The 57,671-nt window shown below is 53.7% G+C and carries 48 protein-coding genes (1 of these 48 running past the window's edge); 13 read left to right on the top strand and 35 right to left on the bottom strand.

What is annotated here, in order from left to right; genetic code table 11:
* Window positions 1-211: 211 nt before the first annotated feature.
* The 4 genes from JUJ53_RS11610 to JUJ53_RS11625 all read right to left on the bottom strand — a co-directional run bounded on the left by JUJ53_RS11610 (window position 212) and on the right by JUJ53_RS11625 (window position 3,436).
* Window positions 212-349 (bottom strand): photosystem II reaction center protein K, encoded by a 138-nt coding sequence (locus JUJ53_RS11610; RefSeq protein ID WP_204152183.1) that lies wholly within the window; start codon window positions 347-349, stop codon window positions 212-214.
* 136 nt (window positions 350-485) lie between these two features.
* Window positions 486-1,670 (bottom strand): aminotransferase class V-fold PLP-dependent enzyme, encoded by a 1,185-nt coding sequence (locus JUJ53_RS11615; RefSeq protein WP_239124998.1) that lies wholly within the window; start codon window positions 1,668-1,670, stop codon window positions 486-488.
* Between the two features lie 103 nt (window positions 1,671-1,773).
* A complete protein-coding gene (gene panB, locus JUJ53_RS11620; RefSeq protein ID WP_204152185.1) occupies window positions 1,774-2,565 on the bottom strand; it encodes a 3-methyl-2-oxobutanoate hydroxymethyltransferase in 792 nt (263 codons plus the stop codon).
* Between the two features lie 586 nt (window positions 2,566-3,151).
* Window positions 3,152-3,436, bottom strand: coding sequence for a hypothetical protein (locus JUJ53_RS11625; RefSeq protein WP_204152186.1), 285 nt, complete (start codon window positions 3,434-3,436; stop codon window positions 3,152-3,154).
* Window positions 3,437-3,802: 366 nt separating this feature from the next.
* Between JUJ53_RS11625 and JUJ53_RS11630 the strand changes: the two genes are divergently transcribed.
* Complete coding sequence (locus JUJ53_RS11630; protein WP_204152187.1) at window positions 3,803-4,726, top strand: LysR family transcriptional regulator; 924 nt, start codon at window positions 3,803-3,805, stop codon at window positions 4,724-4,726.
* A 245-nt stretch (window positions 4,727-4,971) separates the two neighbouring features.
* On the top strand, window positions 4,972-5,139 hold the full coding sequence (locus tag JUJ53_RS11635) for a PCP reductase family protein (protein WP_204152188.1): 168 nt from the start codon (window positions 4,972-4,974) through the stop codon (window positions 5,137-5,139).
* Between the two features lie 12 nt (window positions 5,140-5,151).
* On the opposite strand, the gene JUJ53_RS11640 is transcribed toward JUJ53_RS11635, so the two are convergent.
* The 4 genes from JUJ53_RS11640 to pheA form a co-directional block, all read right to left on the bottom strand.
* Window positions 5,152-5,655 (bottom strand): hypothetical protein, encoded by a 504-nt coding sequence (locus JUJ53_RS11640; protein WP_204152189.1) that lies wholly within the window; start codon window positions 5,653-5,655, stop codon window positions 5,152-5,154.
* Window positions 5,656-5,699: 44 nt separating this feature from the next.
* On the bottom strand, window positions 5,700-7,610 hold the full coding sequence (ftsY, locus tag JUJ53_RS11645) for a signal recognition particle-docking protein FtsY (RefSeq protein WP_204152190.1): 1,911 nt from the start codon (window positions 7,608-7,610) through the stop codon (window positions 5,700-5,702).
* Window positions 7,611-7,784: 174 nt separating this feature from the next.
* Window positions 7,785-8,429 (bottom strand): transcription antitermination factor NusB, encoded by a 645-nt coding sequence (nusB, locus tag JUJ53_RS11650; RefSeq protein ID WP_204152191.1) that lies wholly within the window; start codon window positions 8,427-8,429, stop codon window positions 7,785-7,787.
* Between the two features lie 117 nt (window positions 8,430-8,546).
* Window positions 8,547-9,410: a prephenate dehydratase gene (pheA, locus tag JUJ53_RS11655; RefSeq protein WP_204152192.1), complete on the bottom strand. Its 864-nt coding sequence runs from the start codon at window positions 9,408-9,410 to the stop codon at window positions 8,547-8,549.
* A 1,251-nt stretch (window positions 9,411-10,661) separates the two neighbouring features.
* Here pheA and JUJ53_RS11660 point away from each other — a divergent pair.
* Entirely contained in the window at window positions 10,662-12,080 is a 1,419-nt protein-coding gene (locus JUJ53_RS11660) for a hypothetical protein (RefSeq protein WP_204152193.1), read from the top strand.
* Window positions 12,081-12,263: 183 nt separating this feature from the next.
* A complete protein-coding gene (locus JUJ53_RS11665; RefSeq protein ID WP_204152194.1) occupies window positions 12,264-13,103 on the top strand; it encodes an SWIM zinc finger family protein in 840 nt (279 codons plus the stop codon).
* A 50-nt stretch (window positions 13,104-13,153) separates the two neighbouring features.
* Here the strand turns inward: JUJ53_RS11665 and JUJ53_RS11670 are convergent, their stop codons facing one another.
* The 11 genes from JUJ53_RS11670 to JUJ53_RS11720 all read right to left on the bottom strand — a co-directional run bounded on the left by JUJ53_RS11670 (window position 13,154) and on the right by JUJ53_RS11720 (window position 26,098).
* Complete coding sequence (locus JUJ53_RS11670; RefSeq protein ID WP_204152195.1) at window positions 13,154-14,566, bottom strand: NCS2 family permease; 1,413 nt, start codon at window positions 14,564-14,566, stop codon at window positions 13,154-13,156.
* Between the two features lie 175 nt (window positions 14,567-14,741).
* A complete protein-coding gene (locus tag JUJ53_RS11675; RefSeq protein ID WP_204152196.1) occupies window positions 14,742-15,911 on the bottom strand; it encodes an LL-diaminopimelate aminotransferase in 1,170 nt (389 codons plus the stop codon).
* Between the two features lie 52 nt (window positions 15,912-15,963).
* On the bottom strand, window positions 15,964-16,299 hold the full coding sequence (gene trxA / locus JUJ53_RS11680; protein WP_204152197.1) for a thioredoxin: 336 nt from the start codon (window positions 16,297-16,299) through the stop codon (window positions 15,964-15,966).
* 194 nt (window positions 16,300-16,493) lie between these two features.
* On the bottom strand, window positions 16,494-17,549 hold the full coding sequence (dusB, locus tag JUJ53_RS11685) for a tRNA dihydrouridine synthase DusB (protein ID WP_204152198.1): 1,056 nt from the start codon (window positions 17,547-17,549) through the stop codon (window positions 16,494-16,496).
* Window positions 17,550-17,589: 40 nt separating this feature from the next.
* Window positions 17,590-19,359, bottom strand: a complete 1,770-nt coding sequence (locus tag JUJ53_RS11690; protein WP_204152199.1) for an ATP-binding protein — start codon at window positions 19,357-19,359, stop codon at window positions 17,590-17,592.
* A gap of 231 nt (window positions 19,360-19,590) precedes the next feature.
* Entirely contained in the window at window positions 19,591-19,842 is a 252-nt protein-coding gene (locus tag JUJ53_RS11695; RefSeq protein ID WP_204152200.1) for a hypothetical protein, read from the bottom strand.
* 554 nt (window positions 19,843-20,396) lie between these two features.
* Window positions 20,397-20,654, bottom strand: coding sequence for a photosystem I reaction center subunit PsaK (gene psaK / locus JUJ53_RS11700; RefSeq protein ID WP_239124999.1), 258 nt, complete (start codon window positions 20,652-20,654; stop codon window positions 20,397-20,399).
* Between the two features lie 172 nt (window positions 20,655-20,826).
* The gene (locus JUJ53_RS11705) at window positions 20,827-21,825 is read right to left on the bottom strand and encodes an RNA polymerase sigma factor, RpoD/SigA family (RefSeq protein WP_204152201.1); all 999 of its coding nucleotides are present in this window, start codon (window positions 21,823-21,825) and stop codon (window positions 20,827-20,829) included.
* A 929-nt stretch (window positions 21,826-22,754) separates the two neighbouring features.
* Complete coding sequence (locus tag JUJ53_RS11710; RefSeq protein ID WP_204152202.1) at window positions 22,755-24,428, bottom strand: ATP-binding protein; 1,674 nt, start codon at window positions 24,426-24,428, stop codon at window positions 22,755-22,757.
* Between the two features lie 98 nt (window positions 24,429-24,526).
* Window positions 24,527-25,642: a phospho-N-acetylmuramoyl-pentapeptide-transferase gene (mraY, locus tag JUJ53_RS11715; RefSeq protein WP_343327941.1), complete on the bottom strand. Its 1,116-nt coding sequence runs from the start codon at window positions 25,640-25,642 to the stop codon at window positions 24,527-24,529.
* 219 nt (window positions 25,643-25,861) lie between these two features.
* Window positions 25,862-26,098, bottom strand: coding sequence for a DUF3134 domain-containing protein (locus JUJ53_RS11720; protein WP_204152203.1), 237 nt, complete (start codon window positions 26,096-26,098; stop codon window positions 25,862-25,864).
* Window positions 26,099-26,465: 367 nt separating this feature from the next.
* Here JUJ53_RS11720 and JUJ53_RS11725 point away from each other — a divergent pair, with 367 nt between their 5' ends.
* The gene (locus JUJ53_RS11725) at window positions 26,466-27,050 is read left to right on the top strand and encodes a PAP/fibrillin family protein (protein WP_204152204.1); all 585 of its coding nucleotides are present in this window, start codon (window positions 26,466-26,468) and stop codon (window positions 27,048-27,050) included.
* Between the two features lies 1 nt (window position 27,051).
* Here the strand turns inward: JUJ53_RS11725 and rpiA are convergent, their stop codons facing one another.
* Window positions 27,052-27,762 (bottom strand): ribose-5-phosphate isomerase RpiA, encoded by a 711-nt coding sequence (rpiA, locus tag JUJ53_RS11730; protein ID WP_204152205.1) that lies wholly within the window; start codon window positions 27,760-27,762, stop codon window positions 27,052-27,054.
* Window positions 27,763-28,307: 545 nt separating this feature from the next.
* Between rpiA and JUJ53_RS11735 the strand changes: the two genes are divergently transcribed.
* Complete coding sequence (locus JUJ53_RS11735; RefSeq protein WP_204152206.1) at window positions 28,308-28,976, top strand: cytochrome b/b6 domain-containing protein; 669 nt, start codon at window positions 28,308-28,310, stop codon at window positions 28,974-28,976.
* Window positions 28,977-29,341: 365 nt separating this feature from the next.
* Here JUJ53_RS11735 and JUJ53_RS11740 read toward each other — a convergent pair whose 3' ends face one another.
* The 3 genes from JUJ53_RS11740 to JUJ53_RS11750 all read right to left on the bottom strand — a co-directional run bounded on the left by JUJ53_RS11740 (window position 29,342) and on the right by JUJ53_RS11750 (window position 32,184).
* Window positions 29,342-30,634 carry a lysophospholipid acyltransferase family protein gene (locus tag JUJ53_RS11740; protein WP_204152207.1) on the bottom strand — a complete coding sequence of 431 codons (1,293 nt, stop codon included), beginning with the start codon at window positions 30,632-30,634 and terminating at the stop codon, window positions 29,342-29,344.
* A 33-nt stretch (window positions 30,635-30,667) separates the two neighbouring features.
* The gene (locus tag JUJ53_RS11745; RefSeq protein ID WP_204152208.1) at window positions 30,668-31,171 is read right to left on the bottom strand and encodes a gluconokinase; all 504 of its coding nucleotides are present in this window, start codon (window positions 31,169-31,171) and stop codon (window positions 30,668-30,670) included.
* 335 nt (window positions 31,172-31,506) lie between these two features.
* On the bottom strand, window positions 31,507-32,184 hold the full coding sequence (locus JUJ53_RS11750; RefSeq protein WP_204152209.1) for a late competence development ComFB family protein: 678 nt from the start codon (window positions 32,182-32,184) through the stop codon (window positions 31,507-31,509).
* Between the two features lie 406 nt (window positions 32,185-32,590).
* Between JUJ53_RS11750 and sbcD the strand changes: the two genes are divergently transcribed.
* From sbcD to JUJ53_RS11785, 7 genes are all read left to right on the top strand, one after another.
* Window positions 32,591-33,895 (top strand): exonuclease subunit SbcD, encoded by a 1,305-nt coding sequence (sbcD, locus tag JUJ53_RS11755; protein ID WP_204152210.1) that lies wholly within the window; start codon window positions 32,591-32,593, stop codon window positions 33,893-33,895.
* Between the two features lie 568 nt (window positions 33,896-34,463).
* The gene (locus tag JUJ53_RS11760) at window positions 34,464-38,837 is read left to right on the top strand and encodes a PAS domain S-box protein (protein ID WP_204152211.1); all 4,374 of its coding nucleotides are present in this window, start codon (window positions 34,464-34,466) and stop codon (window positions 38,835-38,837) included.
* A gap of 142 nt (window positions 38,838-38,979) precedes the next feature.
* Complete coding sequence (locus tag JUJ53_RS11765; protein WP_204152212.1) at window positions 38,980-39,411, top strand: response regulator; 432 nt, start codon at window positions 38,980-38,982, stop codon at window positions 39,409-39,411.
* Window positions 39,412-39,416: 5 nt separating this feature from the next.
* The gene (locus JUJ53_RS11770) at window positions 39,417-42,164 is read left to right on the top strand and encodes a PAS domain S-box protein (RefSeq protein ID WP_204152213.1); all 2,748 of its coding nucleotides are present in this window, start codon (window positions 39,417-39,419) and stop codon (window positions 42,162-42,164) included.
* 63 nt (window positions 42,165-42,227) lie between these two features.
* A complete protein-coding gene (locus JUJ53_RS11775) occupies window positions 42,228-43,439 on the top strand; it encodes an EAL domain-containing response regulator (RefSeq protein ID WP_204152214.1) in 1,212 nt (403 codons plus the stop codon).
* A gap of 100 nt (window positions 43,440-43,539) precedes the next feature.
* A complete protein-coding gene (locus JUJ53_RS11780) occupies window positions 43,540-44,664 on the top strand; it encodes a response regulator (RefSeq protein WP_204152215.1) in 1,125 nt (374 codons plus the stop codon).
* Window positions 44,665-44,951: 287 nt separating this feature from the next.
* A complete protein-coding gene (locus tag JUJ53_RS11785) occupies window positions 44,952-45,293 on the top strand; it encodes a hypothetical protein (protein WP_204152216.1) in 342 nt (113 codons plus the stop codon).
* Window positions 45,294-45,655: 362 nt separating this feature from the next.
* On the opposite strand, the gene psb29 is transcribed toward JUJ53_RS11785, so the two are convergent.
* The 12 genes from psb29 to JUJ53_RS11845 all read right to left on the bottom strand — a co-directional run.
* Window positions 45,656-46,375, bottom strand: coding sequence for a photosystem II biogenesis protein Psp29 (gene psb29, locus JUJ53_RS11790; RefSeq protein ID WP_204152217.1), 720 nt, complete (start codon window positions 46,373-46,375; stop codon window positions 45,656-45,658).
* A gap of 209 nt (window positions 46,376-46,584) precedes the next feature.
* On the bottom strand, window positions 46,585-46,941 hold the full coding sequence (locus JUJ53_RS11795; protein ID WP_204152218.1) for an STAS domain-containing protein: 357 nt from the start codon (window positions 46,939-46,941) through the stop codon (window positions 46,585-46,587).
* Between the two features lie 368 nt (window positions 46,942-47,309).
* Window positions 47,310-48,347, bottom strand: a complete 1,038-nt coding sequence (hemF, locus tag JUJ53_RS11800) for an oxygen-dependent coproporphyrinogen oxidase (protein WP_204152219.1) — start codon at window positions 48,345-48,347, stop codon at window positions 47,310-47,312.
* Window positions 48,348-48,598: 251 nt separating this feature from the next.
* Window positions 48,599-49,876, bottom strand: coding sequence for a peptidoglycan-binding protein (locus JUJ53_RS11805; RefSeq protein ID WP_204152220.1), 1,278 nt, complete (start codon window positions 49,874-49,876; stop codon window positions 48,599-48,601).
* 317 nt (window positions 49,877-50,193) lie between these two features.
* Window positions 50,194-50,889, bottom strand: coding sequence for a lecithin retinol acyltransferase family protein (locus JUJ53_RS11810; protein WP_204152221.1), 696 nt, complete (start codon window positions 50,887-50,889; stop codon window positions 50,194-50,196).
* Between the two features lie 57 nt (window positions 50,890-50,946).
* On the bottom strand, window positions 50,947-52,368 hold the full coding sequence (locus tag JUJ53_RS11815; RefSeq protein ID WP_204152222.1) for an FHA domain-containing protein: 1,422 nt from the start codon (window positions 52,366-52,368) through the stop codon (window positions 50,947-50,949).
* 56 nt (window positions 52,369-52,424) lie between these two features.
* A complete protein-coding gene (locus JUJ53_RS11820) occupies window positions 52,425-53,213 on the bottom strand; it encodes an FHA domain-containing protein (RefSeq protein WP_204152223.1) in 789 nt (262 codons plus the stop codon).
* Between the two features lie 299 nt (window positions 53,214-53,512).
* A complete protein-coding gene (gene pgl / locus JUJ53_RS11825; RefSeq protein ID WP_204152224.1) occupies window positions 53,513-54,241 on the bottom strand; it encodes a 6-phosphogluconolactonase in 729 nt (242 codons plus the stop codon).
* A gap of 233 nt (window positions 54,242-54,474) precedes the next feature.
* Window positions 54,475-55,035, bottom strand: coding sequence for a WcaF family extracellular polysaccharide biosynthesis acetyltransferase (locus JUJ53_RS11830; protein WP_343327942.1), 561 nt, complete (start codon window positions 55,033-55,035; stop codon window positions 54,475-54,477).
* 182 nt (window positions 55,036-55,217) lie between these two features.
* Window positions 55,218-55,439, bottom strand: a complete 222-nt coding sequence (locus JUJ53_RS11835) for a DUF2283 domain-containing protein (RefSeq protein ID WP_204152226.1) — start codon at window positions 55,437-55,439, stop codon at window positions 55,218-55,220.
* Between the two features lie 93 nt (window positions 55,440-55,532).
* Entirely contained in the window at window positions 55,533-56,645 is a 1,113-nt protein-coding gene (gene recF / locus JUJ53_RS11840) for a DNA replication/repair protein RecF (protein ID WP_204152227.1), read from the bottom strand.
* A 13-nt stretch (window positions 56,646-56,658) separates the two neighbouring features.
* Window positions 56,659-57,671, bottom strand: the final stretch of a protein-coding gene (locus JUJ53_RS11845) for a cation-translocating P-type ATPase (protein ID WP_204152228.1). The gene runs 1,825 nt beyond the window's last position; only the last 1,013 of its 2,838 coding nucleotides appear in the window; the start codon falls outside the window, past its right edge — the gene reads right to left on this strand; it ends in the stop codon at window positions 56,659-56,661.

A 57,671-nucleotide genomic window follows, 5' to 3' on the forward strand; every position in this document is an offset into this window, starting at 1 on the left:
AGCGCTCTTGGTCTTCAGGTGTCATAGCGAGTGATCCCTAGGGCTACCCTTCTATTCTCCCCCTTGGCACTGTTTTTGCAAAAGTGGGATGCTCCCACGCCCCCCGCCTCACCACCCGTTCAGGTTCACCGCTGATCATGCGATCATGCCATGAAAAAAGGCACTCCTGAGAGTGCCTAAAGGATTCTAATCATGTTGGTGTATCAAAGGTTTATTTGAAACCAACTGCTGCTTGCCAAACAAAGGCGAGGAGCAGGAAGAAAACCGGAATAATAGGCAACACATCAACAAGGGGATCAAAAACAGAGTAAGCTTCGGGCAGCTTGGCTAAAATTAGTGCCGCGTCCATGGATGGCCTTTCCTCTTTAACTCAGACATCTCAGATTTTTTGAATCTTATCATAATTCAGGGATCACCTCACCCCGTCCTGTTAATTCTGCGCAGGGATGGGGCAGGCCATCCCGCACGTTAATCGCGATCGCCCTCTAGGTGAGTAGCGATCGCAGGTGGGCCATCAGGCGATCGCAGTCCTCTTCTGTGGTGAAGTAATGCACGCAGGCCCTGATGCAGTTGGGATGCAAAATGGTGCGCACCATGATCTGCTGGGCTTCAAGCTCAGCCACCAGGTGTCCATGGGCTCGGTCGGGCTGTCCATCTAGGCGAAAGGAGACGAGACCGGCTTCGGGAGGCGTGGTGCGCAGGGGTTGAACCGTTGGCAGAGTTTGCAACTGCTCCCAGAGGTAGGCGCTGAGCTGTTGAATCTGCTGGTAGCGCTGCAGGGCTGTTCCCTGCTGCTGATGGAGAGCGATCGCCGTCCGAAGGGCGCTGTAGAGGGGATAGTCGGAGGTGGCAATTTCGTAGCGTTGACCGTTTTCCTTCAAGCCCGTGGGTTGCCCGGTGCCATCCATGGTGATGCTACGCCAGCCCACAAAGGTGGGAGCCGCCGTGGAGTAGCAGGCAGGCTTGACATAGAGCCCGCCCGCGCCCGCCGCACCACACCACCATTTATGCCCGGTGAAGGCGTAGAAATCTGCTCCTAGGTCATCAAGCTGCAAAGGCAGAACGCCCACAGACTGGGCCGCATCCACCAAAACCCGCACCGGCTGGTAGCTAGGATGCTGACGGCAGGCGGCCACAATCTCCTTCATCGGTAAAACCTGGCCGGTGTTCCACAAAATATGGCTGATCGCCACCATGCGGGTAGTGGGCATCAGATGCTGAGCGATCGCCCCCACGGGATCACCTTGGTTTAGGGTTTCCAGGATGGGACAGGTGGACACCTTGATGCCAAAGCGTCGCTGTAGCTCATGGGCGGTGGCAATCACGCCCGGATGTTCACAATCCGTCAGCAGCAGATGATCGCCCTCGCGCCAGTCGATGCTCCACAGGGCAATATTGCAGCCCACGGTCACGTTCTCAGTCAGGGTGATGGCCTCGGGCTGTGTGCCCAGTTCAGCGGCGATCGCTTGCCGGGCCAGTTGGCTTTCTTGCTGCAGCCAAGCATTGGTGCTGCTGGAGAACGGCCCCCGCTCTTGAATCTGCATCTGGGTGTCATGGAGGGCAGCGATCGCCTCCTGAGCCATCGGACCTTGGCCGCCATAGTTGAAATAGGTCTTATTAGCGAGGGCGGGATAGCGTTGGCGATAGTCGTGCAGCGAGGGTTGAGACATGGTCATCTGTATGAATTACCGTGCTTCCTGCTTGTACCAAATTGCAGGGAAGGCGGCAAGAAGCTGGCTGGGGAGACGGGCGATCGCTCTCAGATCCCAACGCTTAACCCTTAGGAGATGAAGGTGGAAACTGACCCTCGCGAATATCGCGGCAGAAGTCCTCTACAGCTCCTTGCACCGTTTCCCGCAGATTTGCGTAGGCTTTCGCAAAGGGTGGCCGCCAGTCTGACAGCCCCAGCAGGTCGGCCGTCACCAACACTTGCCCATCACAGTCTGGGCCAGCACCAATGCCAATGGTGGGAATCGATAGCTTCTGGCTAATCGTAGCGGCAACATGATCGGGAATATGTTCGAGCACAATGGCAAATGCCCCAGCCTGCTCCAGGGCGATCGCTTCTGCAAGGAGCTGCTCTCCCGCCTCAGGAGTCGTTCCCTGTTGCCGATAACCTAGGCGACGTACCGCTTGGGGCGTCAGGCCGATATGTCCCAGCACCGGCATTCCCGTTTGCACCAAAGCCGCGACTGTATCGATAATCGCTGGATAGCCGCCCTCTAGCTTGACGCCCCCTGCGCCAGTTTCCTTCAGAATGCGTCCCGCTGATTCAATCGCCTGGGACAGACTCACCTGATAACTTAAAAACGGTAGATCCACAACCAGCAACGCCTGCTTCACGCCCCGACGCACGGCCTTGGCGTGGTGCAGCATTTCCTCCAGAGTGACCGGCAGCGTCGTGTCATAGCCCAAGGTCACCATGGCCAGGGAGTCGCCCACCAATACAACATCCACCCCTGCCTGATCCATAATTTGGGCAAACAGATAATCTGCCGCCGTCAGCACCGTAATCCGCCGACCTTGCTGTTTATATTGAATGAGTTTCTGAGGTGTTACAGCCATGGATTTCCTATTCAGCGATCGCGTTCCGCACATCTCGGAAAGACTCATCGGCCCTGCGGCATCCCTCGGTGTCAACCGTCATCTGCCAGCAGACTAGAAAAGACTCTATGCGGTGTGATTCAAGGGATTAGCGAACTACCTCCCCTGAATTCAGGGTAGCGGATACTGGGTTCAAACGGTTTTTGTTTTGCAAATTCTCAGGGTGCCTGGGAGGGCAGTTATGACTGTGGTTAAGCGGGAAGACATCATGATTGGCAAGCAGTTCAACGTTGCTCTATTCCCAGATCCTCATACGACGAGGGTTGAGCGACGTCGAAACCCGGCTTATCTAGTAGGATGCGTGAGCGATGGCGTAACGCATCCAAGCTTCATGGGAGGTGCGTTACGGCTGCGCCTAACAGCGACTAGGTTCCGTATCCTCGTTATTCCCTAGTGGAAAATTAAGATGATCCCGAGCGATCGCTTGGCGCACCCGATGTCCTCTATACCAAACCCCTCGTTCCCAGACGGGAAGAGGGGCTGTGAATGACTGAAGAGAGCTAGCGCCGTCGGCTGCTACCGGGGGAGGGTAGCAGCAAGTCATGGGCTAGTGATAATAACGTTTCTCTAACCAGACCCGGACATCTTGCTCAGAGGCAAAGGTAGTATGATAGTCTGTCACCGGATCGTAGACCCGCCAGGAGACTTGTCCGCTGCGATCGCGGATTGCCTCAACATGAGGTTCTTGACTACCAGCTAAAACTCCCCACACCCGATAGGCAAATGATTGCAGGGCAGCACGCCAATTTCCATCTTGGGCGGCGCGATCGGGGTTGTGAGTTGTCCGATGATGCTCAATAAAGCTGAGGAATGGAGCACTAGCTTTCAACATAGACCCCCCTTTAAGCCAAACATGGCTTGATACGTAAAACTGTTTTCCATACCTCCACCTTAAGAATTTAAAGTTGGACATTCAAGCGATCTTTTGCATACTTGTGATGAATCCTATTCATAACCTGAAAACCCTTGATATATATGGATTACAGGTTTATGTAATGATACGGATCGGATTAGGTCTGTTATATAACCACACAGAGCGATATGGTTTGTAATAGGGGCCTCAGAATGCGATCGCATTCTGCCTCGAACCATCAAACATGTTCGTCTAGCTGTCTAAACTAAACCGTCTAACTAAACTGTCCAACTAAACTGTCTAACTAAGTATTATTTCCTTTAGCCCCATCGGTGTTAAGTGCCCATGAGAGACAACCATCGGGATAGCATCAAGCTTTCGCAATTGCGGGCGCTGCTAGAAATTGCAAATTGCGGTAACTTCAGCGAAGCTGCCCTCTGTCTGAATGTGTCGCAGTCGGCGGTAAGCCACGCGATCGCCACCCTGGAAAATGAACTGGGCGTGGTGCTGCTCTCCCGTGGACGTCATGGAGCCACCCTAACCCCCGTGGGTGAACAGATCATTGGCGATGTCCGCCATGTCATGGATGCCCTAGAGGAAATTGTGCGCAAGTCTAATCTGGCTAAAGGGTTAGACGGCGGTCAGGTGCGGGTTGCCTCCTTCCGAAGCGTTGCCACCCATGTGCTGCCAGCGGTAATTGCCCTGTTTCGCAAAGCCTTTCCCGCCATTTCCGTCACCATTATTGAACATCAGCACCTGCCCTCGGTGCATCAATCCCTGCGTCAGGGCTTAGCGGATATCGGCTTTCTCTATTTGCCAGCGCCGGATGACTTTGAAACCTGGGAAATCCTGCGTGATGACTATGTGGCGCTGCTGCCCCCGGATGCCAAGATAGCGGGCCCTGCCATCACCTGGGATGAGCTGCATAGTTTTCCCTTAATCATGCCCGCTGCTGATGATAGCTGTCGCCTAATTGTGCGGAAGTACTTCACGCAGTTTGATCAACCCCTGAATGCGGCCTATGAAGTGCGCGAAGACTCCACGATTGTCAGCATGGTGGAACAAGGGCTAGGGGCAACGGTGATTGCCCGACTGGCCGCCGAACCGCTGCCGTCCAGCCTCCGGGTCTATAAATTGCCCCACCCCCTAGAGCGCGTGATCGGGGTCGGGGTTTTGTCAGAGGCCCTGCATCCCCCGGCAGTATTTGCCTTTTTAGACGTGCTGCGCGGTACGGGAAAATTTAGCCCTTTGCCTCTGAAAGAGGCCTAGTACCGCAAGACAGAAGAACGAAGACAGAAAAACGAAGACAGAAGACAGAAGAACGACAAGGAAGTCCAAGACATACGAGACAGAAAAACGAAAAGGAAGTCCAGGAGACACAAGGTTTCCCGCCTCAGTACATAGGCGGGTTACTTACGCCTCAGAGGTCTAGTGCGGTTGTCGGCGATCGCCCCTGCAGCTTAGGATTTCTATGGGCGATCGCTCATGTAACCCTAGGAGGAGTCAGAACCTGGATGGCCAACTCGATGGAATGGACGGCAGAGGCAGAAGCGCGGCTCAAGGAAATTCCCTTCTTTGTCCGTCCGGCAGCGCGCAAGAAGATTGAAGCCTTTGCCCGCGAGGCCGGCGTGGCGGAGATTACCGAAGAGGTCTACGACCAAGCCAAGAAAAAGTTTGGCTAGGCGATCGCTAGGTCACGATGCGGCTGGTAGGTGGCTAAAGGCGGCATCAACAAGCTGCTTGGCCTTATCGTCCAGCCGCTGCCAATCCACCTCCTGGTCTTCAAAATTAATCAGGCTAGTATCAATAACCACGGCGGGCCGGTCTGGATGGTTGACCTCGTAGTCCATAAAACACACCTGGTAGCAAAGGTTCCAGATATCTAACCGGGCCTCGCGATCGCCCTGGGTGAGCTTGAGTTCATAGCCAGGGTAGGGGCGCGGCAAGTGGTCTAGGGTTTGCTGGATGAGGATGGAGCGCTCAGGCTCAGCCGTTTCTAGTTCGTGCTGGAGGGCAATCACCTGAGCCTGCACCTCGGGGGGCGTATGGCTGGGCCAGCGCTGCACGTCTTCGTAGTCTCCTCGCCAAGGCGATCGCTCTAGGTTTTTACGAATATTGTCGATGACGCGGATCAGGGCAGGCTGCATCAAGAGTTCAGCCTGCTGCCAGTCGAGTCGAGTTGCAAACTTAGGGGTCATAGACTTAGGAGGTGCTAGGGGGCGATCGCCAAGGGATAGACGCCTCAACCGCTGAGGAGTGCTTCCACAAATTCATAGCTGGAGAACGGACGCAGATCTTCGATGCCCTCGCCAGCACCGATAAAGCGAATGGGTAAGCCCAACTGTTGTACAACCGCCAGGGCGACGCCGCCTCGGGCCGTGCCGTCCAGCTTGGTCAAAATCACGCCGCTCAACTGAGCCGATTCAGCAAACACCTGGGCTTGGCGTAGACCATTTTGGCCCAGGGTAGAATCGAGCACCAGCAGCGATTCAATCTTGGCATGGCTGGCTTTTTTGTCGATAATCCGACGGATTTTGCTCAGCTCGTCCATTAGATTTTTCTTATTTTGCAAGCGACCAGCGGTGTCTACCAGCAATAGCTCTGTATTGCGGGACATGGCAGCAGCGATCGCATCAAACACCACAGCAGCGGGATCGGTATTTTTCCCAGGGTTGGCAATCACCTCGACATTGCTGCGCTGTCCCCAAACCTTCACCTGCTCCACGGCCGCTGCCCGGAACGTATCTGCCGCCGCAATCAAACAGCGGTAGTCTCCCTGGGTAGCTAGGTGGGCCATTTTGCCGATGGTGGTGGTTTTCCCGGCTCCGTTCACCCCAGTGATCAGCCAAATATTTAGAGTATCTTTTTCGGGGGCAAAGGTAGGGCTGTACTTGCCTTGGAAGGGTTGATCGAGCATCTGCCGCAGAATCTCCTTCAGGTAGGCGATCGCTGCTTCGGGGGGCAGAGCCTCTTCCCGCAGTTTACTTTGCAGAGCCTCAATAATGTAGTCCGTTGCCTCCACGCCCACATCGGCTTGAAGCAACAGCGACTCGATTTCCAACACCGCTTCTTGGTTGAGCGGCCCCTGGCCGACGATTGCCCGCAGTTGGTTCACCAAACTACGGCGGGTTTTGCCCAAACCTTGGCGCAGACGATTCAGCCAGGTAATTTCTTCTAGGGATACGTCTTCAGGACGCCGCCCTTGGGCCGCCAACACCCCTGCCGACCAGAGGAAATCATCATCTAGGACAATGCTGGGTGTCGAGGGGGGAGCGATCGCTGCCTCAGCTTCATCGAGGGCTTCTGCCTTGAGACGTTCGAGACGTTCTTGACGCTCGGTTTCGGCTTGGGCCCAGAAGGGTAGGGCTGCCGGTGCTTCAACATCACTGGCGGGAACCTCGGGCGAACTGGGGGATTCCGATTCGGTAAAAGTGGCAGGATCGGGATCGGGCGCAGCGCTGACCGTCGGCTCTGCCGCCGTGGGTGGGATAGCCACACCTACAGGAGGAGTTGGTTCTTCAACAACTTCCTCGGCAACTGGTTCTTCGACAACCGATTCCTCAATCTCCTCAGCAACCGGTTCTTCTACAATTTCTTCGGCAGCCGTTTCCTCGACAACCGGTTCTTCGACAACCGGTTCTTCGACAACCGATTCCTCGGCAACTGGTTCCTCAGGGACTTCCTCGACAGATTCTTCTACAACCGGCTCTTCTACAACCGGCTCTTCTACAACGGATTCCTCGGCAACCGGTTCCTCGGCAACCGGTTCCTCAGCGACTTCCTCGACAACTGATTCTTCGACAACCGGCTCTTCTGCAACGGGTTCCTCGGCAACCGGTTCTTCCGCGATATCTTCCGCAACCGGTTCTTCAGCAACTGCTGCTTCCGCAACCGGTTCGGCAACCTCAACCGGTGCCTCTGCTGGTGGCTCTGGCTCTGGAGCAATCTTAGTGCCCTGCTGTTCCTGAATGGTTTGGTAGGCTGCCTTTGCCCAGGCTAGATAGTCCTCGGCATTAGTTGGGGCCGTGCTCGCCGGAGCCTCTGCTGGTGGTGCCTCCGCAGCTTGTTCGGGCGGCGACGTGTCTTGAGGTTTGTTTTCGTCTTTTTCGTCGCGATTGCGACTGAACTGTCGCTTAAACCAATCAAAAGCCATAGCTGCTCTCCCAACGTGCGCCTTCCATCAACAAACTCGGCCAGAACCGTAAGCTATTAGGGTATGGTACTAGAGCCTTGCCCTAGACATCGACCGGAAACCCGAACCCTCAGCGCTCTTGGCGTTTCCCAACCATGCCCCAACATCACGGCTGCCTCCTGTCCCCATCCGTATCTAGATCTCGGGGGGAGCCTGAGCCAAAGACTGGGACTTGATCGCGTCCGTCACCCGCCGCAGAACACCATTGATGAACTTATGGCTTTCTTCATCGCCATAGCGCTTGGCCAATTCGATCGCTTCGTTAATGGCAACGCGATCGGGAACGCCCAGGTAGAGCACTTCCGTGACGGCAATCCGTAAGATATCTTGATCCAGCCGAATCAAACGCTTAAGCTGCCAGTCCACCATGGAGCTGGTAATCAGCTCATCAATGGATTCCCGATTCTGCTTCACTTGCTTGATGATCTCGATCGCGTAGTCTCGCACATCTTGCTGATTGGCAAGCTGGATGAATTCCGGCAGTTCTAGAGCATAGCCCAAGCGATTGATCGCCACCTGGGTGAGGTCGATCGCCTCCCGAGTCATGGTGCGCGCCCCCTGGATGTCGGCGGATCGCGTCTCGCTAGACAGCAAGCGTTCGCTACCGCGCTCCAGTTCTGAAATCGCCACCTCTAAAGTCTCACGACTTTCCGTTGTCAAGGTTCGCACGGCGGCCAACACCAAATTTTGAACCTGCTGCATGTCCAGAGCTTCTGGGGTGGCAGGCAGTTGACTTGCGCCCAATAGCGCCAATTCACGAGCAATTCGACGAGCTTGCATAATTTACCGATTCGGTGCGCCGGAGCGAAACACGTATGGATGAACCCCATGATCCTAGCAGGGTTCGCTCCCCTCGCGGGGGCTTCGCTGGGTTACCTAGGATGAACAGAGAGTTGTCTAGAGCGGCAGGGACGTCGGTTCATCGACGGCGGCAACGGAATAGCTACCAAAGATTTTCAGGGTTTCGGTGCAGGATTTAAGTTCTTCCAGAGCCCTTTGCACCGACTCTGGATCGGCCCCTGTTTCTAGATCAATGAAAAATAAATATTCCCCGAGCGATCGCTTCGTGGGCCGCGATTCAATCCGGCTCATATTAAGCTGACGTTTTGCAAAAATCTGCAAGGCGGTGACCAAGGCTCCCGGTGTGTTCTTCGGCAGGCTAAAGGCCAGGGAGGTATGGGTGCCGGTCAACGACGACTCCAGCCCCATCACCCAAAAGCGGGTGCAGTTGTCGGGGCGGTCATTAATAGGATGGGCCAAAATCGGTAGGTTGTATAGCTCTGCTGCCCGGCGGGAGGCGATCGCCGCTGTAGGCGCTTGGGGATCAAGGTGCTCTAGAGCTTCTACGGTGGAGTTGGTGGCAATGGTTTTCACATCCGGCAGCTTCGATCCCAGCCAGCCCTGACACTGGGCTAGGGCCTGGGGATGGGAATAGACATACTCAATGGTCGCCAGATCGGGCGCTTGGGAAATTAGGGCATGGGCAATGGGCAAGACCAAGGCCTGCTGCACCTGAAGCGTATCCAACTGCCAAAGCGTATCGAGGGTCATGGTGACGCTGCCCTCAATGGAATTTTCCACCGGCACCACAGCAATCTGGGTTTGCTGGCTGACCACCGCGTTCAGGGTTTGGGCAATGCTGGGATAGGGGCGCAACTGCCAGGTTTCTCCCGTGCGATCGCTCAGATGCTGGGCCCAAGCGATCGCCACCGTTTCTGCATAGGTACCGGCTGGCCCAAGATGTGCTATCAATCCCCCCATCATGTTTTGTCCTAAATAACGGTATGTGGCAACCTGCTTCTCAAACTACCTTCGTCAGAATACTACAGGCCAGCCCCCAATCTCTTCTCCTAATTCAGAGGCTAGTTCTTCAATGGCACCCCTTCGGTAGGTGGCTCTGCTGCGATCGCTCCCCTAGAGATTGATTGAATTGATTGAACTTAATGAGCGAGGATGCATCAAAACAGTTGCACAAACCTGGAAATAGTGATGGAATAGATAACGGTCTGAAAAACAAGTCAGACATCTCACAGGTTAGCAAAGGCGATCGCCCTTGTTGAACCGTTGGGGGGTGTGGCGGAATGGTAGACGCTGCGGACTTAGAAAACTGAGCCTTGTCGGAGAAACCTGACAAGTGGAAGCTCTCAAACTCAGGGAAACCTAAGGCGATTGATCCAACAGATCGCTATGGCAATCCTGAGCCAAGCCGAAGCCTAGCTTCGGAAGGTGCAGAGGCCCGACGGGAGCTACCCTAACGTAAAGTCGAGGGTAAAGGGAGGGTCCAATCTTCAAGACTAGGGTTCCTAGTTGCAGCGAAAGCTGTGGGAAGGTGAAAATCCGTTGACTGATGAAGTCGTGTGGGTTCAAGTCCCTCCACCCCCATATCATCATGAATGTTCAAAGCTAGAAGGCCCGGTGTGCGATCGCATGTCGGGCTTTTTGCATAGATTGGGTCAGCAGGCATACATGGGTTGGCATCGGCTGCCGGAACCGCTGATCCAACCGATGGGTGACCGCAGTCGCACTAGTCTACGTATTTTTACATAATGTTTATCGTAAATCGTCTGGATGGAGTCCAGGTGGGGCGTAAAAGGAATTAGGTGATTCGCATTTTGATATATGGGGGAAGCGATCGCCCATAACCCATATAGTTAGAGGACTTGAAGGCAGGGATGATCTCCATCACTCCATGGAGTGATGGAGATTCGACATGACCCAGCCCTTGATCACGCGCTGTTCTCCTGAAACCTGATAAACGTAGTATAGTTAGAATTACGGATACGCCCTTGTGGCGATCGCTGGATGAGACTCAAGCTGCGGCGATACGTTCGGTTGAGGGTGCAGTGACGGGTGACAGGTCACACAACAATGCGTAATATTGCGGAATTTACAGGATTATCCTTGATGCAGTAAGTGGTGTTCACACCTTGAGAGTTAGACGCTTAAGCGCAACTCTGCACTGTGACATTAACCATTCAGGGGAACGTCCTAGAAATAGGAGAGGTTGAAACCGTGACTGCACTACCCATGAAAGATTCATCAAATCTTAGTCGAGTCTCCATTGGTCGTTTTCAGAGAGATATCTCGAACGCCCAAACGGTGATCTATCAATTCTTACTGGATGCAGTCAAAACCTGGCCGCCGGAAGAGGTGCTTGCCGAGTTCCGTCGGTTGTTCATTCATCAGGTGAATACGACCAGCTCTGATACGGTTCCCGCTCTCTATGAAATTGTATTTGCCAATCAAGAGCAGGAGTTTCATAACACCCTCAAGCGAGCATGCTACATATTAATTAATAACTGGGAAATTAAGCGCCAATATACCTACATTAGCGATTTAATTGACTTGTTTTCGGATGGGCTCATTCAGAAAACAACGATGTCTCCCACATCACGACGCCTGCGCCAGTGGCTGCAAAATTTTGTGGATGGCGAAGACTTTCGCGAGATTAAGCTCTTTGCTAATCGCCATGATGAGACGAATATTCAGCCCTGGAGTCAGCGCTATACGTCCTATTTACTGGTGCCCCAGTATGCAAACCTCAGTAATCCTGTAGAGCAGCGGGACGCAGCGCGGATGCTGTCCTTTCGCCTCCGGGAAAAATTTAAGTTTGACCTAGCATTTTACACCGCCCATTCTCAACGCCCAGCCTCCCCATCATCCAACACAGTGACCACCCAAAACCCCACGGCTCTGGGTGATGAGGTAGTGCGGCTGATTAAATTTATCGTGGCGCGGCGCGGGCAGTTTAACCATCTCAACCTTGCCCATATTTTTTTAGGGCAAACCAAAGATATTCGCTATAAAGCATTTAAGAAAAGCTTGTGTAAATATCTCCTCTTCTCTGTGGAAAAGCAGAATGGAGCATCGATCTTTCGGCACAATTTAAGTCATAAACTAGACGAGCTTTATACAACCCATAACAATCGTAAGCTAGATGATGCCTTACTGCTGCGCACCTGTAACCGGATTATTGAGTATCTAACCAGCGAAGATGGTCAGCAGCCCTCCACCATGTTTGCGCTGCTGCTCTCCCAAGGCAATCCACTCACCTTGGTGATTGTGCTGCTGAAGATCATTCTGATTTGCAACTATTCACGGGTACATCTTGAGTCGCGAATTGCTGTTTTGATTCGATATTATGAAAATCTTTCGGAAGAGGATTGTCGATGGGTTCTGAACTTCTTAGAAGTGTTTCGCATCACCATGACCATCCATGCGGAGAATATCGAATATAACCTAGTGCATCCCCAGGTGAACCACGTTGAAGAAGCTGGGGCAACCATCACCGTGAAAGAATCCGACCAATATCGCATTTTTTCCCAGGCAAAACGCTGTCAAGAGTTTGATGATGATGCTATATTGCAGCACATCGCCAACCTAGAGGCGATCGCTGAAGATCAACCCGAAGCTGCGGATGATGCAGAGTAGCTAGGAGTAGCTAGGGATGCGATGAGAGTCATCATGCTGATTGACGGACAAAACTCCTGCGCTCTTGATTCTCTCGTAGGTTGGGTTAGCGTCAGCGTAACCCAACGAAATCTAAGCTGGCACTGGGTTTTACGTTGCTCAATCTAGCCTAGCCAAAAAGATTTGTCAGTCAAGCAGGTCATCATGTCGAATTTATCCTACGATACGCTAGCGAACCGAGAATGGTGGGCGCAACGCTGGATCGACCATCTCGAATCATTTGGGCGGATGCCCCGCCTGGCCCGCGCTCGCAACTATGCCCGCGAAGGTAATGTGGTGAAATTGGCCTTCTCGGGCTCGAAGGTGCTGGCTCGGGTGCAGGGAACCGCACCGGAACCCTATCGCGTGTCTCTGTCCCTCGATCAATTTGAGGATGAACAGTGGCAATATGTGATCGAGTCTATGTCTGAACAGGCGGTGTTCTCAGCCAAGCTGCTAGCTGGAGAAATGCCCCAAACCATTGAGGAAGTGTTTACTGCCAATGGTCTTAGCCTGTTTCCCTTAACCAAGTTTGATATTCATAGCAAATGCTCCTGTCCTGATAAGGCTAACCCCTGCAAGCATATCGGGGCGGTGTACTACCTCCTAGGCGATCGCTTCAGTGATGATCCCTTTGTCTTGTTTCAGCTACGAGGGCGGACGAAGGATCAGGTGATTGCCGACCTACGACAGATGCGCAATGCCGGCAATACGGAGATCCCAGAATCAGAGCCCGTTTCTCTACCGACAGAAGCGATCGCCCTCGACCGAGTATGGACCTATGAAGAACAGTTAGAATCATCCCTCGTGGTGATTGCACCGACCCTAGGCACCGAAACCGTGTTGGATACCCTAGGGCCGCTGCCCTTGAAACTGGATGTGACGGGCGGGGCCGCGAATGTGTCTCAGACGCTGACAGAAGAACTTCGGGGTATCTACAGTCAGGTGAGCCAGCAAGCGGTGCTCGATGCCATGCGGGCCGGGCAATCTGAGTCGATGAACTAACATTCAGGCTAGGTGTCCAAGGGTGTGGACTCCGCACCCTGGGCGGATATCTAGACAAGGACAAACTTCAGAACAAAAATGACGGCTAGAACCCAGAGAGCTGGGGTAACTTCATGGGCCTTCCCTTGGAAAGATTTAATCAATGGGTAGGTAATCAACCCGGCGGCTAAACCATCGGCGATGGAGTAGCTGAGCGGCATAATCAGCAGCGTCAGAAACGACGGGATGGCCTCTGCCGGATCGCCCCAGCGCACCTGGGAAATACTGCCTGCCATCAACACCCCAACAATCAGCAGGGCTGGCGCAGTAGCAAAGCCTGGAATGGCTGAGAGCAGCGGAATGAAGAAGATCGACAGGGCAAAGAGAATAGCCGCTACGATCGCCGTGAAGCCGCTACGTCCCCCTTCTGAGATCCCCGATGCTGATTCGATATAGGTGGTGACGGTTGAGGTGCCCAAAACTGCACCGGCAGTCGTGCCGATCGCGTCGGCCATAAAGGCTTCATTGGCTTTGGGTAGTTCCCCATCTTCTTGGATGTAGCCGGCTTTCATACCCAGCCCCGTGAGGGTACCGACGGTGTCAAACAAGTCCACAAACAGGAAGGCTAGGATAATAGCAAACAGCTCAAGGGGGTTAATTTGGAAAAGCGTACCTAGACCAACAAAGGCTTGACCAAACAAATCGGTGGGCCACTGAGGTAAGCCGACAATGCCGCTGGGCCAGGGCGCGATGCCGACAATCCAACCCAAGACAGCGGTGGCTAAAATCCCCCACAGCAAGGCTCCCAACACCCGACGGGCCACGAAGGCGGAGGTGATCAAAATGCCAATCAGCGCCATGACGGTTGGCCCTTGGGATAGATTGCCCAGAGAAGTTTTGGTGGCTTCATTGGCGACAATAATGCCAGCTCCGCCAAAGTCTGGGTTACCCGAGAGGGCAATGTAGGCGATAAAGAGCCCAATCCCAGCGGCGGTGGAATGCTTAATACATTCGGGAATGGCTTTGATAATTAGGGAGCGGACATTGCCCAGGGTGAGGGCAATGAAGATCAGTCCTTCCACAAAGACGGCGGCTAGGGCTACACGCCATTCAATGCCTAAGCCAATCACCACCGAAAAGGTGAAATAGGCATTCAAGCCCATACCAGGCGCTAGGGCGAAGGGGTATTTGGCATAGAGACCCATGAACGCCGTGGCGATCGCTGCTGACAGGGCGGTGGCGATCGCTAATTCACCAAATAGGTCACCGGACTCGGTGAGAAAAATAGCATCGGAGAGGATCCCCGGATTCACCACCAAAATGTAGGCCATGGTGATAAACGTGGTCACCCCGGCAAGAATTTCGGTGCGCAGGTCGGTTTTTAGCTCTGCAAAGCCGAAAAACTTAGCAATCCCGGTTTCAGGACTTGGATCCGGGGGTGGGGGTGTTTCGAGAGAGCTGGGCCCTATGGGCTCTTGGGTCATTGCACTACCTCACATCATCCAGACGAGAATTTTAGGATAGTACCACCCATCACCATTCCTGAGCGATGCCACCATCACGGAATGACGACACATGGTCTGCTCAGTAGCCTAGATCAAGGTAAGGAAAGGTGCTGCGTTGATTGCTACAGACATAGACTCCGTGGATGGACTGACCCTAGGAGCCTAAAAACTGGCCAATCCGCTGCACAGCTTCCGTAAGGCGATCGGGATCATGGACGAGGGCAAAGCGTACATAGCCTTCTCCCGATTTGCCAAATCCGGCCCCGGCGGAGGCGACTACACCGGTTTGCTCCACCAATTGGGTGCAAAAGCCTAGGGAATCTTGCTGCCATGGGGCCGGTAGCTTGGCCCAGATATACATAGTGGCGTCGGGGACGGGAACCGTCCAGCCAATCTGCTGTAGGGCTTGGACAAAGGCATCCCGGCGCTGGCGGAAGGTTGCTACGGAGTGCTGAAGGTGCTCTTGTGGCCCCAGCAGGGCAGCGATCGCCCCGTTCATGATGCCGAGATATTGGTTAAAGTCCACCACGGCTTTCACCTTCCGCAGGGCCTGAATCACCTCTGGGTTACCGATGGCATAGCCGATGCGAAAACCGCCCATGTTGTAGGACTTGGACAGGGTGAAGAATTCGATGGAAACGGTCTTATCGGGATCGGCCTGCAGGATCGAGGGGGCGATCGCCTCCCCGAAGACTAGATCGCCGTAGGGAAAATCATGTACCAAAATCAGCTCATGGCGTTGGCAAAACGCCACGGCCTGCTGGAAAAAGGAGAGGGGAGCGATCGCAGTGGTGGGATTGTGGGGATAGCTGAGCACCATCATCCGCGCTTGGGCTAGCACCGGAGCCGGAATGTCTTCAAATACGGGCAAAAACTGGTGTTCTTCCTTCAGGGGCATGGGATAGACCTGCCCATTGGCTAAATGCACCCCCCCAGCATGGGAGGGATAGCCAGGATCTTGCAGCAGGGCAAACTCCCCCGGATTGAGCACCGCTAAGGGCAGGTGGGCCGTGCCCTCTTGGGAGCCAATTAAGGTGAGGACTTCCGTTTCTGGATCGACGGCAACGCCATACCGCTGGGTATACCACTGGGCGACGGCCTCCCGGAATGGGCGGGTGCGGTTGAACAGTAGGTAGCCGTGGGTGCTGGGATCGGTGAGGGACTGGGCGATCGCCTCTAGAACATGATCCGCCACCGGCAGGTCGGAGGAGCCCAGGGACAGATCAATGAGGGAACGCCCTGCTGCGATCGCCCGCCCCTTGGCTCGATCCATGTCGGCAAATACGTTGGTCTGTAACGGTTGAATTCGATCCGCAAAGCGCATAGAGTCTCCAATCAAGCCATCTAAATCGACCGCCGTCCCTGAGGTGAACCTGTTAAGCTGCCGAGGAGAGGTGGTTGGCTAAAAACTCCTCCAGCTTTTGGCGAGGCAAGGCCCCCTCGGTGGCATCGAGCTGCTGCCCGTCCCGGAACAGCACCAGCGCTGGCACACCCTCCACGCCACAGGTGGCGACGGCTTCGGGGTTGGGATCCACTTCCATTTTGACAATGGAGAGGCGATCACCATAGGTCTCGGCAATGCCATTCATGATCGGTGACATTAAACGACAAGGGCCACACCAACTAGCCCAGAAATAAACGAGGACGAGTTTGGAGGCACTCAAAACCTGGGACTCAAACTCTGCATCGGTAATAACAGTTACGCCAGCCATGACTCTCTAATAGTTGTGGTACTGAATCTGCAATGAATCGTCGTGCTCTCTGTACTAGCTTACCGAGTTGTGGGCATGGTCGGGGTAGCATTCCCCAAAAAACCATGGGTTATCTGGGGTATCGGGGATGTTGGATACCAGATGCTTGACGCGACGCGGAACGCCATGTCGAGATAGCGGCGTACAGGAATGGGCTATACGGGAATGGGCAACGCCTCGGTCACTAGGGCGATCGCTTCATCCAACAGCCCTATCCCCTGTTCCACGGTTTCAATCTGACAGAGGCGTTGCCGTAGATCCGCCGCGCCGCTAAATCCCTTGACGTACCAAGTCATATGTTTCCGCGATTGGTAAATACCGCGATCGCCCTTGTAGGCAGCCAGCAGGCGGAGATGCTCTTGGGCACAGCGCAATTGTTCCACGATAGACGGCGGTGGGCGGTGGTGGCCGGTTTTAAGGAAATGGTCGATTTCGCCAACCAGAAAGGGATAGCCGAGGGTGCCCCGCGAACACATCACCCCATCTGCCCCAGTTTCTTCTAAACAACGCACCGCCGATTCTACAGACACCACATCGCCGTTGGCAATCACTGGAATGGCGATCGCTTGCTTAACTTGGGCAATCCAATCCCAGCGGGCAGGGCCGTGATAGCCCTGGGCACGGGTGCGGCCGTGGAGCGTCAGCATCTGTGCGCCGGCCTGCTCCATCCGCTGAGCAAACTCTACGGCATTGATATGGTCTTCATCCCAGCCGATGCGAGTTTTCACCGTGACGGGAATGTCAACTGCCTCTACCACTGCCTGCACAATGGCCTCGGCTACCTCCGGCTGGCGCAGCAGGGATGATCCACCACCATTTTTGGTGATTTTGTTCACCGGGCAGCCCATATTTAAGTCGATGGTATCGGCTCCTTCAGCGGCGGCCATGCGGGCAGCTTCTGCCAAAAAATCTGGACGGCAGTCAAATAGCTGAATGCTGACAGGCCGCTCCTGGGGATCCACATCCATCACCTTAGGCAACTGGCGGGCATGGGCAAGCCCGGAGGCATGAACCATCTCCGTGTACATCATGGAGTCGGGAGCATAGCGCCGCACCAACTGCCGAAACACCAAGTCGGTGACGCCGGATAGGGGCGATTGCAACACCCGGCTGTGGACGACGACTTGGCCGATGTGTAGGGGAGATGCCAAGCGGGTCCGCAGGGCTGGTGATAGCACCACCCGATTGTCTTCGATTGTCCTGCTCTCCATACCGCGCTGCCTGTGAACTGTATTACACCTCAACGCTGGGCTACGCATCTCCCGACTGCGTTGAGACCATAATCGGGTCTTGATAAAGCGCTACGGTGAAGGTCACGGTAGACCCTAGCCCTTCCCCTAGGCTGAAAAAGCTTACCACTCCGCCCATGGCCTCCACCAGCTTTTGGGAAATCACCAGTCCCAGACCGGTGCCGCCATACTGGCGGGTGCGGGAGCCATCAATTTGGCTAAAGTTTTGGAACAGTCGGTCTTGTTTTTCCAGGGATACCCCAATGCCGGTATCCGCCACGCTAATTTTCACAATGCCAGGCTTTTCCTGGCCCTGCACAACCGTTTTCTCGGGAATAATATCGGCTGTGATGGTAATACCGCCATCATGGGTGAATTTGATGGAGTTGCCCACGAGGTTCAGCATCACCTGAAGCAACCGCTGGTAGTTGCCGTAGAGCACCACCGGTTCTAGGCTAGCTGGGGTGAGAATCTCAAAGCTGAGGCTTTTCTGGGCAACCTGCCCTCGGGTGAGCTTGGTGACGTTTTCCATCAAGTCGTCTAGGTTCACCGGATTGAGGTCAAGCTGCATTTTGCCAGCCTCAATTTTGGCGATGTCTAAAATATCGTTGATGATATTCAGCAGATGCACCGCCGAGTTGTAGGACTCTTGAATGAACTCAGCCTGCTCTTCGGGATCATCGGCCATGCCGTCTAGCACCAGCTTCAGGAAGCCAATCATGCCATTCAGCGGTGTGCGCAGCTCGTGGGAGGTATTGGCTAAAAATTCGCTCTTCAGCCGGGAGGCTTCCTCCGCTTGGGTGCGGGCTTCTTCTAGCTCTTGGTGTTTTTCCCGCAGGCGATCGTTGGTTTCCCGCAGCTCGGTAGCGAGATTCTGACTTTCGGCATAGAGCTTGGCATGGGCAATGTCGGTGCCAATTTGGCTGGCCAGCTCTTGGATTTTGTCAATCTCAAAGGCACCCCACTCTCGCTCCATGGCGGCATGTTGCAGCAAGATCAATCCATTAGGCTGATCTTTATGGCAGGTGGCGATCGCTAAAACAGGGGGCTGTTGACCGATTAACCCCAACGACTCAGCGGGCAAGACCTGGGGATGGAGGGTCGTCAAAACCCGGTGGGCCATACTCTCGGGAGTCACCGGTAGACGAATATCCAATGCAGAGTCCCATTGAGGCTGGCAATATTCTGCGGTGACTGCAATGTCAGGATACCCAGCTTCATAGGAGCAAATTAGGCAGCGGGCTACACCCAGCACTTCCCCTAGCCCGTTCACGGTTTTTTGCCAAATGGCGTCTAGGTTGAGGGTGCGACGCACGTTCCAGGCCACCTGGGAAAGGCCGCGTTGATAGCCGTGGGGCTGAAGAGCCTCAGCAGGGGGGAGCGCTTCCACATGGGCGATCGCTTCTGCTTCCGACAGTTCGCACCAGACCCAACCCATCACCATCACGTGGGTGGGCGATCGCCCTGGCAGCAACACCGGACTCATGACCCCATCGATTAACAGGTAGCGATCGCCATGGAGAAAGGGATATCGCAGCGTTTGGGCAACAGACTGGAGCAGGGTTTGCTGCACCTTGGCGTGATAAATCTCGGGGCGAATGGGCAGTATAACAGCCGTATCGACTGACGTGAGATCAGACAATTGGCTGCGATCGCGCCAGTAGCAGGAACAGATGACGCCCAGCTCATCTTGAGTCAGCACTAAATCTGGCTCAAGGCTTGAGCGCTCCGTCTGAGGCGCTGGGGCCAATGCGTCATCGACTGAAACTGAAGACTGACTGGGTAACGTCATGAAGTATCTAACCCACAAGCAATTCACAATGGGGGTCTAACCATAGCTCAGAGCCGGTTTCTCCCTGCCAAGCTAAGCGTACCCCAATCAATTAAGCAACTATCGCGATGCAAGGCCCTATCTCCTCCAGTGAGGTGATAGCTTGAACTTTAGAACCAGACCGGGATGCAAGAGCCATGGTTCCCATCTCTCCATCCAATGCTTGGTGTTTGCAGGGTGCGAGACGCTCGCTCAATCATTCCATTCGCCCTTGGGCGGCACGGGAGGATTGCGGCGCAGGGTGCGGGTGAGGTCGTCATCCCGGCGGTTCGCGCCAGATAGCCATTGGCGAACGGCAACTTCAATGACCTTGCTAGGATCTTTGGTGAGATGGTTAATTTGATCTAGCAAATCGGCATCTAGGCGCACCGATAACTCAACCTTATCGGACGACGAGGGCATGGTGGATGGCGTAGACAGAGGGGATGTGGTGGAATCGTTCATCGGAAACATTCTCTCAAGAGGTGAATCATCGGGATAGATGCTGCTGCAACTCTCAACGGGCGATCGCAGATCATTGGGTTAGCTCAATCCTATTCTAGGACGTTGCCCCAGCCCTCATTGGCCTCTTCCCAGGATATCCTGACCTAAGACTCGTGACGATGTTGGGGAGAGAAAGCTCGATTGACAGGTAGGGGGCAGCAATTCTCATGTTGACCCGTAGCTTTTCCCAGCCATCTATTCATGCTTTTTTCAACCCGATCGGGGCAGACCTATCGTTCCTACGCTGGGCGTGGGAATGCTCCCAACGGCGCTCCTACGTCCAGGCCAATCGCAGGAGAAAAGTCGCAGGAGCAACCAAGACCGATGTCAACGTTGGAGCGCTGGCACCCTACGATGCGGTTCTCGGCTCGGGCAAGATGTTCATCCTGAGAATGGCTTGTAGAGTGTCAATCAATTGACATCGTTCACAATTAACCGTTCACAATTAACTGACACAATGCCCGCCGATGATCAACTATCATCGACGGGCATAGAAAGACTAGAGCAATCGAGAGCTACAGTGCGCCGAAGCTCGCCAAGCCAAGAATGACGCCAGCACCCAACACATGGCCAAAGCTGGTGGTAGCTAACACAGCCGGTAGACCAAATCCACCAAAAAGGTTGGGAGATGGCATGGCTGGGCCTTCGCTAGGATACTTCATCGTGTATTTACCGAATGCGATCGCCAAGATGTTGCAAATGACCATAACAATCGCAACTTTTGGACTCCACTCTAAGGTTGGCGGAACAGCGGCTAATAGGGTTGTCAACAAGAGATGTCTCCTTCTGGTTTTATAAACAATTGCAATCTCAGGTGAAGTTTTACCAGGAAAAGGATAGTCAAAACATCTGCTTGCATTAATAGTTAACACTTGGAGGGCGATCGCCGGGATCTATCATCCCAGGATCGCCCTCTTAATTCCCTATTTGGCCCCTATTTGGCCCCTAGCTGGCTAGGTAGCCCCGCATGTTGTTGGTGCGTCGCCGTAGATGGTTGAGCGCTTGCCGTTCAAGCTGCCGCACCCGCTCCCGGCTGATGTTCATCCGCTGACCAACTTTGGCTAGGGATAGCTCATAGCCATCGCTCAAGCCAAATCGTAGACTGAGCACTTCCCGCTGTTGGGGGGTAAGCTCGTCGAGCAGATTGGCAATGTCCTGCCGCAGCAGTTCATGGGTGGTGTAGTTTTCTGGCGAAGCGGTTTCATCTTCTAGCAGATCTTGCAGTTCGGTGTCTTGGTTATCGCCAATCCGTAGATCGAGGGAAACCGGCTGACGGGCAATGGTCAAATATTCCCGAATTTGATCGGGCTCTAGCTCCAGAGCCTTGGCAATTTCTGCAGGCGTCGGGCTATGACCAAACTGCTGGGTGAGCTCTCGCTGCACCTTTTTGATCTTGTTCAGCTTTTCGGTAATGTGGATAGGGAGGCGAATGGTGCGAGCCTGTTGAGCGATCGCTCGGGTGATCGCCTGACGAATCCACCAGTAGGCGTAGGTGGAAAACTTATAGCCCTTAGTGGGATCAAACTTTTCAACCCCGCGCTCTAGACCTAGGGTGCCCTCTTGAATCAAATCAAGGAATTCTAGGTTACGCTTTTGGTACTTCTTGGCGATCGCCACCACCAAACGCAGGTTGGCTTCGATCATTTTTTGCTTAGCGCGGTGACCTTTCTGCAACTGATCCCGCAGCTCCGCTTCAGATACTTGGGCCTGGTCTGCCCATTCTGCATCCGTGGGTTCCTGTTCTAGAGATTCAGTAAGCTGTTCCTTGACCTCTAGCAAATGCATCATCCGCTGCACCTGTTTACCCAAGACAATTTCTTGCTCGTGGGTTAGTAGGGGAACACGACCAATTTCATGAAGATAGGTACGCACCATATCAGCCGTGTAGGCGGGTGGTGCGGACTTGGTAGTAGAGCGACTGGCATTAAGATTTGCAGTTGGCATGGGACTGATCGGTGCTCCGTCGAGACGAATACATGACTATAGGGAAACGCTAGGCAACCGCAGAGGAAAAACGCCTGCGTTGCAATGGGTGGCTAGGAAACGAATAACAGGGTGAATCTTAACTACAGACCTCTCAGCGACATCTCAGGTTCATCAGAACGCTGGGGTCATGGAAAAGCAGGTGAACAGGATAATGTGTTGGCGAGGGGATCGCTCAACTGGCGAACATCATGGCTTATGCAAGCTAAACGAGATGACGGTAATACAGCCTTTGAGCTGCCTAATCCAGACTCTTGACATCAGGTGTAGTGGCGAATCTCGAAGTCATAACCTGGGGCAACAACGTGCAAGGTTCTGGATAAACTCGGTGTTGCTATCACATCAACTAAACGAATTCATTATGACTTCGACTTGACTCCATCGTAATACAAGTTTAGGGTTGCGTAAAGGCGTCTGGACTCATCCTAAAGGGTGAACTTGATGGAGTCTTGCAAGATAGTTTGCCCAATTGGCGCATTTTTGTTGAACACAAGATGGCATCCATAGGGTCTCAACTCATCGAAACAGCGTGCTCAGCTATTGGGAAACAGGTGGTGAAGACGGATGAACTAGGTAGGCAACGAACCATCTTGATATCAATAGTGCCAAGTTAGCCGTAGGTACTAGGTACGGAGATTGCACAGTAATAACCGTACCTGTCATCAGGTTGAGGCGGCGGGCAGGGTGTGACGCTTCCTAGGCTGGTCTAAAAGACAGTGACGGTGTTGGCCGGTCAACATCCATAGGTCACATTCATGAGAAGGCGTTGCTGAATCGACCCTTTTCGCCAAGGAACCGTGAGCGAGACGTTCATACGACCTTGAGGGTAAATGAGTTGAAAGTGTGGGCATTTCCCGTTCCGATGTCCTAGCCTCATTCAGCAACACCTATTAGAAACCCAGGTCAGCTTTAGCCGTTTTGGCAGCCTTGAGAACCTTGTCGGTGGAGGCTTGTTCCCAGTCTGCCTCCCCAATCTCTGCGTAGAAGGTCTCATCGTAGGGACGCGTTTGGATGACCACGGGCATGGGTACGGCATGGCCGAGAATTAAGGCCTGCTGTTTGGAGTCTAGTTTAGCCAAGACCGATCGCAAATTCTGCCCACCCGATACACCGGTGAAAATAGCGTCAATATCTTTGTCATCGTTGAGCAGAGCCGTAATCCGGGTACCCACCTGGGACATCACCTCGTTGTCGATGCCCGATGGCCGCTGATCGACCACCAGCAGGGTGACAAAATATTTGCGCATCTCCCGGGCAATGGTGCCAAAGATGGTTTGCCGCACGGTGGCTGTATCGAGAAAGCGATGGGCTTCTTCGATGGTAATCACCAGTTGTCGGGGGCGATCGCTGGGGTTTTTGGTTTGCAAAAAGGTTTCTGACTTGCGGACATAGCTGGCATGGATGCGGCGGGCAATCACATTAGTCGCCAGCATGTAGGACAGCAGATTAGACTGGGAGCCAAACTCCACGACCACATGTTTTCCGGCTTCTAGGGATGCCAGAATTTGATCCACATAATTGTGGGGGCAGGTATGGCGCAGGTATTTCAAATCATCCAGACGGGTGAGCTTACGCTGCAGGGCCATAATGGACGACTTACTGCCCATTTTCACCTCACAAAATTCCTGGATCTCCTCATTGTTCATCGACAGCAGGCGCGTAATCCAGGTTTTGCCAAACTCGTTGCGCAGGATGATGGCATTTTCCAGGCTAGCTTCCGATAGGTTCAGCTCTTGCCGCACCAGCATCAGATCCTCAACATCAATTTGGTCATAGCTGATGTAGAGGTCTTGGGCGTCGCGCACCCCTCGTCGCTTGGTGGAAGCCGAATCCAGGGTGTAGATCTGCACCTGGCCGGGAAACAATTGCCGCAGACCTTTGACGGTGCTGAACTGCTTGCCCTCCTTGGCGGCTTCCCAGCCATATTCCGAATGCATGTCAAAGATCAGGTTGACGGCGGCCCGTTTGCGGATGATGCCCGATAGCAGCAATCGGGTGAGGAAGGATTTGCCAGTACCCGACTTGCCAAATATGCCATTGCTACGCTCCACGAAGCGATCCAGGTCTATGCAAATGGGCACGTCCATATCAATGGGGCGGCCAATGGAAAAGTTGTGGCGGTGGGGATCGTCTTCCCAGCCAAAAACGGTGCGGAAGTCGCGCTCTAGGGCATCGTAGACTTGGCTGAAATGTCCAGGAATAGTTTTGACGGGCAGCAGGCTCATGGCAACAGATTCATCTGCGGCAAACCCTTCAGCACCCTCGCCTGAGGGCGTAAACATCAGCATAGGAGTCAGGCTAATGGTGCCGTAGGTGCCGGTGCCGGCTAACACCTCTTGCAAATAGATGTTGCTGGGATCGGGGGGGTTGGCCAAAATGCGAGGACTAGCGGCGCAGAGGGTGACGTCGGTCAACATGCAGAAAAAGCGCGATCGCACCCCTTGGATCACTAGAAACTTGCCGACTCGCATATCCTCAACCGAAATGCCTGGATGCAGTCGTACATCCAGCCCGTGGCTGAGGGAGCCTTGTATGACAGAACCGAGTGGTATATCTGGAAGCATTCCAGCCTATGGCGCTGTACCCCCTAGGGTCAGCGATTAATACATGGGTTCTGTCTATTAGAACATACGTTCTTTTAGTTGTGCAACCCTGGTGGGCGTTACCCCCAGTGGGCGGCTTGTAGAAGTAGGCAAGCGATCGCCAACACTGCACCCGCTAGGTAAAACCGGCCCACCACCTGGGTTTCTGCCCAGCCCGATAGTTCGAAGTGGTGGTGGAGGGGAGACATTTTGAAGAGGCGTTTGCCGATACCCTGCTCATTTTTAGTGGCTTTGTAGTAGCCGACTTGGGCAATCACCGAGAGGGTTTCCACCAAGAAAATACCGCCGAGAATCAGCAGGCTGAAGAGGTTTTGGCTGAGCAGGGCCACCGCCGCCAAGGCACCGCCCAGGGCCAGGGAGCCGGTATCGCCCATGAAGACCCGAGCTGGGTTGCGGTTATGCATCAAAAAGCCCAAGCAGCCGCCCGCCATGCAGGCGCAGAAAACTAACAGCCCTATGGATGTGGGGGCAGCTAGGACACCTAAGCCCAAAAAGGCGATCGCACTGGTGCCAGCCGCCAGACCATCGACGCCATCGGTCAAATTGGTGGCATTACTTTCGGCGACGAGGGCAAACCAGGCAATGGGCCAGAATAGTAGACCTAGGGGAATTCCCCAGCCGAGGGGCAGAGCCAGATAGGTGACATCAACAGGTTGATGGGTGTAGAGCCATAGGCAGAAGAGACCGCCCGCTACCACCTGAAGCGCTAGTTTGGTGCGGGGGGAGATGCCCTTGTTCGACTTACGGCGCAGAATTTGCCAATCGTCGATCCAGCCAATGGCAGCGTAGGCCAAGGTCAGAGCAGAGACGGCCATAACCTCAGGCGAAAAACCTGACCAAACCACCGCTAGGGCGATCGCTGCCGGAATGAAGAAGATGCCGCCCATGGTCGGCGTGCCGGTTTTACGCAGGTGAGCCTGGGGCCCGTCTTCCCGAATAATCTGCCCTGCCTTCAGCGATCGCAACATCGGTACGACCCAGTGACCTAGGACAGCAGCGATCGCGCCCACACCCCAAAGAGGTAGCAAGAGAGACACCGGGCTCAACAGCCGCTCAGCCTGCCAGTCGAGCATGGCTGCGGCTAGGCTCAAAAACGAGAACAGCATCCACAGGAGAGCGGTACCAGACAGCTTACCTAGCCTTTGCTGCTCCAGTCTGCTAATTTTTGCATCCACGATTGGGTTTCCTCACACCAACACAACTCACACCACCGGAACGATCTTCCGCCTATCTCAGGTCTATCAAAGGTGATATCTGAGATAGCGTCCTCTATTCCTCACTCCGCCTAGGCAAGATGCCCAAGGTATTGACTTGCATTCTACAGGCTTATGGAACTCGCATCGCCGCCTGGGATCAGCAGGGAGCGATCGGAACAAGCCCGCTGACGTTGCTGACTAGTCGTCTAGATCGAGATCATCATCGTCGTCATCGTCGAAGCTATCATCGTTACTATCCATGAGTTCCGTGATTTCTTCTTCTTCCTCAGGGCCAGATGGAATCCCTACCGTTTCGCGTTCCAAAAGACGGTTGGTGCCTTCCAGCCAGTCCAAGATAGAAGCATCACGCTGGGCCGGAATCACACCGGCGGGTTGACTGCGAGGCGACTCGCGTAGGGCTGGATTGTTTTTCATGGGAGTGACCTTAGCGATTAACACTAGATGATATTGAGACGAGACTCAGGCAGCTACCCTGGGGCGATCGCAGCGGAGATGTTATCCCTACTGACACTAGGTTTCTTCCTTGATCAGGGGAATTTAGCCTAGGATTTACAAAAGGCTGTCGTTGAGCCCATGGGTTACGCCCGTAGGTTACGACAGATCTCAGCGATCGTTACGGGAAGCCATGCAAAATATTAACATCAGGGTTTGCATAGTCGGCCGCTTTGATAGATAGGAATTTCGAAAGTGAGGGGTGTTTTCAGGTCAATGCTGCATGTTACCGGTCTTGGGCTACGCGATGCTGGGTCTGATCGATCAACGAGATCAACGAGGGCTAACCATGTTAGGTAAAACGGAACTACTGGATGCGATCGCAGGTAAAAATCGCGGCGTGCTGGCAACAGCGGCAGATCAGCAGGCCATTCAGGCAGCGATCGCCCGTTTAGAGGAACGCAACCCCACCCCCGAGCCCCTAGCGGCCCCAGAATTATTGCAGGGCAACTGGCGACTGCTCTACACGACCAGTCAAGATCTGCTGCGGTTTGAGCAAATTCCGCTCTGTCGCCTTGGGCAAATTTATCAATACATTTTGCCAGACCAGCAGCGCATCTATAATATTGCCGAACTGTATGGCTTGCCCTTGCTTAGCGCTGTGGTGAGTGTGGCGGCGGTGTTTCAACCGGTCTCCAAGCAGCGGGTGCAGGTGCAGTTTGATCGCTCCGTGGTGGGATTTGCAGGATTTTTGGGGTACCGATCCCCCGAGGGGTTTATCCAAACCCTGCAGTCGGGGAAACGGTTGGCTGCCTTGGATGTGGCCATTGATACCTCTAATCGAGATGCTTGGTTAGATGTCACCTACTTGGATGGCGATCTGCGCATCGGACGGGGCAATGGCGGCAGCCTGTTTGTCTTAAGCCGAACCTAGGCTACATTTCCCGGACGATGGCCTCGCCGTCTTTGATTTCGCCAATCAACACCACATCGGTGACATTGACGAAGAGCCCGTTTTCCAGCACGCCGGGGATGTTATTAATCGTCACTTCCATCTCCGCTGGATTGGCGATCGCTGCAAAGGTGACATCGAGCACCATGTTGCCCTGGTCGGTAATCACCGGGCCATCCTTCTTCACACCCATACGCAGCTCCACGGTGCCACCCAAGGCTTCTAGCGCACGGGTGACCGGAGCGATCGCCATGGGTAACACTTCCACCGGCAGGGCAAAGGTGGTGCCCAAGGCGGTCACCAGCTTGGAGCTATCCACCACCACAATGAACAGCTCGGCTAAGGAATCCACCACCTTCTCGCGGGTGTGGGCCGCACCACCGCCCTTAATCAAATTCTTTTGGGGATCGACTTCATCGGCCCCGTCGATGGCCACATCAATGCGATCGACTTCATCCAGGGTGGTGAGAGGAATGCCATACTGTTTTGCCAACACCGACGCCTGAAAGGAGGTGGGAATCCCTTTGATGTCTTTCAGGTCACCAGACTTAAGGCGATCGCCCAAGCGCTGAATGGCGTAGGCGGTGGTTGAACCGGTTCCTAAACCCACAATGGCACCCGACTGCACGCGATCGGCGGCCGTGAAGCCAACCTGCTGTTTCATCAGCTTGACGGGATCTGTTCCTGACAACATAACACCTCTCCTATACCTTACGTCTACCTTATCGTTGCTAGCGATCGCCCCCTGGGCACATCTGCCTAGCACTACATAGCATGACGCAAAGTGTTCTCTTGGCCTAGTAGGGGGGCGATCGGATAGCTGGGACTAGGTTCTGTAGGTTGATAGAACCTGAGTTCGATAGCGTTATGAGTCGAGAATTCTATGGATGGGAAGATGGCGTATAGCCTGCCGCACGGCTTCGCTAAAGTGGCAGCGTCATACATCTAAGCCTGATTACACGGTGCGTTAAGGCTTCGCCTAGCCCCCCACGACGTATAGGGTAAGAGTACATCCGTCGAACTCACGTTTGCTAGAGAAGATGTGCATCAAGAGCCGGTGACAAGAGGTCAAAGAAGCACCTAGATTGGCCAAGTAAGTCAAAGACTTGATCAACATCTAGTTCAATACCTGAAGGCTTGAGGCTTCATAACAACAGTTGTTCCGCAGCTATCAAGAGACGGGAACACCATGCTAGTTCTGCTATAATTCACGGCATACACATTTAAGCTCTTTCCCGCATGCCACCGTCCAGTCCATATCAGCCTGCTTTACTGCGAATCCTGCATGGTTCAGTTGCAGTTTTAACTATCCTGGCTTTGATTTCAGGATTTTGGGTCTACAACACTTACGATGGGCGTTGGGGAAGTATTGGCTTACCTAAGCTAGAGAGTATTCAAGGTATTCATGGCACGTTTGGACTGACGTTCTTGTTGATTCTTCCCATCTTTGCTCTCTATAGCTTTCATTTAGGATTTCATCGATTAGGTCAAGAGCAATCGTTCAAGCAAGTACTCCAGTTCAATACACCTTTGGGCTGGATCTCCACTCATCGCCTCGCCAATACATTGATGTTATTAGCCTCTACAGGTGCTGTAGTGACGGGACGTATGATGAAAGAAGAGTGGCTTCCAGCAGGTGAGACCTATCATGTTTGGTACCTAGCCCACTTAATATCCTGGGGAGTGATGTTTTTATCCCTTGCTCTACATGTGCTACTGGGAGCCAAGGTGGGAGGAGTACCGTTATTGTTATCTATAGTTAAGATTAAGACTCGGGAGCAAGATAGTCCGCGTTCTTGGCTGCGAGGAATTAAGGCAAAACACTCTAGCCTAGCCTTAACGGTGACTGAAGTTATCGTCATAGGCGGCATCATTGCAGCATTTATTTTGCCGGTCTTTAATCTCTAATTTAAATAAGGATAACCAAAATACCTGTTGTGGCAGTTGGCTATCTTAATGAGAATGCTGTTTTATTTAATTTAGCTTGACTGAATCTAGGCTGAAGTCTAGGCTGATTCAATACATAGCTGTCTTCAGCTTGGTTAAAATACGCCCTAGCTAATTGCTCCGGCATTGCTGAATCGATATATGATTTGCACTAGAGAACGTGAGCGAGACGCTTACCTTGATAGTGAATGAGTTGTGAGTATGAGCATCCTGATCACGTTCTAATTTCATAGCCTCATTCAGCAACGCCAACTTTCCAACATCTCTAGACTGTCTTGGCATTCTAACCCATGGAATGATGGCTATAGATGTCTATTCCGCAACGATCAGGAGTCTGGTTGACATACCTTGGACATCACCTCTAGATCCTGAACTACGGCGGCGTGAACCTTGGCTACGACATGATCCACCGTTGCCGATCGCTCCTGTTGATACTCGTCCAACCTATCTTTTAAGTTGTAGGGTTCTCCAATAGACACTTGGGCGATCCGGTGCCCCTTGGGCGGGGGTTGATCGATATTAAACACTTCGCGCTCTAGGCGGATCAAGGTGTCGAGAAAGCGCTCAGGGGTTGGATGGGTACCAACATAGCCATCATAGATAGCATCAAAATTGAGCAGGCGAATCATGGTCTTTTCTACTAAACTGTAGCTCCAGTCCAATTGCTGATCGACGGCATTGGCTTGGGTGCGCAACCGGTGCTGAATTTTGTAGACCCGTTCGCGGATGAAGTCTCCGGGCGCTGAGGTCATCGATAGCTGCTGCTCACAGGCTTCAATTACCCGGTGTTTCAAGACATGAATGCGATCGTTCCAGTCTTGATGCAGGGAGTCTGGTGGAGTTAGTCCATAGTCAGCTTCAATGGTGCTTAAGACCCGTTCAGCGATCGCTCTCAGACGCCCATAGTCATCAGGTTGGGTATCTGGTTCATAAATGATGCCAAAGTGAGTTTCTAGTCCCTGGAGCGATCGCTCAATAATCGGTTGGGTCTCGTCGGTGTAGTGATATTTGATGCTCACAGGCACCACATAGAGATTAGGAATGGTTTCCTGGGTCTTGGCGTACTTATTCAACGCTTGGAACGCCATATGAATGCCCCCGGATCGAAAGGGCATCACCGTATCGTTTTGGAAGGAACAGCCGCCTTCAGGAAAGATCACCAAGTGGCAGGCTGGCTCGGTCAACAGCGCTAAGGTTTGGGCAATACTGGGGCGATCGGCTAAGCCACGGCGAATGGAGTACATCCCCAACTGCTGAAGCAGCCACCGTAGTCCCTTAGTCACGTAGCCTGACTGTGCCAATCGGTGCAAGGGCTTGAAGCCTGCCGATATCAGAAACATGGTGCTGGGATTATCGAAGGTCTCATAGGCGGCCATGTAGTAGAACGGCTGCTTTACCTTAGCCGACAGTATAAACATCACCACAGGATCATGAAAGGTGGGATGATTGGGTAATAAGAGGATGCGATCGCCCTTGAGGTTGATCAAATGCTGCAGATGTTCCGGCGCAACCTCCAGATCAATCCAGTAAAGCCAGCGGGCTATCCACCCAGCATTCCACTGAATCAGGCGTACCAGCCATGGACGTAGCGTTGGCGGATAGAAGTCGAGGGAGGTCATAGCATGGTCGGTGGGATAGGAGCGATCGCCATCCTAGTCCGTCTGTCCGTCCATGGACACAAGGGCGAGATTGACGATATGGGTGTGAATAGCTTGAACTATAGCATCGAGGGGTTGATCCAAGGCAACCACCAACGCGTCTTCGGGTTCTTCTAGAATGGCAAACTGGCTAGCAAGCAAATCTACCTCCATAAAATGCTGGCTACGCTGTTGCATCCGATGGTAAATCACATCGTAGCTGCCTTTGAGATAAATAATAGATACGTGATGACAACCTTGCTGGATGCGATCGCGATAGGATTGCTTGAGGGCAGAACAGGCTAAAATAGTCGGGCGCTGTTGGGTGACCCGTTCAGATAGGATATCGGCAAGGGTTGCAAGCCATGGGGCGCGATCGCTGTCGTCTAAGGGTTGCCCTCGCCGCATTTTGTCAATATTGGCGGCTGGATGAACATCATCGGCGTCGAGAAACTCCCAGTTCAAAGCATCGGCTACGCGCTGGCCAATGGTCGTCTTGCCTGAGCCTGATACGCCCATAATCATTACTATGATGGTCATTGAAGAACATGATCGAGCTTTTCTAGAGGAGATTAACATAAAAGCTAACGCTGTGACGTTATGCTCTACCTCCATGGGTGTTTCGGTAACTCCAGATGATTGATTCTAGCTTTTAGGATGCAATATCTTATGTATCAATATCTGATCCTTTTATGCCACACTTCTTTAAAGAAGCACGTTATTTTAGGATGCCTTAGCGACAGCTAACGCATCATTGACAGGGCTTGTGGTGCGTCACGCTTCGCGAACACACCCTACATCCAAGGCTGCTGCATATTAAATTGGCATGGCTAAGATGCTGCATAGGGTGTCAGCTAAAGTTGAGATAACGGATGGCTCCAGTCGGTAAAATCTTCAGGCGATCGCGTCACAGGTTGGGGTACCACGTCGAGATTAATGGTGGAGCTGGTTTGAGCCTCTAGGGATTCTAGCGGTTGGCTGGCTGCACTATCGGGCAAGCGATCGGCAAAGGGATGTCGCCAGGGACGATGGTTCGCTACGCTAGGCGGGCGGCGAGGCGGTTGATCCAGGTCGTTCCAAGCCTGCTGACGGTGAGATGTTGTGTATAGTTCTGCTTTGGCAGAGGCAGGCTGATGGTTATCTTGGCGCAGGGCCCGCTCAACTAAGCTGGGTACGGTATCCCAGTTCAAGGAGTCATCCTGAAACAGGGTGCGCATCTGTTGCAGCACCTTTTGGGGCGTCTGTTCGACATCCGAAAGGGGAGTCTGGCTACGAATCGGGTCGCGCTGCACGGCAGCGATCGCCCGTTGTACGGCCTGATTAATCTGCTGGCCATAGTGGCTACGCCCTCTGCGCAATTGATACTTCAGCCCCTTCTCGGTCGTTGCGTAGAGGGAGGGCAGTTGGTTGAGAGCGTAGGCGACCAGTTCATCAACTTTCATATAGGCTGACACCCGAGATGGCAGTTGTTTTAACTGGCATTCAACAGCTTCCTCGGTGAGCAGTTCCATAACATTTTTGTAAGTTCCCATGGCATCAAGTCCGTGAAGAGAGAAGGATCCAACCGTTGGCTATCGGCCCAGCAAGCCTAGGTCTGAGCAACTGGCTGACCCTTGATGGGTAAGTAAGATTTACCTGAATGCTGTCTTAATCATGCACCTTCATGCCATGCATCCTAGCGATAACTACGGAGGTTTGAATATAGCGATCGCCCTCCCTTCAGCAAATCTTTACCGGATGATGGTGGCTGATAAAGACTCGAAAAATTTAGGGTAGAAAAATCCTGATCTTGAAATCGGTTTTAATCGCTGAATCCATACAGCAGCTTCACAAATAGACCCTCTTGTTGAGGGATTGATGAGGCTCCCTGCTCCATCGCGACAAAAATACGGTATAACCAGGACAGAAGGCGGATGTTCTGTTCCCTGAGGGGGCTTGATGATCAAAGTACTGCACCTATCGGATATCCATCTAGGCAGCGGCTTCTCCCATGGACGCATTAACCCAGCAACGGGTCTGAATACCCGCCTAGAAGATTTTGTGAGTACGTTATCTCGCTGCATCGACCGGGCGATCGCTGAACCGGTCGATCTGGTGCTGTTTGGTGGCGATGCGTTTCCCGATGCCACGCCGCCGCCCTTTGTGCAAGAAGCCTTTGCTCGGCAGTTTCGTCGCTTGGTAGATGCGGATATTCCTACGGTGCTGCTGGTGGGCAACCATGACCAACATGCCCAAGGGCAGGGCGGAGCCAGCCTTTGCATTTACCGTACCTTGGGCGTACCGGGCTTTGTAGTGGGCGATCGCCTCGAAACCCACCCGATCACGACCCGCCACGGCGATGTGCAGGTGATTACCCTGCCGTGGTTGACGCCCTCGACCTTGTTGACCCGTCCACAAACCGAGGGACTGTCGTTGGCCGAGGTGAATCATCTGCTGATCGATCGCCTGCGGGTGGCCCTAGAAGGCGAAATCCGGCAGCTTGATCCCAGCATTCCCACCATTCTCCTCGCCCATCTGATGACCGATACGGCCTGCTATGGAGCGGAACGCTTTCTAGCGGCTGGCAAAGGGTTTACGGTACCCATGCCCCTACTGACCCGCCCTTGTTTTGACTACGTGGCCCTAGGGCATGTGCATCGCCATCAAGTACTGTGCAAGGATCCGCCGGTGGTCTATCCCGGCAGCATTGAGCGGGTAGACTTTAGCGAAGAAGCGGAGGATAAGGGCTATGTATTGGTTGACCTAGAGCGCGGCCACGCAGAGGTGCAGTTTTGTCCGCTGCCGGTGCGTCCGTTCCACACCCTGCGGGTTAATCTTTGTGATGCGGCCATGCCCCAAGCTAAGCTGCTGGAAGCGATCGCCCGTGCTCCCATTCAGGATGCCGTCGTGCGGCTCATGTATCAGCTTCATGCCGACCAAATCGATGCGCTTGATGCTGCGGCGCTGCATACGGCGCTGGAGGCCGCCCATACCTACACCATTCATCCCGAGTTAATCAGCCAGCTTGCCCGCCCACGCCTACCAGAACTGCGCAGCGATCGCAGCCTGGATCCCCTAGATGTATTGGAAACCTATATTGCTAGCCGAGATGATTTGCGCGATCTGGGTAGCGATATGATGGCGGCGGCGCTGGCGTTGCTCAACGATGATGACCCCGCTTGGACGGAGGTGGAGCCGAGTCTCGATCAACCCTCCCCAAACCATCAAGACGAACCCAGCACCGCACAATTACGGTTACTGTAATAAATGACACATTGGCGAGTTATGCCTTAGCTAGGTGTAGCTAGGCTGTCAGTACAATCTCAGATAACAGAGGGGCGATCGCCTTAGATTTCCCAGTTCTTACGGATAGTGTTCTGGAAAATAACAAGCTTTGATAGACCTAGGATCTTAGCGGGGTGAATGCGTTAGGCTTAAAGTCAGAACTTACCAATCATCATCGATTCGTCTGTCCCACTGTCCCACAATCTACTCTACAATCTGGCTCCCCATGCCTAGCTCCTCATGTCTGACCAAGAGGGTTAGATTCTATGGCTTGGATTATCATGATTCGGATCCTATGACTTGGATTCTATGGCTTGGATCCAACCCTTGGGAGCGCCTGCTTGAGAGCCTACGGGTGGGAGCACGCCGTTAAGATCCTCTAGCCTAGCTAGATGAAGTGGACTGAGATACCCATAGAGAGCAGCCGGCCGGGCTTTGTCCTGTAGGGCGCTGCTGTAGTCCTAGTTTTGGTTGTGTCAGCCATGGCTCATCTAGCGTTGATGATTTTGATGACTATCCGCGATCGCGCCGTCTCACTGCAGCGTCCATGACCTACCCCCTATCCTCTTCTGTTTCGGCTGGAGATACCGTATCTTCCGCATCTTGTTCATCCTTGGCAGCCCAACTGCAAGCCAGCGATCGCACCTACCGCACCCTCATTGACCGCATGAAAGAAGGGGTGGTGATTGTCGATGGAGACGGCATCATTCAGTTTGTCAACCAACGCTATTGCCAGATGCTGGGGTATGCCTCTGCAGATCTGATTGGCCGCCATGAGTCAACGCTGGTAATTCCCGAGCATCGTGACAACCTGGCACAACGATCGGCCCTGCGCCAACAAGGGATCAGCGATCAATATGAACTGCAGTTCAAGACGCGATCGGGAGATACCCTTTGGTGTCTTGTCAGCGGGAGTCCCTTCGTGGATGATGACATGGGCATTCACGGGTCGATGGGTATGTTGATCGACATCACAGAACGGAAGCAAGCTGAACTGGCCTTGCAGAAGAGTGAAGCGAAGCAGCGGGCTTTATTAGAAGCTATCCCCGATCTCATCCTTGAGCTGGATGGCAACGGCACCTATCTAAATATCTTTGTTGCGCCAGACTTTCCCTTTATTGGCAATCTAGACAATCCTGTAGGTAAAAATCTGGCCGATCAACTGCCACACGACATGGCGGTCGAACGTTTGCACTATATTCGCCAAGCTATTGATACAGAGCAGCTACAGGTCTATGAATACGACACAGTCGGCCCCCAAGGCGTCATCCATGAAGAAGCGCGGGTGGTGAAAAGTGGGGCGGATGAAGTGCTGGTGATTGTCCGCGATATGACAGAGCGCAAGCGCATGGAATCCAGTCTGCGAGACCTCACGCGGCTCCAGCAGGCAATTCTCGACCATGCCGATTTCACCATTTTATCGACGGATACCCAGGGACGGATTCAAACCATGAATGCGACGGCCCAGCGCCTTTTGGGCTATGACGCTCAGGCGTTGATGGGTCAGGCAACGCCGTTGCTGTTCTACTGCCCGGCTGAGGTACGGAGACGGGCGATCGCGTTATCCGTCGCTTTAGAACAGCCCGTAGTAACGAACTTTGAGGTGTTGGTAACCCCTCTGGCTGCCAATGATCCCAAAGAACAGGATTGGACCTACATTAGCCGCACGGGCGATCGCATTCCCATGGCGGTGTCTGCAACAGCGTTACACAATCCCCAGGGAGACTGCACCGGCTATTTGCTGATTGGGCGCAACATGTCTGTCCAGCGCTGTCTAGATGGCGAACGGCGAAAATTGGCGTCAGTTGTGGAAAATAGCTCGGAATTGGTGGGCATCCTGTCGCTGCATGGCCCGCTGGAGTTTCTCAACCGGGCTGGTCAGCAGTTGTTGGGTTTAGAATCTGGGGCGATCGCCCATGTGCAGCTTGCGGATTTGATCCATCCCCAAGATCAGGTGGTGCTATCAAGCTGTATGGTGCCGATGCTGCAAGCAGAGGGGGCTTGGCACGGGGAGATCAACCTGCGCCATGCCATCACCCAGGCAACCATTCCAGTATTGCTGAACGCATTTTGGCTCGATCACACAGACTCCAACGTCTCCCCCCAAGTGGCGATCGTGGCCCAAGATATTACGGAACTGAAGCAAGTGGCGTCGGCGCTCTCCTCTGCCCAGACGCAGTTTCGACGGCTGTTTGCCAACGTTCCTGGCATGATCTTCCAATACATTCGCCATGGGGACGGTCAGCAGTCGTTTCCGTTTATTGGCTATCAATGTATTCGCATTTTTGGTCTCGATCGCTACGTCTTCCAAAGCAATCCGTCTCTGTTTTGGAGCATGGTGCATCCCGATGATCATGAGCGAGTGGCCCAAGCTCTAGACTATTCCCAAACCAGTCAACTGCCGATACAGCAAGAGTGGCGGATGGTGTTGCCTACGGGGCAGATCTGCTGGGTACAGGGGATTGCCCGCCCTGAGCGGCAGGACAATGGGGATATGTTGTGGGACGGCATCCTGCTTGATATTAGCGATCGCAAACGCTTAGAGGAGGAGCGTAACCAGTTTTTTAACCTCTCGCCAGACATCATGGCGATCGTAGATTTTAAGGGGCGCTTTCTCTCGGTTAACCCTGCCATTGTCAATGTGCTGGGCTATAGTCCAGACACCATTCAGGGACAGTTAGGCTGCACCTTCGTTCATCCTGATGACGAGGCTGCCCTGCAGGCGCTCCTCAGCCGCATCACCAGCGGCAGCGCTACCTACAGCCAGGTTGACAATCGCTATCGCCACCAAGATGGTTCCTATCGTTGGCTGTCGTGGCGCACGGTGGCGGTGCCCGAAAAGCAACTGATCTATGCGATCGCCCATGATGTGACAGAGAAGAAGCAGGTTGAACAAGCCCTGCTGCGATCGCGCAATGAGCTGGAGCAACGGGTGGCAGAGCGCACGGTTGAGCTGCATGAGGCCTACCAGCGACTGAGTTCGCTGATCGAAAACTCTCCCATTGGCGTAATTGAATGGAACAGCCATTTTCAGGTTCAGGGATGGTCTCCGAGGACGAGTGAAATTTTTGGCTGGAAATTTGGAGAAGTGGTGGATAAGCATCCTAATGATTGGCCCTTCATCTATGAGGACGACATCGATCAAGTCAATCACGTGATGCAAGACCTGCTCTCGGGGTATCAGCCTCACAATGTTTGCCACAATCGCAATCTCACCAAAACCGGAGAGGTGATCTACTGTGAGTGGTATAACTCCACCTTGTTTGATGATTCTGGACAGCTCATTTCTATGCTGTCCTTGGTGCTGGATGTCACAGAACGACGGCAGGCTGAGCAAGAGCTGCGGGCGTCCCAAGAGCGATTTGCCATGGCCTTTAATGCCAGCCCCATTCCCTTAAGCATTACCTCCTATCCCGACAGCCGCCATATTGCCGTCAACGAGGCCTGGATTGCCAACACCGGCTTTAGCCGCGAAGAGGCGATTGGCCGCACCTCAGAAGACATGCAGTTTTGGAACTCCTCCCAAGAGCGCCAGGCCTTTTTGGAGACCATGCAAGCCAAGGGGCATGTGCAAAATATGCTGATCCACTCCCAAGTTCAGGGGGGAGACGTTCAAACTATGCTGCTGTCCTCGGGACGCATTGAGCTGGGGGGGCAACCCTGTTTGTTAAGTGCCTGCTTGGATATTAGCGATCGCATTCGGGCAGAAAAGGCGCTGCGTACCAGCAAGGAGTTTTCCGAAAATCTCATTGCTAATCTACAGGATGGCTTTTCCCTGCTGGATCACCGAGGTGTGCATCTGGACGTCAACCCAGCCCTGTGTGATATGACCGGCTTCAGTCGCGATGAGCTGATCGGTACGGCGATGCCCCATCCCTACTGGCCGCCGGAGGAGCAGGCCACGATTATGACGGCGGCCCAAACGCTGGCCAACGGCCAGGAACTGGATGATGTTGAACTCATCTTTATGCGCAAGAATGGTCAGCGTTTTCCCGTGATCGTCACGCCCACCATTCTTTACGATGAGCAAGGCACGATCACCAACTACATGGCGCTGATCAAAGACATTAGCCATATCAAGCTGGTGCAAGAAGAACTGCGGCGATCGCGGGATGAGCTAGAACTGCGCGTTCAGCAGCGCACAATGGAATTGGCTGATGTGAATGCCTATCTGCAAACCCAAATTATGGAGCGGGAAAACCTCACCCAGCAGCTTTTGCATTCCAACCAAGAGCTAGAGCAGTTTGCCTATATTGCATCCCACGATCTACAAGAACCGCTGCGGGCAATTACCAGCTACACCCAACTCCTGGCCCAGCGCTACGAGGAACAGCTTGATGAACGGGCAGACAAATACATTCACTACATTGTGGATGGGGCCAGCTATATGCAGCAGCTCATTCAAGACTTGCTCAGCTATTCCCGAGTTGGGCGGGGTGAGCTGACCCTTGAACAGCTTGATCTCAATCAGGTGTTGCAGCAAGTCGAGAAAAATCTAGATGCCGCGATCGCTGAAGCCGAAGCTCGTCTTCACTACGATCCCTTGCCCACCATCACGGCGGATCTCAACCAGCTCACCCGTTTACTGCAAAACTTGGTGAGCAATGCCATCAAATATCGCAGCGATCGCTCCCCAGAGATTACGATTACGGTGGAAGACTTGGGCGACTATTGGCTGTTTACCCTGCAAGATAATGGCATTGGCATTGATCCCCAATATGCCGATCGCATTTTTATCATCTTTCAGCGGCTACATACCCGCCGTCAATATTCCGGTACGGGCATTGGGTTGGCCATTTGCAAAAAGATTGTGGAACGCCACCATGGCACGATCGGCGTACAGTCTCAACCTGGACAGGGTTCAACCTTCCGGTTTACGATTGCCAAAGCCTTGACCCAACAAGCTTTCTTGGAGGAATGATTCGAGGTTCGCTGGTCGTCTGAAGCTGGTCGCCTCAAAACGTACAAGCGTTTAGGGGAATACGACCCCTCACAACAGGAGTTACTATTGGAGAAATTGTGACGCCTCCATCTGTCCATCGTCCACGCTCTGCCCTGTATTCATGTCTATTGAGATTTTGCTGGTTGAAGATTCTCCAAGTGATGCAGACCTTGCGATCGAAGCCCTCCGTAAATCTAAGGTACTCAATCACGTCCATGTCGTAGAAGATGGAGTGGAGGCGATCGCATTTGTTCGACACCAGGGAGACTATGCCAATCATCCGCACCCTGACCTCATTCTGCTAGATCTCAACTTACCTCGAAAAAATGGTCGTGAGGTGTTGGCTGAGCTGAAGTCTGATCCAGACTTGGCCACCATTCCTATCATTGTCCTCACCACATCCTCCGCCGAGGAGGACATTCGGAGTGCTTATAGCCTCCACGCCAATTGCTACCTGATTAAACCGGTCGATTTAGAGCAATTCATGACCCTCATCAAAGCGATCGAAGATTTTTGGCTTGCTGCCGTCAAACTGCCGCCGCGAAGGACGTAGAGCGCATGGTCAACTCCCCCCTCAAAATTTTGTTGATTGAAGATAATCCGGCCGATGCGGATCTATTCCAAGATGTGCTGGATGATGCCAATTCGCTGTCCTGGACGTTGATGCATGTGGAGTCTTTGCAAGCAGCGATCGCCCACCTCGATACCCAGGCTTGTGATGTGGTGCTATCCGACCTCTCCCTGCCCGATGCCCAAGGTTTGGAAGCCGTCACCCAACTTCATGCAGAGTTTCCTGACCTAGCTATTGTGGTGCTCACGGGGCTGCGCAGCGAAGAGGTGGGGCTCTCTGCCCTGCGAGCTGGAGCCCAAGACTACTTGGTGAAAGGGCAAATTGACTATGCGTTGCTGATGCGCACGATCCGCTATGCGGTGGAGCGATCGAAAACCCAGCGCGTCATGCGCCAGCAAGCGGCGGCCATGGCCGCCTCGCGGGATGGCATTGCCATTGTCGATCAGCATCACTGCTTTACTTATCTTAACCAAGCCTTTGTAGACATCTATGGGTACCATCAGCCCACAGAACTTTTAGGGCGGGGATGCTGGAGTGTTTATGCAGATCAGGAGCAGGCTAAAATTCAAGCAGAAATTTTGCCCGCGATCGCCCGGCAGCACCACTGGAGCGGTGAAATCATGGGACAGCGGCAGGATGGCACGTTGTTTTACCAAGAGCTATCTCTCTCCCGCTTTGGGCAACAGGAGTTTGTTTGCATCATTCGCGATATTAGCGATCGCAAGCTAGCGGAAGCCGACCTACGCATTGCCCGCTACTCCCTCGACCGGGTGGGGGATGCGGTCTTTTTGGTGCAGGACGATGGACAAATTCTCTATGTCAACGAAGCCGCCTGTGAGGCTCTTGGCTATAGCCAGGATGAACTGCTAGCTCTGTCCATTGATAAGATTGATCCCCACTACCCGCAGTCCCTTTGGCAGTCCCATTGGCAGAATTTCAAGCAGCGGGGTAGCTATACGGAAGAGTCGATCAACCTGACTAAATTGGGTCAGGAGATCCCCGTCGAGCTCAACTCTAGCTATCTAGAATTTGATGACAAGGAGCTTAAGTGTACGATCGTCCGCAACATTAGCGATCGCAAGCGATCGGAAGAAGCCCTGCGCCAAAGTGAAGAAAAGTTTCGCCAACTGGCCGAAAACATCCACGACTGCTTTTTTCTGCTGTCTGCCGACGGACAGCAACTCCTCTACATCAGCCCTGGCTATCAAGACATTTGGGGCTATCCCTGCCCGTCCCTGATGGAAGATCCCAAAGCCTGTTTCTTTGATGGAGCCCATCTAGAGGATCAAAATCGCATCCGTCAGGCCTTCAAAGCTCATCTCAGTGCCAAGACCGACCTCAACGAAGAATACCGGATTGTGCAATCTGACGGTACGGTGCGCTGGGTCTGGATCCGGGCCTCCTATGTGCTGAACTCCGTTGGCCGTCCCTATCGAATTGCTGGTATTGCTGAAGACATTAGCGATCGCAAGCAGGCGGAGACAGCTCTACAATCCCAGTTTCGGCTACTGCAAATCCTCATCGATACCATTCCCAACCCAATTTTCTATAAAGACACCCACGGGATTTATCTAGGCTGTAACCGAGCATTTGAAGACTATCTGGGGACGACCCGAGAGGTCATCATTGGTCAAACCATTGATGCGATCGCTCCCCCTGAGCTAGCCAACAGCTATCGTGATGACGCCAAAACCCTGCGCCACCTCCATGGAGGCAACCAGGTGTATGAAAGTTCCGTGGTGCGGGCCGACGGCACGCGTCAAGATGTCATTTTTTACAAGGCGCTCTTTCATGATGCCAATGGTCGCCCCCAAGGCGTTGTCGGCACCTTGTTGGATATTACGGAGCGCAAGCAAACCGAAGCCGATATTTTGCAAACCCTGGAGCATGAAAAAGAACTCAATGAGCTAAAATCTCGGTTCATTTCCACCGCATCCCACGAGTTTCGCACGCCCCTCACCACTATTTTGAGTGCGACGGAGCTGCTGGAATATCCAGACTATAAGCTCAAGCCAGAGAAACGGCTGCGCTACTACCAGCAAATTAAATCAGCGGTGCAGCATATGATTCAGCTCTTGGATGATGTATTGCTGATCAGCCGCTATGACTCGGGCCGGCTCTCCTTTACGCCCATTCCCCTCGACCTCGCTGAGTTTTGTCGAACCTTGGTGGAGGGCATTCAGCTCAATGCCAATCAACTCAATGCCCAGCAGCACGCGATTCAATTCACCTACCTACCGCCCAGTCCGGCGGAATTAGCAGCGATCGCCAATCAGCCGCCGATCACCTTGCCCCTGCGTCCTTATCTCGACGAAAAACTGTTGCGGCATGTGATTAGCAACCTGCTGTCCAATGCGCTGAAATACTCGCCAGCCCATGCTGAGATTGAATTCCAGGTGACGATTCGACCTTCCCCGCAGGCCAGCGCGCCGCTCACCGCCACCTTCCTGATTCGCGATCGCGGCATTGGTATTCCCTCGGAAGATCTATCCCGATTGTTCGAACCCTTCCACCGCGCTAAGAATGTGGGCACCATTCCCGGAACGGGTCTAGGGTTATCCATTGTTAAGAATGCCATCGATCTTCACGGCGGCCATATTCAGATTGACAGTATCCTAGGGGAGGGCACCAGTTTTATAGTTGAGTTACCCCTACACTTTTCTGCAACTGGATTCACGACCATTCCCCATCCAGAGGCACTGAATTCTTTGGGCGTTCACCATGAATCGTCATGAACCATCATGATCATGGTTGACGGCAGTTGCTGAGTAGTCCCTATCCCTAAAGGTCCGCACCCTATGTCTCCCAAAAAGATCTTGGTTATTGAAGATGAACCCATGCTCCGCGATCTCATTTCAGATTTGCTGGAAGCTGAGTGTTATGAACCAATCTGTGCTGAAGATGGGATATCTGGGTTACAAATGGCTCGCGACATCACCCCAGACTTAATTTTGTGTGATGTGATGCTGCCAGGAATAGATGGCTACGGCATTTTAGCGGCCTTGCAGCAAGAGGTCATCACCGCCGCCGTTCCGTTTATTTTTCTAACCGCCAAATCAGAGCGCTTGGATATCCGCCACGGCATGGCCTTGGGTGCTGACGACTATATTACCAAGCCGTTTGATCGTCTAGATCTTCTTGATACCATTCGTACGAGGCTCAAGAAGCAAGCCGCTCTGCATCAAGCCTACGGCAATGCATCTGAAGGATCTCATACCCAGATCGAAGATCGCGATCGCCTCCTGAAAGCTTTAGAGCAGGATGAATTCTCCCTCTACTACCAGCCTCAGATCAGTCTACAAACGGGTGAGTTGGTGGGAGCAGAAGCTCTGATTCGCTGGCATGATCCGCAGCGCGGCCTGGTTCCTCCCAATGACTTTATTCCCCTAGCCGAGTCTACGGGGGTGATCATCCCCATCGGGCGCTGGGTATTACAAACAGTATGTCAACAAGCGGTGACATGGCAAGAACAGCGGATGCCGCCGCTTAAGTTAGCCGTTAATATATCTGGGGCACAATTTAATCGTCCTGATCTCATTCCCGAGATAACTCAGGTGCTCGATCAAACTGGGTTGCCTCCGCGTTACCTCAGTCTTGAATTGACCGAGAGCCTGCTCGTACAAAATGTGGAAAGCACCATCAATACCCTGAACGAACTCCATGCTCGGGGATTACAGGTGTCGGTGGATGATTTTGGCACCGGCTATGCATCGCTGGGATACCTGCAGCATTTCTCGTTTAATACCCTGAAGTTAGATCGCTGTTTTGTAAAGCAGGTAAATCAAAATACTAAGAATGCAGCGATTGTCATGGCTCTCATTCAAATGGCCCACAGTTTAGATCTCGATGTGATTGCTGAAGGAGTGGAAACGGAAGATGAACGAGATTTCTTAGCCATGCATCGTTGTGATGCCATGCAGGGTTACTTATTTAGCCGACCCTTACCTGCTTTAGAGTTTGCTCAACTCGTCACGCGCTGCCAAGTCGCCGTAGATGTATCCTTCCGTTGACCTACCAGAGCCTGCTGTTTATTGCTGTTCTATCGACGGGGCGATCGCTGCCTGAGCTCCAAAAACTGCTTACATATGACTCCCTATACCTTTTTTCATGATGAACAGAATTTTAGTGATTGAAGACGAAGATGCTATTCGTGAACTCATCTCAGATATCTTGGAAAATGAGGGATACGAGGTCTTTTCCGCCCCTAATGGTCAAGAAGGTCTTCAGCTCGTTACCCAAACTGATCCAGATTTGATTCTGTGTGACATCATGATGCCAACCCTGAGTGGCTACGACGTGCTGGCTCATGTGCGATCTGTTTCTCAAGCAGAGACGACGCCGTTTATTTTTCTGACGGCGAAGGCCAGCCGCTCCGATCAACGCCATGGCATGGAAATGGGTGCTGATGATTATTTGAGCAAGCCCTTTACGCGACTAGAACTCCTCAATGCGGTGGATGCACGGCTCCAGAAAAAGGCTGTGGTGGGGAGCCATTATCAGCGCAAGATTGAGGAACTACGCAAAAACATTGCTCAGGCTATGCCCCATGAGTTACTTACCCCATTAAATGGGCTGATGGGTTTAGCAGACATCCTGAAATATGAGCATGATGGTATTGATGCAGAGAGCCTCTCAGAAATTGCTGATGGCATTAGCCTATCTGCCCGCCGACTCCATCGTGTAATTAACAATACCTTACTCTATTCCAAGCTGCGAGTCTTGGCTAGTGATGAGGTTCAGGCGGCCGAGTTTCGATCCCATATCTTACAGCAGCCAGAGTTTGTGGCTCAATGTGCCGCGATGGATGTGGCAGAACAAAAGGGACGCCAGACCGATCTGACGATGGCCATGGAGAATGCCACAATTGGGGTGAGTGAGGCTAATTTACAGAAAATCATTGAAGAGTTGATTGACAATGCCTGTAAGTTTTCCTTGCCAGGTACATCGATTGTGGTGTCGGGTGGGCCAGAGGGGGATGGGTATCATCTCTGTGTGAGCGATCGCGGCCGAGGGATGCAGCCAGAACAAATTCAAGCCATTGGAGCATTTCAGCAATTTGAGCGCCAGCTCTATGAGCAGCAGGGCAGTGGTTTAGGATTGGTGATTGTGGAGCAGTTGGTGAATCTATATGACGGCAGTTGGCGCATTGATAGTGATCTTGATGGCGGTACCCAGGTGCATCTTTGGGTGCCCTTGGCGGATGACCAGGCCCTTGAGGAGTTGCTGAACTTTTAGATGCGGCCAGCTATTAGATGCGGCCAGCTATGGGTGATCTGCCGCGATCGCTCTCCCCGTCGAGCTTCAAGCGAGTCGGCTACCTCTATATGCAGAGATGAAAAGGCGATCGCTTGGGTCGATGGGTAGACGCACTTTCTCTAATCATCCTCCATGCTAGAAGTAACGCGACTGAGGCAGGGCGATCGCTGATCTCCTGGCTCCAGATCCCGTAAGACAGAATAGGGCAATCCTACAATAGGATAATCCTGAATCTGTCTTGATCATTAGCCTACAGGAGGACACCTATGAGTGGTGACCGCATTCAACGAGATAACTACGATCGCGGTATTATGCCCGCTGAAACGGCTGCCCGCATAGAGCGGGAGCAAGAAAACTATAAGCAGCCCCCCACCGATGAGGAAGACATCAACACCACGGATGGTTACACCGTGGATAATGAAGGGCTGGTGAATAACTTCGCCGTTGAGCCAGAAATGTACTATGAAGAGCCAGGCGATCGCAAGGCTCAGAAACAGCAAGAAAAGGCTCAGCGTGTTCAAGAGTTGACTGAAGTTAACGAAACTCAAGAGGAAGGACGCTTAACAGATGCCTACGACAACCGAGGTAAGGGGATCGGCGCGATCTAGAATCTAGATGTTGACTAGATGTTGACCAGCGGGACGCCTGCCGACGTGAGGCTCTAGTAGACGGGAGGGATCATGCGCGCAGGCTGATGTTCCGTCCTAGAATCTATGGGCATCAGGAGGCGATCGCTATACCTCAGCGATCAACAGCTCCTCCCAAATTGGGCGTTCTGCAAGATCTAGATCGCTCCAACGTAATAGCACTATCCCCTACGGACAGAAGTCCGTAGGGGATAGTGCTTTTGGTAGGTCTTGAGATGAGTTTGGTAGGTCTTGAGATGAGATGGACTGCGATCAGGATGGTCGATCAATCAGGTTGCCCAGAGCGATCGCCTGGGTTTAGTCCTAGGGAAGCGATCGAAGCATTAAGGTGTTTCGGGCGTTTCTGCTACCGGATCGCTGGAAGCGGCCATCTGTCGCTGTTTTTCCCGCTCTTCTTTCTTCTTGCGGTCGGCTTTGAGAATATCTTCCATCACCGACTTGGCTTGGACAATTTTGTCAAGATTGCTGCGATAAAGCTCTAGGTCTTTTTGCATCTTGCTGGTGGGCAAATGCATGAGTTGACCGAGTTCTTCCAGAACCTGATTGCAACGATCGCTTTGGGTCAACAATTCTGGATCGATGCACTCCAAAAGGCGATAGAGACCAATGGCAAACAGGCGGCTGTACTTAAATGACCCTGAAGCTGCTACACCTCGTAGGGTAGACACCGTTAAGCGATCGTCACTGCTGTCTTCTGCCTTGAGGCTGTCGATCAACCCTTCAATGGAAAACTGCCCGGCTTCTGCCTGGAGCTGCTCGGCGCTTTGGCGATAGGTTTGCGGATCCGACTCAATCGCCTGGCATAAAGCTGCAAACATAGATGTTTGGTCATGCTCTGGTTGGTAGCCCTGCATGAAGCGATCAAAGGTGGTTACCGTTCCTAAGGCGTAAATGGCATCGTAGCGGAAATCGGCATTTACAGACAGTAAATGCATTTCAACCATCAACTCCTCGACAACACGGCGATAGATCGAGTTGATCGGGCGAGTGTGGAGCGTGTAAAAAGCACGCTTCGTATCAGAGACAGTGCGGACGTTATTCACAGTTCGACTCTACATCTAACGTAATCCCAACGTAACTCTATTGTCCCGTTTTGCGGGACGTTTGCCAAGCAACGCGCTGGAGGGTTTGATTTGTATGACTCTGGTTATTGAAGCAAGGGTAGGATTCAGGCCATGAGGGCTTAAAAGTATCTACCTTCTAGCTCTTACTCCCTAAGCATTTCATGATCCTGCGTTGCAGCATCCATAGCCTACTTCAAGTTACTTGATGCACGGCTCAAGGCGTCTTCTTCGGTTTCATAAATGTCAAACACAGAGTCCATCATCGTCACTTCAAAGACGAGCTTAGCTTCTGGATGAACGTTGCATAGGCGAAAGCTGCCTTTGTTTTTGTCTGCGTCGCGCATTCCGGCCACGAGGGAGGTGAGGCCAGAGCTATCAATAAAGTTAACCTGCCCCAAATTGATCACAACGTGGGGGCTAACGCTGGAAATACATTCTTGGAGTTTGAGGCGAAACTGCCAGGCGGTGGTGATGTCTAATCGTCCTGTTGGAGCCATCACAATTACCGTTCGGCCATCTTGGGTTTTGTGTTCTGTCTGCTCCATGGGAATGCTCAGCTTGCGTTGAGAGTAGGGTGCTAGGAAAGATGCGCTTGACCCGTAACGATCGCCCCTAGGAATGAGGTCTAGACAACGGGCGATCGCCCACGTGACGAGATCCCTATGGATCGTCGAGTCTAAGGCGATTGATGACGGCCGATGCCTTATGAGACATCGTGTTCACCAGAAAACTAGCGACTAGAGCTGGTTCACATTACCCAGTAGCTTAACTCATTTTTGCACGATCCGAAGGATTCCGCCCAGGCCATGGGCAGGGTGCCAGAGCCCTACCGGATCGCCCCGGTTGAACGCTTGGGTCTATCAAAGCATTCTATCAGCCGTGCCGGGAGCGATCGCCCTCAGCACGGCAGGTCTTAGGACTGCCAGTTCACCCAGTCTTGGGGCTTTAGGAAAACGTCGTAGAGTTCGGATTCTGGCGTGTTGGCTTCGGGCTTGTAGTCATATTCCCAGCGCACGAGGGGCGGCAGGGACATCAAAATAGACTCGGTGCGACCATTGGTCTGCAGACCGAAGATCGTGCCGCGATCGTAGACGAGGTTGAATTCTACGTAGCGCCCGCGACGGTAGAGTTGAAACTGCCGCTGGCGATCGCTGTATTCAGTATCCTGACGGCGTTCCACAATCGGTACATAGGCGGGTAAAAATGCCTGACCACAGTCTTGCACAAAGGCGAAGATCTGTTCCCAACTGCGCGGTTCAACGTCGCCCAGGTTACGGCTATAGGCAGCGGCGGGGCCATCGGGGTCAGGGCCTTGATAGAGCTCTTGACGGCGACCATCTTGGTAGTCAAAGAAGATGCCGCCGACGCCCCGAGTTTCATCCCGATGCTTCAGGTAGAAATATTCATCGCACCACTGCTTAAAGGTTGGATAGTAGTCGGGATGGTGGCGATCGCAGGCTTGCTTAAGAGTTTGGTGCAGGTGGGTAGCATCTTCTGCGAAGGGATAATAGGGGGTGAGATCCAGACCACCGCCAAACCACCACACGGGCCCAGCTTCAAAGTAGCGATAGTTTAAATGCACCGTCGGCACGTAGGGATTGCGAGGATGCAGCACCATAGAGGTACCCGTGGCGTAGAATTTGTGACCCTTAGCTTCAGGACGCTGGTTCAAAATGGAGGGTGGTAGGGTGTTGCCCCAGACTTCAGAGAAGTTAACGCCGCCCTGTTCAAAAACTCGGCCATCGCGAATCACCCGCGACCGACCGCCACCGCCCTCTTCACGCTCCCAGGAATCTTCTTTGAACGTGCTTTGCCCATCTAAAGCTTCAAGGCGCTGACAAATTTGATCCTGGAGCCCTTGGAGAAACTGGCGGATGCGCTCGTGGGAGTCTGCCGGAGGTGCGGTTGCGAGGGGATCGGCCGTAGACGGGTTAATTGGAGAATGTACCATCGTTATCAATAATGTCGAGTAAGGTCGAGATCGGTGCAGTATGGATATTGATTGGGTGTGGTCAATCCTTGTCATGCCAGCCAGCCCTCGTCTCCTGGCATTCAAACCTAAACCAGAGCGATCGCCATGCTCAGTGCGCAGGGCGATGAGAGTGGGTGAAGGGCTTACCACATGCCGCGATCTAGACTATCTTGATCTGGGACAGCTTGAGCAATCTGCTCACGAATGTTAATGGCGATCGCTACCTTGGCTTAAAATTGCCCTTGGAGAATATCAGACTCATTGAGGTTATATTCCCGTTGAGCTGCCTGGATAGCAGTGCGGGTTGCTGGGCCTAAGATGCCATCCAGAGCCCCCGTATACAGGCCGCGATCGGCGAGTCGTCGCTGTAATTCCAAGACGCTAAATCGCCCTGTTGTGTCTGCGACTGGAGCTGGAGTTGTGGGGGCTGGAGTTGTGGGAGCTGGTGTTACAGGCGGCGGCACCGTGACAACCGGTGGGGTTGGCGGCGTTGGCGGCGGGGTAGCGGCAACTTGGTCGAGCCGAGCGCGGGTTTGGGCCCCAGCTACCCCATCTGGCGTCAGGGCCTGAGACCGTTGAAAGGCCGTGACGGCATCCCGAGTACCGGGGCCGTAGATTCCGTCTAGTCCTCCCTGGTAAAACCCGAGAGACTGAAGCAGGGTTTGGAGGGTCAGCACTTCTGGGCCAGATTCACCAAATTCTAAAATCCCATCATCGGGATCGGGCACCCTTACCGGTGGAGTGGTTGGGGCAGGAGTCGTGGGTGGCGTAGGCGCTGCGGCTGCCACAGCAGAGGAACTACGCAAGGCTGCCTCTGTACCTGGGCCAACAATGCCATCCACCGTCAGGTTATTGCGGGATTGGAAGGCTCGTAGCGCCGTATCAGTGCCAGCACCAAAGTCTCCATCAATGCCGCCTGTGTAGTAGCCCAGCGCTGCTAGGCGTTCTTGCAGAGCAACGACCTGTGCGCCAGTGCTGCCACGCCGGATAAAGCCAGAGGTGCTGGCTGGTGCTGTGGCGGCTGGTGCCACGGGGGTGCCAAATAGGGCTGTCTCCGTCGATGCACCGACAATGCCATCCGTGGGCAACCCAGAATCTGCCTGAAACTGCCGTACCGCTGTTTCCGTAAGAGCACCAAAAAAGCCTGTGATCGGGCCATCGTAGTAACCCAGATCCTGGAGGGCGCGCTGGAGGCGTTCTACCGGAGCTCCAGACGCCCCTCGACGCAAGACAAGGGCTTGGCTGATCAGGTTGGGTGAGCGTTGAGCTACCTCATTCTGCAGCCTTGCACTGGGAGCTTGGGCGAATCCTGGTGCGGCATAGAGCCCAGACAACCCCAGCAACCCAACCCAGAGCCCTAGGCGGGATCCCAGCCCTAAGCCTTGACGTGAATCGGGTTGTGAACGGTTGGAAAAGCGCTGGCAGGGTTGCCCTCGTTTTGCTGAGGACATCAGCACCGGGGGGGCGCTGACTCTCGTTCCCAGTTGACGCACGTTGAAAATATCCATAGTAGCTACTGCAATACTTAAATCACGGGACTGGAATCACTACAACAGCCTATCAGACGCCCAGAATCCTTTGGTTTGAAGGGGGACTGGGTTGAGTTGGTAAGAATGGGCGACGTGAACGATGCCGACGCTACCCTCTAAAGATGTCCCCTTGAGCCCATGCTCCATGGCGTCCTTCTAAAAATAATCGAATTTTGAACCAATTGTTTACATTTGGAACATCCGTAGCCTACTCTTGAACCCGGATGTTGACCCACCCGACTTTAAAATTCTTATTCCACTGATATTCCACGGGTATTCCACTGAGGGGCGATCGCTTAGAACGACCGCGTCTGCACCTGCTGAAGTTTTTTCTGAAGGTCGCGCTGCAGGTCATCTAAGGTGCGCAGTTGGGCTTGGAGGTCAGGCAGTTGTTTCTTGCTGGCTACCTTGCGTTCTAGGGCAGCACGGGCCACGGTCTCTTTGCCTTGGCGGAGGGCTAGTTGGGCTACTCGATGCCAGGTCTGCATGTCAGCGATCGCTCGATCGTAGCGAGCTTGTAGGGGAGCCCGAGCGATGGCCACATTATTCAAGGCTTGCTGAACCAAGGGGATCGCCTGTTCAGGAGTGCTAACGGTGGCTTCTTCCACCAACTGATGGGACTCCTTGGGACTGAAGCCAGCAAAGCCCAAGCCAAACTGGCGCAGTTGGGCGCTGTCTTGCTGCCCGGTTTTGCACCAGGTAGCAAAGTGTTCGCAATTATTGGTCAACAAATCGTACTGCTGTTCCCCCAAGCGACTTTCAGCCCGTCTAATCACATCGTCGGCGATAAATGAGGTTTGATAGCGTTTGATGTAGATGCGGTGGCCTTGGGAGAACGAGGACATGGAGGTGTGGCTAATGATCGCGGGCTCCTGCTCCGGCTTGCGATAGTGAATGACGCTGCCATCGCCGTAATCAATACCGTGGTGTTCATAGACCCCCTGCATTTTGCCCAAGGGACGCATGACATAAATCTGGTCGCCTCTAGCCATGTCTAGTCCTACTCGTTGACGAACCTGGTTGTTGCCTCATCTGTCGCGCCATCCATCTCAACTGACCGATAGGGCTCGCAGGTCGCTGGCTAAATCATGGGCCGATTGATAGCGCGCATCGGGATTGGGATCGGTTAATTTATCTAGCACAGAGGCTAGTTCAGGATGGAGACCTGGCACGGCATCGGCATAAAACCGATAGCCCTGAGCGCGATCGCCATAAAACGAGACCGGGTTGTGGCCGGTCACCAAGTAGGCCAGGCTGGGCCCCAGGGCATAGAGGTCAACCGCTGGCGTGGCGGCCATATCAAGCTGTTCGGGCGCTGTGTAGGCGGTACGTCCTGCGGGAATACTTTGCCCTAGAGCTAGGGTTTTCACCATGCCAAAGTCTACAAGGGCTAGCTTGCCCTCGGGTGGGCAGATCAAGCTGTTGGGGCGAATGCCTCGATGCAAAATGGGAGGCGTAAACTGGTGCAGGTAGGACAGCACCTCACAGATGTCTAAAATCCAAGCGATCGCTTGGGCCAGGGAAACCGGCCCGTGGGAGTTGATGCATTGGGACAGCTTATCACCGGGCATCAGTTGCATCACGAGGTAGGGCTGGATGCCGACGGAAAAATAGTTGATCCAGCGCGGTAGTTGGGGATGGTCAAGCTGGTGGAGAATCTCACCTTCATACTCCAAGGCAGCATTGGCCTTGACGTTGCCAATCCAGTCAGCATTTAGGGTTTTGACGGCAAAATACTGCCCTTTCTGCCAGGCAAGGTAGGTGATGCCAATATCACCCTGCCCTAGCACCTGGGTCATTTGATAGGTATCGACGGTGTGGATGACCTGGGTGGGCTCTTCGGCTGATGTTGGGTTCGTGATGCCAGGAGACGGGACATCTGTGAGGGGATGACGCAGGCGGGTAGCGGCCACGGTGGACGCAGCCACAGGATCTTTTTCAAAACTTTGGATAACGGTGGGGGCATCCGGAGTGAGCTGGAGGTGAGGCGGAACCGGGATGGTGCCTCGGCGCGATCGCCCTCGTATTCCCATGTCCTCGTCGTCGTCTACGGAGGATAGGTTCACCATGCCGCCGGTGGTCTCCCTGGCTTCGGCGTCTGTTAGCTGATCGTCTAAGGGCTCTCCTAGGGGGCGATCGCTGGATACATCGGGGATAGTGTTGAGGGCCTCTGTCCCCATGCGAATTTGAATATTTGGCCCCGATCGCGCTAGCCGAATAATGGCCCCGTCTACAGCGGGCACCTGAGTGATGCGTTTGCCATCGAGGTACGTACCATTCGTGCCTAGATTGACAATCTCCCAGTTATCGCCCGTGCGACGAAGTTCGACATGATGACGAGACACCACGGCGCTGTACAGCACAACGTGGTTATCCGTAGAGCGGCCAATGCGAATCACCGACTCATTTTCGAAAGTCCAGATTTGAGCCGGGATTTGTTTAAGAGGTTGCAGGAGAAAAAGAGTAATCACACTGTCACGATGAACGCTAAACAGGGAAGAATGAATAGTGGATGCCAGACTGAATGCTAGGCCATTTGAAAGAGGAAGGTCACCTGATCTCCTTTTCCAAGGGCAATGCGATCGCCCGGACGAAGCCGATGACGATTTCCGGCTGGAAGAGGCGTGTTGTTGATGTAAGTTCCATTAGAGCTCCCCACATCTTCAATGTAATGGACATCTCCCTCAATACGAATATCTGCATGAATCCGTGACACAATCTCCGAGTTGGGAAATCCTGCCACGTCAATATCCGGTGGCACCCGATCGTTGGGCTTACCAATGTGAACTACGGTGAGTCCTGGGGGTAGCTCTAGGGTGGTGTTGGTTTGCACATGGAAGAGCCGAGCGGTTTGGAGTTGGAGCTGGGTTGAGCCGATGGCGGGGCTGGCCGCCGCTGGACTGGGGGACGGCGCGGTAGCCTCCATCGGGGCCGGTGCTGGCGTTGGGGCTGGCATCTCTTCGCTGTCTGGCGTCATCGCTGGACTAGACTCAGCTATACCTAGGCCTTCCACTAAGGGTTCTGGTTCCACGAGGGGTTCCAGATTCACCGGCGAGAAAGACATCTCATCGGGGGTACTAGGGGAATCGGGGAGCCCAAGCCCTGGCGTGATAGTTGGAGGGATGGCGGCGGACTCGTTGACCGGTGCTGTACCGCCCCGCAAGTCAAATCCACACTGTCCGCAAAAACTCGCATCGGCTTGAACAGATGCACCACAACTCGGACAGCTTGCCATCTCAGGGAGAGGCGTATAGCAGGCCTCACACTGGACTGCGCCGTCAGGGTTTTGATGGTTGCAGTTAGGACAAACAATCATGCAAGGTTCCTTTCCGTTACGATCTTGAAACGTCACACTGTTTGGGAGTATTGCGCATGGGTGCTTCGAGTCTATGGCCCTACGCTAACTTGGACGTGCTGCCCCAGGGTACCCCCCGCACTAGGAACAAGGGGCGATCGCCACATTTCCTGAGCTAAGGACGCTTAACTATCCCGAATCTAGCAAATCTTAGTCTGAAACCGGAACAACTGGGCCAGTAAATTGCAAAAAACGTTCAGAACAGCCGGGACATAGCGGTACCTAAGGGGCTGTTTTGCGTTTTCTAACAACGATAGATACTACAGCAATGAAGGGACGCCTTGGGCCGCTGCTGTGTCTAAGAGCCACCAAAGTTCGCCCTGGGGACGAATCAAACGAGCGGGATAGACGGCATCGTCACCCGTATCAGAAAAAATTTCGGTCAGCGCGGCCTGTTTGCTTGCGCCTGCCACCAAAAAGAGGACGGTCGCAGCTTGATTGATGAAGGGGGCGGTGAAGGTAATCCGCGGCTGACCATCTTTGTTGCCCACGGTCACCAGGCGATCGCTCACGGTGAGCGCAGCGGAATGGGGAAATAGGGAGGCGGTATGACCATCGTCGCCTATGCCGAGCAAAATCAAATCTAGGGATGGCATGGTGCCGGCCGGGGGTTGAAAGAGATCTAGAAGTTGCTGATTGTGGCGCTGGGCAGCGATCGCTGGATCGTCAGCATCCGTTGGCATGGGCACAATCTGCTCGGCGGGGATGGGCACATGGTTGAGCCAGGCCTGGCGGGCCATCCCTTCGTTGCTATCGGGATGGGTGGGCGGCACGTAGCGTTCGTCTCCCCAAAAGATCCAAACCTTGTCCCAGGGCAGCGACTGCTGGGCTAGGGCTTCATAGAGCGGTTTAGGCGTTCCGCCACCGGCTAGAGCAATGGTGAACCGTCCTCGCTGGGCGATCGCTGCCTGGGCCCGCTCTAGAATGAGTTGCAGTGCCGTTTGTATAATCGCGCCTTTATCAGGCAAAACCTGAATGTGCCTATCCATGACCATGTCTCTTCGAGTCAACCCTTGCAGACTAGCCCACATTCGTCCTAATGATGGAATCTCACCATTTTTTTTAGGTTCCGCATCAGCGATCGAGTCTGGGTAGATCATGGCAGAGACGTGAGACTAGTACTCCGAGGCGTAATTAACCCGCCTATTGGCTGAGGCGGAAAACCGTGTGTGTCCTGGAATTCCTTTTCGTTTTTCTGTTTTCGTTCTTCCGTCTTGCGGTACTAGCCAGCGTCCTGGGATTGCATAATGCGGGGATGATGGGGACGGCAGGGAGTGCCCCAGCATATCCATTGGTTGGGTAACGAGCTGAGGACGGTACTGCGAACGCCGACCACGGCATTTGCGCCAATGGTGACCCCGGCAGCGATGAAGCAATCGGCGGCGATCCATGCGCCGTTGCCGACGGTGATCGGCGCTGTTTGTAGATCAAACTGGGACGATGCAATATCGTGACTACCGGTGCATAGATAGCTGCGTTGGGAAATCACGCAGTGGCAGCCGATGTGGATAGGAGCCAGGCTGTAGAGCACCACGTGGTCGCCAATCCAGCTATGGTCACCGATCGCCACTCGCCAGGGAAAGGTAATTCGAGCGGTGGGGCGAATCACAACCCCTTGCCCGAGGCGGGCTCCGAACAATCGCAGCAGGGCCACGCGTAGGCCATTGCAGGGATGGGGCGTTAGGGGAAAGGCGATCGCTTGCACAAGCCACCACAGCATCACCACCCAGCCGGATCGCCCTCGCTGAAAGGAGCCAGTGCGGTAGGTGGACAAATTGACCATGGGGGTGGCGTCGGGAGCCAGGACGGAAGGATCTGAATGAGGTGGACAGGGCCAGGGCTTGGATACAGGGTGAAACTCACGGGTCATACAACAAGGTAGGCGATCGCCTACCATCGAACCTCAAGCCACCTTTCTCAGGTTGAGCACCCAAACCCGGAGATCTATTCTGCCTAGAATTCTGCCTAGAACCCTGACGAAGCCAGACCCAGCCCCTCAATCACGACTTGCTGTAGGGTAGATTTGCCGCCAAACTGCTTGGTTGCTGCCAAAACCTCAATCCCAGCCAGTTGCCCATCCTCTGCATAGTCCACCGCGATCCCCTTTTCGAGATACTTGGTGATCACCGTCGTATCGATAAAGATGATACTCAACACATCCACCTCAGCATCGTAATGAATCTTCATACCATTTAGGGAGTCGGTGGGGCATGGTGCCCCGGTTGTTTCTAAGTACCATATCTTGATCTCGGTGCAATTTTTGACGGAGGTCAGACCTGTCTAAGTTTTAATCCTGCCGGCTTGTACGGTCAAGACATGGGACGATCGCAGCCACTGGGCATCGAAGGCGCTGAGGTGGGTGGTGGTGATCAGGGTTTGAAAGCGATCTTGAATGGTCTCCAGCAGTTTGTTCTGGCGGGTGAGATCCAGCTCTGCCAGCACATCATCGAGGAGCAACAGCGGTGGTTCGCCGATCACCATTTCAATGAGTTTCAGTTCCGCCAGTTTAATCGACAGGACTAAGGTGCGCTGTTGTCCTTGGGAGCCATACTGACGGGCTGGGGTGCGGTTGATGCGAAAGTCCACATCATCTCGGTGGGGGCCAACGAGGGTGGTGCCTTGGTGCTGTTCAGCGATCGCCCGCTGCTGGATTTGGTCTAAAAAGGCTTGCTGAATGGCGATGGGATCATCCTGGGCTAGGAAGACATTGGGGGCATAGCGCATGTCTAGGGTTTCGGTGCGATCGCTGATGGCGTGGTGCCAATGGGCGGCAATGGGCGCAATGCGGTGAATGGCTCGGGCCCGACGGCGGATGACGTGGGTGCCGATGGTGGCCAACTGACTGTCCCAAATGGCCAGTTGGGTTGGATCGGCGGCGAGACCGCCATGGACTTGGCGCAGCAGGGCATTGCGCTGCCGCAGGGTGGCGTTATATTGCTGGAGCAGATGGGCGTAGATGGGTTCGAGCTGGGTGAGGAGCACATCTAGCCAATCGCGCCGTAGACCTGGCCCACCACGCACCAGTTCTAGGTCTAAGCTGGAAAACTGGACGGCATTCATCACGCCCAGAAAATCAACCTGGCGGCGCAGGGGCTGGCCGTTATGGCGCAGGGTGCGGCGACCGCTGCTGCGCACCAGGATGGATAGATCGACCGGCCCGGTGTCCCGATCGAGGGTAGCGGTGATGGAGCCCGTGGCTTGGTCATCTTGCACCAAGTCGCGATCGCGGCTAGCTCGGTGCGATCGCAAGGTTGCCAGCAGTTCCACCGCCTCTAGTAGATTGGATTTTCCCTGGGCATTGTCGCCCACCAAGATGGTTTTGGGCGCTTGAAACATCACCGCTTGGTCGTGGTAATTACGAAAGTGGCGGAGGTGCAAAGATTTCAAATACATGAGCGATCGCCGATTAGCCCTTACCCGAGCGATACCATCGAATGAATAGTTTTTCGAGTTCAACCCAGACAAATAAGAGGGTGCTAAATCCGAAGCATATCGCTAGTTCCGTTGCATTCAACACTTGGGTGCCAAAAAATAGGCGCAGGGGTTCAACATAGATCAGCATCAGTTGCAGCACTGTCGTCACCAAGACAGCACCCCACACATACACGTTGGAAAAGGGATTCATCTCAATGGTCAGACGAGAGCTAGAGCGAACAGCGATCGCATGCCCCATCTGTGAAAGGCAGAGCATAGTAAACACCATGGTTTTCCATCGTTCAGGATGCCCTTCGCGCATGGTGAAGTGAAAGGAAAAGACCATCAGCGTAATGGTAATGATGGCGAACACCACTCCAATGCGCAGCATGTAGCTGCCGAGACCCCGAGCAAAAATGTTCTCTTGGGGGTCGTGGGGTGGACGCTGCATCACATTCGGTTCGGCAGGCTCTACAGCCAGGGCCAGGGCCGGCAAGCCATCGGTCACCAAGTTCATCCAAAGAATTTGTAGAGGAATCAGCGGCACACCGCCCCCAGGCACCAGGATGGGTGAGGCAGCGATCGTCAATACCTCGCCAATGTTGGAGCCCAAGACGTACTTTACAAAGCGACGGATATTGGAATAGACCACTCGCCCCTCCTCCGTTGCCGCTACGATGCTGGCAAAGTTGTCATCCAGCAACACCATATCGCTAGCTTCTTTGCTGACATCGGTGCCAGTGATGCCCATGGCGATGCCGATATTGGCCTGCTTCAGCGCCGGGGCATCGTTAACGCCATCGCCGGTCATCGCCACAATTTTGCCTTGACGCTGCAGGGCGCGGACAATCCGCAGCTTATGTTCAGGAGACACCCTGGCATAGACACTGACGCGCTTGACATGGGCTTCTAGCTCTTGGGTATCTAGGTGTTCGAGTTCGCGACCGGTGAGCACCAAGGTGCCGGGTTCAGCAATGCCCAAATCTTCAGCGATCGCCCTGGCGG

It is taken from the genome of Leptolyngbya sp. CCY15150 (assembly GCF_016888135.1).
Lineage (GTDB): Bacteria > Cyanobacteriota > Cyanobacteriia > RECH01 > RECH01 > RECH01.

Bases quoted from the DNA above. Each gene is read 5' to 3' on its own strand.
- JUJ53_RS11610 (WP_204152183.1), bottom strand. From the start codon at position 349: ATGGACGCGGCACTAATTTTAGCCAAGCTGCCCGAAGCTTACTCTGTT.
- JUJ53_RS11615 (WP_239124998.1), bottom strand. From the start codon at position 1,670: ATGTCTCAACCCTCGCTGCACGACTATCGCCAACGCTATCCCGCCCTC.
- panB (WP_204152185.1), bottom strand. From the start codon at position 2,565: ATGGCTGTAACACCTCAGAAACTCATTCAATATAAACAGCAAGGTCGG.
- JUJ53_RS11625 (WP_204152186.1), bottom strand. From the start codon at position 3,436: ATGTTGAAAGCTAGTGCTCCATTCCTCAGCTTTATTGAGCATCATCGG.
- JUJ53_RS11630 (WP_204152187.1), top strand. From the start codon at position 3,803: ATGAGAGACAACCATCGGGATAGCATCAAGCTTTCGCAATTGCGGGCG.
- JUJ53_RS11635 (WP_204152188.1), top strand. From the start codon at position 4,972: ATGGCCAACTCGATGGAATGGACGGCAGAGGCAGAAGCGCGGCTCAAG.
- JUJ53_RS11640 (WP_204152189.1), bottom strand. From the start codon at position 5,655: ATGACCCCTAAGTTTGCAACTCGACTCGACTGGCAGCAGGCTGAACTC.
- ftsY (WP_204152190.1), bottom strand. From the start codon at position 7,610: ATGGCTTTTGATTGGTTTAAGCGACAGTTCAGTCGCAATCGCGACGAA.
- nusB (WP_204152191.1), bottom strand. From the start codon at position 8,429: ATGCAAGCTCGTCGAATTGCTCGTGAATTGGCGCTATTGGGCGCAAGT.
- pheA (WP_204152192.1), bottom strand. From the start codon at position 9,410: ATGGGGGGATTGATAGCACATCTTGGGCCAGCCGGTACCTATGCAGAA.
- JUJ53_RS11665 (WP_204152194.1), top strand. From the start codon at position 12,264: ATGTCGAATTTATCCTACGATACGCTAGCGAACCGAGAATGGTGGGCG.
- JUJ53_RS11670 (WP_204152195.1), bottom strand. From the start codon at position 14,566: ATGACCCAAGAGCCCATAGGGCCCAGCTCTCTCGAAACACCCCCACCC.
- JUJ53_RS11675 (WP_204152196.1), bottom strand. From the start codon at position 15,911: ATGCGCTTTGCGGATCGAATTCAACCGTTACAGACCAACGTATTTGCC.
- trxA (WP_204152197.1), bottom strand. From the start codon at position 16,299: ATGGCTGGCGTAACTGTTATTACCGATGCAGAGTTTGAGTCCCAGGTT.
- dusB (WP_204152198.1), bottom strand. From the start codon at position 17,549: ATGGAGAGCAGGACAATCGAAGACAATCGGGTGGTGCTATCACCAGCC.
- JUJ53_RS11690 (WP_204152199.1), bottom strand. From the start codon at position 19,359: ATGACGTTACCCAGTCAGTCTTCAGTTTCAGTCGATGACGCATTGGCC.
- JUJ53_RS11695 (WP_204152200.1), bottom strand. From the start codon at position 19,842: ATGAACGATTCCACCACATCCCCTCTGTCTACGCCATCCACCATGCCC.
- JUJ53_RS11705 (WP_204152201.1), bottom strand. From the start codon at position 21,825: ATGCCAACTGCAAATCTTAATGCCAGTCGCTCTACTACCAAGTCCGCA.
- JUJ53_RS11710 (WP_204152202.1), bottom strand. From the start codon at position 24,428: ATGCTTCCAGATATACCACTCGGTTCTGTCATACAAGGCTCCCTCAGC.
- JUJ53_RS11720 (WP_204152203.1), bottom strand. From the start codon at position 26,098: ATGAAAAACAATCCAGCCCTACGCGAGTCGCCTCGCAGTCAACCCGCC.
- JUJ53_RS11725 (WP_204152204.1), top strand. From the start codon at position 26,466: ATGTTAGGTAAAACGGAACTACTGGATGCGATCGCAGGTAAAAATCGC.
- rpiA (WP_204152205.1), bottom strand. From the start codon at position 27,762: ATGTTGTCAGGAACAGATCCCGTCAAGCTGATGAAACAGCAGGTTGGC.
- JUJ53_RS11735 (WP_204152206.1), top strand. From the start codon at position 28,308: ATGCCACCGTCCAGTCCATATCAGCCTGCTTTACTGCGAATCCTGCAT.
- JUJ53_RS11740 (WP_204152207.1), bottom strand. From the start codon at position 30,634: ATGACCTCCCTCGACTTCTATCCGCCAACGCTACGTCCATGGCTGGTA.
- JUJ53_RS11745 (WP_204152208.1), bottom strand. From the start codon at position 31,171: ATGGGCGTATCAGGCTCAGGCAAGACGACCATTGGCCAGCGCGTAGCC.
- JUJ53_RS11750 (WP_204152209.1), bottom strand. From the start codon at position 32,184: ATGGGAACTTACAAAAATGTTATGGAACTGCTCACCGAGGAAGCTGTT.
- sbcD (WP_204152210.1), top strand. From the start codon at position 32,591: ATGATCAAAGTACTGCACCTATCGGATATCCATCTAGGCAGCGGCTTC.
- JUJ53_RS11760 (WP_204152211.1), top strand. From the start codon at position 34,464: ATGACCTACCCCCTATCCTCTTCTGTTTCGGCTGGAGATACCGTATCT.
- JUJ53_RS11765 (WP_204152212.1), top strand. From the start codon at position 38,980: ATGTCTATTGAGATTTTGCTGGTTGAAGATTCTCCAAGTGATGCAGAC.
- JUJ53_RS11770 (WP_204152213.1), top strand. From the start codon at position 39,417: ATGGTCAACTCCCCCCTCAAAATTTTGTTGATTGAAGATAATCCGGCC.
- JUJ53_RS11775 (WP_204152214.1), top strand. From the start codon at position 42,228: ATGTCTCCCAAAAAGATCTTGGTTATTGAAGATGAACCCATGCTCCGC.
- JUJ53_RS11780 (WP_204152215.1), top strand. From the start codon at position 43,540: ATGAACAGAATTTTAGTGATTGAAGACGAAGATGCTATTCGTGAACTC.
- JUJ53_RS11785 (WP_204152216.1), top strand. From the start codon at position 44,952: ATGAGTGGTGACCGCATTCAACGAGATAACTACGATCGCGGTATTATG.
- JUJ53_RS11795 (WP_204152218.1), bottom strand. From the start codon at position 46,941: ATGGAGCAGACAGAACACAAAACCCAAGATGGCCGAACGGTAATTGTG.
- hemF (WP_204152219.1), bottom strand. From the start codon at position 48,347: ATGGTACATTCTCCAATTAACCCGTCTACGGCCGATCCCCTCGCAACC.
- JUJ53_RS11805 (WP_204152220.1), bottom strand. From the start codon at position 49,876: ATGGATATTTTCAACGTGCGTCAACTGGGAACGAGAGTCAGCGCCCCC.
- JUJ53_RS11810 (WP_204152221.1), bottom strand. From the start codon at position 50,889: ATGGCTAGAGGCGACCAGATTTATGTCATGCGTCCCTTGGGCAAAATG.
- JUJ53_RS11820 (WP_204152223.1), bottom strand. From the start codon at position 53,213: ATGATTGTTTGTCCTAACTGCAACCATCAAAACCCTGACGGCGCAGTC.
- pgl (WP_204152224.1), bottom strand. From the start codon at position 54,241: ATGGATAGGCACATTCAGGTTTTGCCTGATAAAGGCGCGATTATACAA.
- JUJ53_RS11830 (WP_343327942.1), bottom strand. From the start codon at position 55,035: ATGGTCAATTTGTCCACCTACCGCACTGGCTCCTTTCAGCGAGGGCGA.
- JUJ53_RS11835 (WP_204152226.1), bottom strand. From the start codon at position 55,439: ATGAAGATTCATTACGATGCTGAGGTGGATGTGTTGAGTATCATCTTT.
- recF (WP_204152227.1), bottom strand. From the start codon at position 56,645: ATGTATTTGAAATCTTTGCACCTCCGCCACTTTCGTAATTACCACGAC.